The organism is Dorea phocaeensis (assembly GCF_900240315.1).
GTDB classification, from domain to species: Bacteria; Bacillota; Clostridia; order Lachnospirales; family Lachnospiraceae; genus Dorea_B; species Dorea_B phocaeensis.
In genome coordinates this window covers 1-57671 of the sequence record NZ_OEPZ01000004.1, presented here as the reverse complement: position 1 = coordinate 57671, position 57671 = coordinate 1, and the positions used below count along the sequence as shown (strand labels likewise).

The 57671-nt window shown below is 43.5% G+C and carries 49 protein-coding genes, 9 tRNA genes, 1 pseudogene and 1 other annotated feature (1 of these 60 running past the window's edge); of the genes and pseudogenes, 11 read left to right on the top strand and 48 right to left on the bottom strand.

Features of this window, described 5'->3' with window-relative positions; all coding sequences use genetic code 11:
* From C0979_RS09385 to C0979_RS09260, 27 genes and pseudogenes are all read right to left on the bottom strand, one after another.
* Window positions 1-399: the 5' portion of a zinc metallopeptidase gene (locus tag C0979_RS09385; RefSeq protein ID WP_101695734.1), read on the bottom strand. The gene continues 303 nt to the left of window position 1, outside the view; only the first 399 of its 702 coding nucleotides appear in the window; its start codon is at window positions 397-399; the stop codon falls past the left edge of the window.
* 108 nt (window positions 400-507) lie between these two features.
* Window positions 508-1446, bottom strand: a complete 939-nt coding sequence (fmt, locus tag C0979_RS09380; RefSeq protein WP_101695733.1) for a methionyl-tRNA formyltransferase — start codon at window positions 1444-1446, stop codon at window positions 508-510.
* Window positions 1447-1920 (bottom strand): peptide deformylase, encoded by a 474-nt coding sequence (def, locus tag C0979_RS09375; RefSeq protein WP_101695732.1) that lies wholly within the window; start codon window positions 1918-1920, stop codon window positions 1447-1449.
* Between the two features lie 65 nt (window positions 1921-1985).
* Entirely contained in the window at window positions 1986-4214 is a 2229-nt protein-coding gene (gene priA / locus C0979_RS09370) for a replication restart helicase PriA (protein WP_101695731.1), read from the bottom strand.
* Entirely contained in the window at window positions 4204-5670 is a 1467-nt protein-coding gene (locus C0979_RS09365) for a UDP-N-acetylmuramoyl-L-alanyl-D-glutamate--2,6-diaminopimelate ligase (protein ID WP_101695730.1), read from the bottom strand. The genes priA and C0979_RS09365 overlap by 11 nt, the downstream gene beginning before the upstream one ends.
* Window positions 5671-5855: 185 nt before the next feature.
* Window positions 5856-6719 carry a YitT family protein gene (locus tag C0979_RS09360; protein ID WP_101695729.1) on the bottom strand — a complete coding sequence of 288 codons (864 nt, stop codon included), beginning with the start codon at window positions 6717-6719 and terminating at the stop codon, window positions 5856-5858.
* 16 nt (window positions 6720-6735) lie between these two features.
* Window positions 6736-7929: a Y-family DNA polymerase gene (locus tag C0979_RS09355; protein WP_101695728.1), complete on the bottom strand. Its 1194-nt coding sequence runs from the start codon at window positions 7927-7929 to the stop codon at window positions 6736-6738.
* Window positions 7917-10511, bottom strand: coding sequence for an ATP-dependent chaperone ClpB (clpB, locus tag C0979_RS09350; protein WP_101695727.1), 2595 nt, complete (start codon window positions 10509-10511; stop codon window positions 7917-7919). Before clpB ends, C0979_RS09355 begins: the two co-directional genes overlap by 13 nt.
* A 99-nt stretch (window positions 10512-10610) precedes the next feature.
* Window positions 10611-11615, bottom strand: coding sequence for an aldo/keto reductase (locus C0979_RS09345; protein WP_101695726.1), 1005 nt, complete (start codon window positions 11613-11615; stop codon window positions 10611-10613).
* Window positions 11616-11709: 94 nt separating this feature from the next.
* A pseudogene (locus C0979_RS09340) lies at window positions 11710-12630 on the bottom strand (S8 family peptidase); the annotation flags it as partial.
* 47 nt (window positions 12631-12677) lie between these two features.
* On the bottom strand, window positions 12678-14267 hold the full coding sequence (locus tag C0979_RS09335; protein WP_101695724.1) for a recombinase family protein: 1590 nt from the start codon (window positions 14265-14267) through the stop codon (window positions 12678-12680).
* 9 nt (window positions 14268-14276) lie between these two features.
* Window positions 14277-15902 carry a recombinase family protein gene (locus C0979_RS09330; protein WP_101695723.1) on the bottom strand — a complete coding sequence of 542 codons (1626 nt, stop codon included), beginning with the start codon at window positions 15900-15902 and terminating at the stop codon, window positions 14277-14279.
* A gap of 69 nt (window positions 15903-15971) precedes the next feature.
* Window positions 15972-16145, bottom strand: coding sequence for a hypothetical protein (locus C0979_RS12020; RefSeq protein ID WP_173814752.1), 174 nt, complete (start codon window positions 16143-16145; stop codon window positions 15972-15974).
* A 169-nt stretch (window positions 16146-16314) separates the two neighbouring features.
* A complete protein-coding gene (locus C0979_RS09325; protein WP_101695722.1) occupies window positions 16315-16737 on the bottom strand; it encodes an RrF2 family transcriptional regulator in 423 nt (140 codons plus the stop codon).
* A gap of 27 nt (window positions 16738-16764) precedes the next feature.
* The gene (cysK, locus tag C0979_RS09320; RefSeq protein WP_101695721.1) at window positions 16765-17697 is read right to left on the bottom strand and encodes a cysteine synthase A; all 933 of its coding nucleotides are present in this window, start codon (window positions 17695-17697) and stop codon (window positions 16765-16767) included.
* Window positions 17698-17715: 18 nt separating this feature from the next.
* Window positions 17716-18999 carry an O-acetylhomoserine aminocarboxypropyltransferase/cysteine synthase family protein gene (locus C0979_RS09315; RefSeq protein ID WP_173814754.1) on the bottom strand — a complete coding sequence of 428 codons (1284 nt, stop codon included), beginning with the start codon at window positions 18997-18999 and terminating at the stop codon, window positions 17716-17718.
* 244 nt (window positions 19000-19243) lie between these two features.
* Window positions 19244-20095, bottom strand: a complete 852-nt coding sequence (locus C0979_RS09310; protein ID WP_101695720.1) for a S8 family serine peptidase — start codon at window positions 20093-20095, stop codon at window positions 19244-19246.
* 222 nt (window positions 20096-20317) lie between these two features.
* Complete coding sequence (locus tag C0979_RS09305) at window positions 20318-20941, bottom strand: streptococcal pilin isopeptide linkage domain-containing protein (protein WP_101695719.1); 624 nt, start codon at window positions 20939-20941, stop codon at window positions 20318-20320.
* Between the two features lie 3 nt (window positions 20942-20944).
* On the bottom strand, window positions 20945-21721 hold the full coding sequence (gene srtB, locus C0979_RS09300; protein ID WP_242962681.1) for a class B sortase: 777 nt from the start codon (window positions 21719-21721) through the stop codon (window positions 20945-20947).
* An 84-nt stretch (window positions 21722-21805) separates the two neighbouring features.
* Window positions 21806-23116, bottom strand: a complete 1311-nt coding sequence (locus tag C0979_RS09295; protein ID WP_101695717.1) for a DUF7601 domain-containing protein — start codon at window positions 23114-23116, stop codon at window positions 21806-21808.
* Window positions 23117-23157: 41 nt separating this feature from the next.
* Window positions 23158-23712, bottom strand: coding sequence for a signal peptidase I (gene lepB, locus C0979_RS09290; RefSeq protein ID WP_101695716.1), 555 nt, complete (start codon window positions 23710-23712; stop codon window positions 23158-23160).
* Window positions 23713-23967: 255 nt separating this feature from the next.
* Complete coding sequence (locus tag C0979_RS09285) at window positions 23968-30129, bottom strand: SpaA isopeptide-forming pilin-related protein (RefSeq protein WP_242962680.1); 6162 nt, start codon at window positions 30127-30129, stop codon at window positions 23968-23970.
* Between the two features lie 304 nt (window positions 30130-30433).
* Complete coding sequence (locus C0979_RS09280; protein ID WP_101695715.1) at window positions 30434-31471, bottom strand: zinc ribbon domain-containing protein; 1038 nt, start codon at window positions 31469-31471, stop codon at window positions 30434-30436.
* A gap of 2 nt (window positions 31472-31473) precedes the next feature.
* Window positions 31474-31809 carry a hypothetical protein gene (locus C0979_RS09275; RefSeq protein WP_101695714.1) on the bottom strand — a complete coding sequence of 112 codons (336 nt, stop codon included), beginning with the start codon at window positions 31807-31809 and terminating at the stop codon, window positions 31474-31476.
* A gap of 40 nt (window positions 31810-31849) precedes the next feature.
* Window positions 31850-32044 carry a hypothetical protein gene (locus tag C0979_RS12140; RefSeq protein ID WP_101695713.1) on the bottom strand — a complete coding sequence of 65 codons (195 nt, stop codon included), beginning with the start codon at window positions 32042-32044 and terminating at the stop codon, window positions 31850-31852.
* 42 nt (window positions 32045-32086) lie between these two features.
* On the bottom strand, window positions 32087-32389 hold the full coding sequence (locus C0979_RS12135; RefSeq protein ID WP_101695712.1) for a zinc-ribbon domain-containing protein: 303 nt from the start codon (window positions 32387-32389) through the stop codon (window positions 32087-32089).
* A 20-nt stretch (window positions 32390-32409) separates the two neighbouring features.
* Entirely contained in the window at window positions 32410-32901 is a 492-nt protein-coding gene (locus C0979_RS09260) for a zinc-ribbon domain-containing protein (protein ID WP_101695711.1), read from the bottom strand.
* A 130-nt stretch (window positions 32902-33031) separates the two neighbouring features.
* Between C0979_RS09260 and C0979_RS09255 the strand changes: the two genes are divergently transcribed.
* Window positions 33032-33259 carry a helix-turn-helix domain-containing protein gene (locus tag C0979_RS09255; protein ID WP_101695710.1) on the top strand — a complete coding sequence of 76 codons (228 nt, stop codon included), beginning with the start codon at window positions 33032-33034 and terminating at the stop codon, window positions 33257-33259.
* Window positions 33260-33320: 61 nt separating this feature from the next.
* On the opposite strand, the gene C0979_RS09250 is transcribed toward C0979_RS09255, so the two are convergent.
* On the bottom strand, window positions 33321-34037 hold the full coding sequence (locus C0979_RS09250) for a serine/threonine-protein kinase (protein ID WP_159459873.1): 717 nt from the start codon (window positions 34035-34037) through the stop codon (window positions 33321-33323).
* A gap of 59 nt (window positions 34038-34096) precedes the next feature.
* On the opposite strand from C0979_RS09250, the gene C0979_RS09245 reads away from it, so the two are divergent.
* Window positions 34097-34519, top strand: a complete 423-nt coding sequence (locus tag C0979_RS09245) for a hypothetical protein (RefSeq protein WP_101695708.1) — start codon at window positions 34097-34099, stop codon at window positions 34517-34519.
* Here C0979_RS09245 and C0979_RS09240 read toward each other — a convergent pair whose 3' ends face one another.
* Window positions 34520-35203, bottom strand: coding sequence for a zinc ribbon domain-containing protein (locus C0979_RS09240; RefSeq protein ID WP_101695707.1), 684 nt, complete (start codon window positions 35201-35203; stop codon window positions 34520-34522).
* A 179-nt stretch (window positions 35204-35382) separates the two neighbouring features.
* Here C0979_RS09240 and C0979_RS09235 point away from each other — a divergent pair, with 179 nt between their 5' ends.
* Window positions 35383-36189, top strand: coding sequence for a creatininase family protein (locus C0979_RS09235; RefSeq protein WP_159459872.1), 807 nt, complete (start codon window positions 35383-35385; stop codon window positions 36187-36189).
* Window positions 36190-36249: 60 nt separating this feature from the next.
* Here C0979_RS09235 and C0979_RS09230 read toward each other — a convergent pair whose 3' ends face one another.
* Entirely contained in the window at window positions 36250-37266 is a 1017-nt protein-coding gene (locus C0979_RS09230; protein WP_101695705.1) for a glycosyltransferase family 2 protein, read from the bottom strand.
* A gap of 247 nt (window positions 37267-37513) precedes the next feature.
* Between C0979_RS09230 and C0979_RS09225 the strand changes: the two genes are divergently transcribed.
* Window positions 37514-38737, top strand: coding sequence for a 6-phosphofructokinase (locus tag C0979_RS09225; RefSeq protein ID WP_101695704.1), 1224 nt, complete (start codon window positions 37514-37516; stop codon window positions 38735-38737).
* Between the two features lie 154 nt (window positions 38738-38891).
* On the opposite strand, the gene C0979_RS09220 is transcribed toward C0979_RS09225, so the two are convergent.
* The 7 genes from C0979_RS09220 to C0979_RS09195 all read right to left on the bottom strand — a co-directional run bounded on the left by C0979_RS09220 (window position 38892) and on the right by C0979_RS09195 (window position 47296).
* The gene (locus C0979_RS09220) at window positions 38892-40682 is read right to left on the bottom strand and encodes a hypothetical protein (RefSeq protein ID WP_101695703.1); all 1791 of its coding nucleotides are present in this window, start codon (window positions 40680-40682) and stop codon (window positions 38892-38894) included.
* Window positions 40667-42277, bottom strand: coding sequence for a hypothetical protein (locus C0979_RS09215; RefSeq protein WP_101695702.1), 1611 nt, complete (start codon window positions 42275-42277; stop codon window positions 40667-40669). Before C0979_RS09215 ends, C0979_RS09220 begins: the two co-directional genes overlap by 16 nt.
* Window positions 42278-42514: 237 nt before the next feature.
* A complete protein-coding gene (locus C0979_RS09210; protein ID WP_101695701.1) occupies window positions 42515-43762 on the bottom strand; it encodes a 6-phosphofructokinase in 1248 nt (415 codons plus the stop codon).
* A 102-nt stretch (window positions 43763-43864) separates the two neighbouring features.
* Window positions 43865-44032 (bottom strand): hypothetical protein, encoded by a 168-nt coding sequence (locus tag C0979_RS11890; protein WP_159459871.1) that lies wholly within the window; start codon window positions 44030-44032, stop codon window positions 43865-43867.
* Window positions 44033-44036: 4 nt separating this feature from the next.
* Window positions 44037-45536 (bottom strand): glycerol kinase GlpK, encoded by a 1500-nt coding sequence (gene glpK, locus C0979_RS09205; RefSeq protein WP_101695700.1) that lies wholly within the window; start codon window positions 45534-45536, stop codon window positions 44037-44039.
* Between the two features lie 172 nt (window positions 45537-45708).
* Complete coding sequence (locus tag C0979_RS09200; RefSeq protein WP_101695699.1) at window positions 45709-46737, bottom strand: bile acid:sodium symporter family protein; 1029 nt, start codon at window positions 46735-46737, stop codon at window positions 45709-45711.
* Between the two features lie 58 nt (window positions 46738-46795).
* Window positions 46796-47030: a binding site (T-box leader), on the bottom strand.
* A 192-nt stretch (window positions 47031-47222) separates the two neighbouring features.
* A tRNA-Arg gene (locus C0979_RS09195) sits at window positions 47223-47296 on the bottom strand.
* Window positions 47297-47493: 197 nt separating this feature from the next.
* Between C0979_RS09195 and C0979_RS09190 the strand changes: the two genes are divergently transcribed.
* The 7 genes from C0979_RS09190 (at window position 47494) to C0979_RS09160 (ending at window position 53125) form a co-directional block, all read left to right on the top strand.
* A complete protein-coding gene (locus C0979_RS09190; protein WP_101695698.1) occupies window positions 47494-48360 on the top strand; it encodes a pyridoxamine kinase in 867 nt (288 codons plus the stop codon).
* The gene (locus C0979_RS09185) at window positions 48357-48887 is read left to right on the top strand and encodes a TIGR04002 family protein (protein ID WP_101695697.1); all 531 of its coding nucleotides are present in this window, start codon (window positions 48357-48359) and stop codon (window positions 48885-48887) included. The genes C0979_RS09190 and C0979_RS09185 overlap by 4 nt, the downstream gene beginning before the upstream one ends.
* Before the next feature lie 37 nt (window positions 48888-48924).
* A complete protein-coding gene (locus C0979_RS09180) occupies window positions 48925-49521 on the top strand; it encodes a TIGR04100 family radical SAM protein (RefSeq protein ID WP_101695696.1) in 597 nt (198 codons plus the stop codon).
* 30 nt (window positions 49522-49551) lie between these two features.
* Window positions 49552-50601: a CdaR family transcriptional regulator gene (locus C0979_RS09175; protein WP_101695695.1), complete on the top strand. Its 1050-nt coding sequence runs from the start codon at window positions 49552-49554 to the stop codon at window positions 50599-50601.
* 135 nt (window positions 50602-50736) lie between these two features.
* On the top strand, window positions 50737-51864 hold the full coding sequence (locus tag C0979_RS09170) for a glycerate kinase family protein (protein WP_101695694.1): 1128 nt from the start codon (window positions 50737-50739) through the stop codon (window positions 51862-51864).
* A 14-nt stretch (window positions 51865-51878) separates the two neighbouring features.
* A complete protein-coding gene (locus C0979_RS09165; RefSeq protein WP_101695693.1) occupies window positions 51879-52769 on the top strand; it encodes an RluA family pseudouridine synthase in 891 nt (296 codons plus the stop codon).
* Window positions 52770-53039: 270 nt separating this feature from the next.
* Window positions 53040-53125 (top strand) — tRNA-Ser (locus C0979_RS09160).
* 4 nt (window positions 53126-53129) lie between these two features.
* Here the strand turns inward: C0979_RS09160 and C0979_RS09155 are convergent.
* The 11 genes from C0979_RS09155 to C0979_RS09105 form a co-directional block, all read right to left on the bottom strand.
* Window positions 53130-53873 (bottom strand): helix-turn-helix transcriptional regulator, encoded by a 744-nt coding sequence (locus tag C0979_RS09155; RefSeq protein ID WP_101695692.1) that lies wholly within the window; start codon window positions 53871-53873, stop codon window positions 53130-53132.
* Window positions 53874-54075: 202 nt separating this feature from the next.
* Window positions 54076-54162, bottom strand: a tRNA-Leu gene (locus C0979_RS09150).
* Window positions 54163-54166: 4 nt separating this feature from the next.
* A tRNA-Val gene (locus C0979_RS09145) sits at window positions 54167-54239 on the bottom strand.
* A 39-nt stretch (window positions 54240-54278) separates the two neighbouring features.
* Window positions 54279-54352, bottom strand: a tRNA-Asp gene (locus C0979_RS09140).
* A gap of 7 nt (window positions 54353-54359) precedes the next feature.
* A tRNA-Ile gene (locus C0979_RS09135) sits at window positions 54360-54433 on the bottom strand.
* A 28-nt stretch (window positions 54434-54461) separates the two neighbouring features.
* Window positions 54462-54534 (bottom strand) — tRNA-Thr (locus tag C0979_RS09130).
* 9 nt (window positions 54535-54543) lie between these two features.
* Window positions 54544-54615 (bottom strand) — tRNA-Glu (locus C0979_RS09125).
* Window positions 54616-54772: 157 nt separating this feature from the next.
* The gene (locus C0979_RS09120) at window positions 54773-55762 is read right to left on the bottom strand and encodes a dipeptidase (RefSeq protein ID WP_101695691.1); all 990 of its coding nucleotides are present in this window, start codon (window positions 55760-55762) and stop codon (window positions 54773-54775) included.
* Between the two features lie 5 nt (window positions 55763-55767).
* Entirely contained in the window at window positions 55768-56421 is a 654-nt protein-coding gene (locus C0979_RS09115) for an SGNH/GDSL hydrolase family protein (RefSeq protein ID WP_101695690.1), read from the bottom strand.
* Window positions 56422-56438: 17 nt separating this feature from the next.
* On the bottom strand, window positions 56439-57233 hold the full coding sequence (proC, locus tag C0979_RS09110; protein WP_101695689.1) for a pyrroline-5-carboxylate reductase: 795 nt from the start codon (window positions 57231-57233) through the stop codon (window positions 56439-56441).
* A gap of 179 nt (window positions 57234-57412) precedes the next feature.
* Window positions 57413-57485 (bottom strand) — tRNA-Asn (locus C0979_RS09105).
* Window positions 57486-57671: the final 186 nt, after the last annotated feature.

Sequence of the window (57671 nt, the reverse complement as noted above, 5' to 3'; positions counted from 1 at the left end):
AATGGCGCTTCCGAAGTTGGCAACCGGAACCAGCGCTCCCCGAAACCGAAGCGGCGCATAAGCTGTTGCATGCTGCATAGCGTGTCCGCATTCATGGGCTGCAACTCCAAGCGCTGCCACAGAAGTCGAATTATAAGTTGCATCCGACAGACGCAGCACCTTTGATGTTGGATCATAGTGATCCGTCAGTCTTCCCGATACATGTTCGATCCGCACATCGTAGATTCCTACCCGGTGCAGAATAACCTCCGCCGCCTCCCGGCCTGTCATTCCGGAATGATTACGAATTCTGGAATACTTGCTGAAAGTCGCATTCATTTTGGCGGATGCCACCAGACAGATGATCACACCGATCAAAACCAGTATATATGTGGGATCAAAGTACATTGGATAATACATAATGATTTACACCTCCTGCGTATATAATAAGCATTATATATGAAAATCATCGGAAATAACTGCTTTTCATACAAATTTAACAATTATTCATAATTTACTCAGATATGCCTACTTCTTCTGTGTCAACACGGTTCCCTCTTTGATCTCATACCCTCTTAAAAAGGCTCCTGCATCCATCCGTTTTTTTCCTGGAATCTGCAGAGAAAGCACCTTTAAAAATCCTTTTCCGGTCTGTACATAGAATCCGCCTTTCTCCACCTTAACGATCGTTCCCGGCGCTTCGTTCGAATCTTCTTCCACCACATCTGCGTCCCAAATCTTCATCACCTTACCATCCCAATCGGTGTAAGCGCTTGGCCATGGATTCAAGCCTCGAATCAAGCGTTCAATTGCTTTCGCCTCCTGATTCCAGTCAATGTCTCCTAGCTTTTTATCAAGCATAGAAGCGTACGGTGTCGGGCTCTCCCCTTGCTTTTCCCACACAGCCGTTTGATTTTCCAGCGCCCGTAAGGTCTCCACACACAGGTCTGCGCCAGCTTTTGCCAGCTTGTCATGGAGACTTCCGCCAGTCTCTTTTTTATCCAGCGTAAATTCCGTCTTCAAAAGCATATCACCGGTGTCCAGCCCTTCATCCATCTGCATCGTAGTAACGCCAGACACTTCTTCTCCATTGATCACCGCCCACTGAATCGGCGCAGCTCCCCGATACTTCGGAAGCAAAGATGCATGAACATTGATACAGCCATAAGGTGTCATTTCCAGAATTTGCTTTGGCAAAATCTGACCAAAAGCAATCACCACCATCACATCTGCCGAATACTTCTCAAGCTCCGCAATCGCCTGCGGATCTCTGATCTTCTTTGGCTGGAATACCGGAATCCCATGTTCCAGCGCCGTTTCTTTCACTGGCGGATACTGCATCTTGCCGCCTCTTCCCTTGGGTTTATCCGGCTGCGTTACAGCCAGGACCACCTCATGCCCAGCCTCAATTAACGCCTCCAAAGTGCCCACTGAGAAGTCTGGTGTTCCCATGAATATGACTTTCATCTAATCTTCCTCCCCGTAATTTACTTCGTGAAGCTCTCCTTCTACCAGATCTACATACAGCTTTCCAGACAAATGGTCGATCTCATGGCAAAATGCTCTGGCTAAGAGTCCTTCCCCTTCGTATTCAACCTCTTCCATATCTTCATCGTATGCTCTGACCTTTACATAGTTCGGTCTTGTCACCAAGCCGGATTTCCCCGGTACGCTTAAGCAGCCTTCCTCTCCGGTCTGCTCCCCCGCCGTCTCAATAATCTCTGGATTGATCAGCACAATCGGGCCTTCCCCTATATCGATCACCACAATTCGTTTCAGGATTCCTACCTGTGGCGCCGCCAGTCCGACTCCCATTGCCTCGTACATGGTGTCCAGCATATCGTTAATCAAAATCTTCGTACGAAGACTCACCTTCGTTACTTCCTTACACTCTTTTTCCAACACTTCATCGCCGTATTCTCTAATTGTTCTTATTGCCATTTTCTTCTCCTTCTCTTCTTACATTTGATCCATCACGCTTCAAAATATTTGCTGTTACTTTATCTTTAAAAAATATTCATCGGATCCAAATCAAATTGGATTCGAATGGACTGAAACCCCCGGTTGATCTCAATATATTTTTCCATCTTATTTTTGGCGTCAATCAGTGGATCTATCGTCTCGCATTTCAGATACAACACCTTCCGATATACATCGTTTACCTTTCCTACATACGGACTTGCCGGTCCAATCACCTGCAGCTTCTGTTCCCGGTCAATCCGAAGCGTATACTCCTTCAGATATTTTGCAGCAAGCGCAAGGTGCTCTTCTTCCGCTCCCATCATCAGCACCGCCATAAGATGCTCCGCCGGAGGATATCCCATCAGTTCCCGGTAATTCATTTCTTCTTGATAGAACCCTTCATAATCCTGTGCCGCCGCTTTTTCAATACTATAATGTTCCGGGCTGTAGGTCTGAATCACAACCTCGCCTTCCCGTTTGCCTCTTCCTGCCCGTCCTGCTGCCTGAGTCAAAAGCTGAAAAGTACGTTCCGCCGAGCGATAATCATCCGAATACAAAGATAGATCTGCCGCCAAAATCCCCACCAGTGTTACATTCGGGAAATCATGTCCTTTCACGATCATCTGGGTTCCAATCAAAATATCTGCTCCGCCATTTTCAAAGGTTTCCAGAATCTTCTCGTGCCCGTCCTTATTTTTGGTCGTATCCATATCCATACGAAGCACCCTGGCTTGTGGAAACTGTCGCTTTACTAGTTCCTCGATCTGCTGCGTTCCCGCCCGAAATCCCCCGATAAAATGGGATCCGCAGGAAGGACAGTTCTGTATCATAGGCTCCTCATATCCGCAGTAATGGCAGACCAGTCTGCCTCCCCGGTGGGAAGATAAGGACACGTCACAATGCGGACACTTCACGACGTACCCGCAGGAGCGGCAGGAAATGAACCCCGCATACCCTCTCCGGTTCAAAAACAGAATCACCTGCTCTTTCCTATTAAGCCTATCTTCCATCAATTCCCGAAGATGATCACTTAAAATTGAGCGGTTTCCTCTTTTTAATTCCTCTCGCATATCTGCTACATAAACAGAAGGAAGTTTTGCCGTCCCGGTGCGCTGCGTCAGCTTCAAAAGCTGGCATTCTCCCCGCTCACACGCCGAAAACGCTTCCAATGACGGGGTGGCCGAGCCCAGCACCAGGCTTGCCCCCTCATTTCGCGCCCTTTCCCAGGCGGTCTCTCTAGCGTGAAATCTCGGTACCTGCTCGCTTTTATAGGTCGTCTCATGCTCTTCATCAATCACAATCAGTCCCAAATTAGAAAACGGTGTAAACAAGGCTGACCTTGGTCCAATCATCACATCCACTTCCCCTGCTTTCACTCGCTCCATCTGGTCATACCGCTCACCCTGAGACATCCTGGAATTCAAAATGGATACCCGGTCTCCAAATCGGCTGTAGAAGCGCATCACCGTCTGATAGGTCAGTGCAATCTCCGGGATCAGCACAATCGCCTGCTTTCCCTGCGCAAGCACTCTTGCAATCATCTCCATATATACTTCCGTCTTTCCACTTCCTGTCACGCCATAGAGCAAATAAGTAGTCTGAATTCCCTGCCGATACTCCTGCCAGAACCGCTCCACCGCATCCGTCTGCTCCTTCGTAAATACCACCGGAACTACCTGCTTTTTTTCCTGTCGGATCGGATTCCGGAAAATCTGTTCCGACACCATCGCTACCACATTCTGCTCTTCCAGCGCCCGAACCACCGACCGACTGATATTCAGATTTTTGATCAAAGTCTCATAGTCCTGTTCATGCTGATCCAAAAGAGCAGCCAGAAGCCTTGCTCTCGCCTTTTGATTCTTATGCAGATAGACCTCAAGAAGCGCTTTGCCCTCTTCTTCTTTTAACAGCAGACGTACGCGCCGCTTCTTTAGCTTGCGTTCTTCTCTCTTAATGGGAAGCACTGTCTTTAACGCCTGAATCATGGTTCCGCCGTAACGCTCCTTCATCCACGCCGCCAACGCCACAAGCTTTGCTTCAATCTGCATGCTTCCTTCCGCCACTCTAAGTACCGGTTTAATCTTCGCTTCATCGTAATCCGTCTGATCCGAAAACGCCGTTACATACCCTTTGGTCTCCTTATTTCCTCTTCCAAAGGGCACCACGACTTCCGTTCCAACCTTAAGCATCCCCTCTAAATGAGAGGGGATGCGGTATTGAAATACTTTATCCAATTTTTCATGTGTAATATCGATGATAATATCAGCGTACATGTAACTCCTCTAATACTTCTTTGATCAGAACGCGGTCGTCCATATCGTACTTCACGCCACGGATCTCCTGATAAGTCTCATGTCCCTTGCCTGCCAGTACGATAATATCTCCTTCTTTTCCGTGCTCAATAGCATAGCGAATTGCTTCCTTACGGTCGCAGATATCCACATATTTTCCATCTGTCTTTTTGATTCCCGTAATAATATCATTGATAATATCCTGAGGCTCTTCAAACCTTGGATTATCAGACGTAATGATGGTAAAATCAGACAGATTTCCAGCCACCTCTCCCATCTCAAATCGTCTTGTTCTGGAGCGGTTTCCTCCACATCCAAAAATGGTTACAATCCGCTTTGGATGATAATCTCTCAGTGTGCACAGAAGACTTTCCAAACTCATGGCATTGTGTGCATAATCAATCATAAATGCAAAATCATCGGACACCTTCACCATCTCGATTCTGCCCTTTACCTTCGCCACCTTTAACGCCTTCTTGATATTTTCTTCCGGGACGTCAAAATGCCGGCACACGGCAATTGCCGTCAGCGAATTATAAACGCTGAATTCTCCTGGAATGTCAATCTCCACATCAAAGTCCATCAGGCCGCTGACATGGTAGTTCACACCAAGGTAGCCCGGCCTGGACACATGCTGTACATTCGTTGCCCGAAGATCCGCTTTTTCAGAGAACCCAAAGGTCTCCACCTTACAGGTCGCATTCTGGAATACATCTTCATACCACTGATCATCTACGTTTGCGATGCCAAGACGGCACTGGGTAAACAGAATCCCTTTACATCTTTTGTAGTCCTCGAAATCCTTGTGCTCATTCGGACCAATGTGGTCTTCTCCAAGATTCGTAAAAATACCAATCTCAAATTCAATTCCTGCCGTACGGTGCAGCATCAGTCCCTGAGAAGACACTTCCATCACAACGCTGTCGCAGCCTTCTTTCACCATCTCTGCAAAATACTGATGGATGGTAAAGGATTCCGGTGTCGTATTATTTGCCGGAATAGATTTATCACCAATCAATGCCTCAATGGTACCAATCAGTCCCACCTTATGGCCGACTCCTTCCAAAATAGATTTCACCATATAGGTTGTGGTTGTCTTTCCCTTGGTTCCTGTAATTCCAATCACTTTCAGTTTCTCTGCCGGATATCCAAAATAAGCGGCTGACATCAGAGCCAGCGCATATCTGGTATCATCTACATGGATGACCGTCACTCCTTCCGGCGCCTCTACCGGGCGTTCCACGATCACGGCTGCCGCTCCTTTTGCCGTCACATCTTCCACATAGGAATGTCCATCTGAAACTGCTCCGCTGATACAGACAAAGACGCATCCCGGGCCCGCTTTTCTGGAATCGTTCACCAACTCCGTCACTTCTATATCCGCGCTCCCCTGCGCCACTTCATATTCCAAACGCTCCAGCATTTGTGTCAATTTCATATTGATTGCCTCCTGCTTCTATTTCTTGCTTCTTCTGTTTTCTCAAATCATATGCAACAATCTGTCACGGATGTGACAGCAAGCCGTTTATCGGCTTGGATTGCATGTAATGCAATCATTATACCACATGCGCAGAATCACGAAAAGGGGGAAATCCCCCCTCTTCTCTTGCCCACTTTTTTCTATTACTCTACCTTTTCCTTAAATCCTTCGCCTACTACTTCATTCGATTCCATAATAATCGTAAACGCCTGCGGATCAATCTGATGTGCAAGCTTCTTAATCATATACATCTGCTTATTATTGCAGGCACACATCACCACGTCTTTACGCTTCTTGGAATAACTGCCTGTTCCGTGAAGAATCGTAGATCCCCGCCCAGAATACTCGTCGATCCGTTCTGCCATCTCATCACCATGCTCCGTCACGATAAGTGTCATTTTTCCCTCATCAATTCCGTACATAATCCGGTCCATCACATAAGTCATCAGATAGGTCACAATAATTCCGTAAATCAGTCCGTCTACATCCTTGAACACCAGCGCGCTTCCCAAAATAATGGTTACCACATCCAGCACAAAGGTAATAAGCCCCAGTGTAATATGAGGCTTTACTTTCTTGATCGCAACACTGATAAAATCCTGGCCTCCAGTAGACGAGCCTCGCATAAAGATCATGGCATATCCCACACCGCACAGTACGCTCATACAGATTGCCGCCAACAGCCTGCTACCGTTATACACAGGGAGAAGCGGTACTACATAATCCATCAGAACCGAAGAAATCACCATACTTTTCACTGACTTCAAAAAGAATTCTTTTCCTAAAAATTTGTAACAGAAAATCGCCACCGGTACATTGAGAAGGATCGTCCCTGCACCTACAGGAAGTCCCATTAAGTGATACATAATAATAGCAATTCCCGAAAATCCAGCCACCGGGAAATTTGCATTCAATGCAAAATTATAAACTCCAATCGCAATCAGAAATCCTGCCACAATATCAACCAGCACGTCCACCCAAAATTCTTTCCAGTTCCTTTGTCTCATATGCGTTCTTCCCCTTTTATACGCCTTTTTTCACAATGTCATCCCCGTATTTCTTCCGCACTTTTTCAAGCGCTTCCTGAATCTTCTTTTTCTTTTCCATCTTTTTGATATCTTCCTGAAAATCCAGGTCAAACAAGCTAATCTGTTCCGGCGCATCTTCCTCCACCAGCTTAGATGTCCGAACTCCCAGAAGCCTTACGGGACGTCCGTCCCACAACTCTTTAAACAATGTCTCTGCCGCCTCACAAAGAATCTCTTTCTGAGAAGCTGCCCGTGAAAGTTGCTTCTGATGGGACACATTTTCAAAATTATAATACCGAATCTCTACACTTACCATTCCAGCCTTCTGGCCTGCCTGTTTCAGCCGCTTTGATACGCTTCCACAAAGCTTATCAAGCACCAGTTCCGCTTCTGCCTGCGTGGTAAGATCCTTCGGAAGCGTTGTAGAATTCCCAACTCCTTTCGCCTCCGCCGGGTCCGTCTGAACCACATCACTTCCAATTCCATTGGCGGACTCCCACAGCTTTCTTCCGTGACTTTTCAGATGTAGCTCCAAAATCGCCGGATCCATCTGCGCCAGATCCCCGATGGTGTTAATCTCCAGTTTTTTTAGCTTCTCTACGCTTGCGTGCCCCGCCATATAGAGTTCCCCAACCGGGAGCGGCCACATTTTCACTTGAATTTCTTCCGGATACAGTGTATGCACCTTGTCCGGTTTCTCAAAATCTGACGCCATCTTCGCCAACAGCTTATTGCTGGAAATTCCTACATTCACAGTGAACCCAAACTTCTCCTTCACCTGGTTTTTTATCTCCAGCGCGCCGTCCACCGGTGAATGCCACCGATCCGCAATTTCGGTAAAATCCAGATAACATTCATCTACACTAACCTGTTCAATCCGTTCTGTATAGGTACGAAGAAAGGACATAAGTCTCTGACTGTATTCCCGGTACATCTTATGATTGGGCGGCTCCATTACAAGAGTCGGGCACTTACGAAAGGCATTCACCACCGGCTCCCCGGTATGAATGCCATATTTTTTCGCTTCCACAGATTTCGCAAGCACTACGCCGTGGCGTGATTTCTGATCCCCTCCGATAATCGAGGGGATCAAACGCAAATCCTGCTTCGCGCCATGTTTTAATTGTTCAACCGCCGTCCAGCTAAGGTACGCGGAATTTACATCGATATGAAATATTACTGACACAATGACTGGCTCCCTGCCGTTAATTTTCCATCTACCACGTCTATAACGATCATATCCTGCGCCCCTACATTTCCCTGCAACATCAATTTTGCAGCAAGCGTCTCCACATGCTTCTGCAGATACCGCTTCAGCGGCCTTGCTCCATACATCGGATCATAGCCTCCATCCACAATATAATTCTTTGCCGCTTCTGTAAGTGCAATCGATATTTCCTTCTCTTTTAGACGTTTGTTTACATCTGCTACCAACAAATCAATAATGTCATAAATATTGTCTTTCGTCAATGGACGGAACATAATTGTCTCATCCAGACGATTCAAAAATTCCGGTCGGAAATGCGCCCTCAGATCGTTCATCACCGCCTCCTGGCTTTCTGCACTGATATTGCCCTGCTCGTCAATGCCTTCCAAAAGATAAGCAGAACCAATATTGGACGTCATAATCAGAATGGTATTCTTAAAGTCCACCGTTCTTCCCTGAGAGTCCGTAATCCGTCCGTCATCCAGCACTTGCAGAAGAACATTGAACACATCTGGATGCGCCTTCTCGATCTCATCAAACAGTACCACTGAGTATGGCTTTCTTCTAACCGCCTCGGTAAGCTGTCCTCCTTCATCATAGCCAACATATCCCGGAGGCGCTCCAATCAGTCTGGACACAGAATATTTCTCCATATACTCACTCATATCAATTCGGACCATATTGTTCTCATCGTCAAACAGACTTTCCGCCAACGCTTTGGCAAGCTCTGTTTTGCCGACTCCCGTTGGTCCCAGGAACAGGAAAGAACCGATTGGCTTCGTTGGATCCTTAATTCCTGCCTTTGATCTGATAATCGCTTCCGTTACCAGCTCCACTCCTTCATCTTGTCCAATCACTCGCTTATGCAATTCCTCGCCAAGGTGAAGTGTTTTACTCCGCTCACTTTCATTCAGCTTTGCAACCGGGATCCCCGTCCAGCGTGAAACGATCCTTCCAATCTCTTCATCGGTCACACTTTCATGCACCAGAGAAAGATCCTCATCTTTGACCTTCTCTTCCTCTTCCTCCAACTGTTTCTGCAGCTGTGGAAGGCGGCCATACTGAAGCTCCGCTGCCCGTTCCAGATCATAAGAGTGCTGTGCCTTTTCAATCTCTTTATTCACCTGTTCGATTTCTTCTCGTAACTTCTGAACTCGTTCTACACCGACCTTTTCATTATCCCACTGCGCCTTCTTACCGGCAAATTCTTCCCGCAGTTCTGCCAGTTCCTGCTGCAGATGTTCCAGACGCTCCCTGCTTAAACGGTCATCTTCTTTTTTGAGCGCAGCCTCTTCAATCTCCAGCTGCATAATCTTTCTCTGCAGTTCGTCCAGCTCTGCCGGCATGGAATCAAGCTCTGTCTTAATCAATGCGCAAGCCTCATCCACAAGGTCGATTGCCTTATCCGGCAAAAATCGATCAGAAATGTATCGGTCAGAAAGCGTTGCCGCTGCCACTAACGCTCCATCCATAATCTTCACACCATGGAACACTTCATAACGCTCTTTTAATCCACGAAGAATGGAAATAGCATCCTCTACCGTTGGTTCCTCCACCATCACTGGCTGGAACCGCCGCTCTAACGCTGCATCCTTTTCAATATACTGACGGTACTCATCCAACGTCGTCGCTCCAATACAATGCAGCTCTCCTCTGGCCAGCATCGGTTTCAACATATTTCCAGCATCCATAGCACCGTCCGTCTTACCTGCACCAACAATCGTATGCAGTTCATCGATAAACAAAAGGATTCTTCCGTCGCTGTTCTTCACTTCCTCCAACACCGCTTTGAGACGTTCCTCAAATTCACCGCGGTACTTGGCACCTGCTACCAATGCTCCCATATCCAGAGAAAAAATCGTTTTATCTTTCAGGCCTTCCGGCACGTCTCCTCTCACAATTCGCTGAGCCAGTCCTTCTACAACAGCCGTCTTTCCTACTCCCGGCTCTCCAATCAGCACCGGATTATTCTTTGTCTTTCTTGACAGAATCCGAATCAAATTCCGAATCTCAGAATCTCTTCCGACCACGGGATCCAGCTTCTGCTCCCTTGCCCGCTCCACCAGATCTGCGCCATATTTGTTCAGCGTATCATACGTATCCTCCGGATTATCGCTGGTCACTCGCTGATTTCCCCGCACGGTAGAAAGAGCCTGTAGAAATCCGTCTCTGGTAAGACCAAGTTCCCGGAAAAGCGCCTTCATATCCCTGCTTGCATACTTCATCATCGCCAAAAACAGATGCTCTACAGACACATATTCGTCTCCCATCTGCTTGGCTTCATCTTCTGCATGGATCAGTGTATTATTAAGATCCTGCCCTACATAAGGCTGACCGCCCTGTACCTTGGGGCGTTTCCCTATCGCCTCTTCCACACGGTTCACAACCAGATTCTTGTTCAGTCCCATCTTTTCAATCAATTTCAAAATCAGACTGTCGTCCTGAGTCAGAAGCGCATACAAAAGATGCTCCTGCACAATCTCCTGATTCCCGTACTCAATGGCCGTTTTCTCACACCCTTGCACTGCCTGCAGTGACTTCTGTGTAAATTTATTAATATTCATAACGATGAACCTCCTTCACCATAGAATAAAATTGTTTTCTTGTTCTATTTGTAATATAACAGAAGTTGTTAGCCAAGTCAAGTGCTGAGTGCTAGTTTTTTAGGACTTTATTTCATCCATCACAATCTCTTCTATTTTTTGCAATTCTTCTTTACAAAATTCCGTGTTCTTAGTCGCCCGAATATTATCTAAAATTTGCTCCGATTTCGATGCCCCAATTAAGACGCTTGTGACTGCCTCATCCTGAAGTACCCATGCAAGAGCCATCTCTGCCAATGTCTGTCCACGTTCTTCTGCCAGTGCATTTAACTTCTGAATCTGTGTTATCCGCTCTTCTGTCAGCGCGCTCTCTTTTAAAAAGCGACCATCCTTTTTCACACGGCTGTCTGACGGGATTCCATTCAAATAACGATTCGTCAGCAATCCCTGCGCCAGCGGACTAAATGCAATAATCCCTTTCTTTAATCTTTTAGCCGTCTCCTTCAAACCATTTTGATCTATCGTTCTGTCAAAAATGGAGTATCGGTTTTGATTGATGACAAATGGACACTTTAAATCTTCCAAAATGGCAGATGCCTTTGCAAGCTTTTCGCCATTATAATTCGATAAGCCTACATATAAAGCCTTACCACTTTTCACAGTCTGAGCCAGCGCTCCCATTGTTTCCTCCAGCGGCGTATCCGGATCCATACGATGATGATAGAAAATATCTACATAATCAAACCCCAGCCTTTTAAGGCTCTGATCCAGACTTGCAATCAGATATTTTCTGCTGCCCCAGTTTCCGTAAGGACCGTCCCACATGTCGTACCCTGCTTTTGTACTGATCAGCAATTCATCCCTGTAACTATTCAACTCTTCTTTCAAAATTTTTCCAAAATGAATCTCTGCGCTCCCATACTTTGGTCCGTAATTATTTGCCAGGTCAAAATGTGTGATTCCATGATCAAATGCCGTAAAGCACAGTTGTTTCATATTCTCATAATCTGAGTCATCTCCAAAATTATGCCAAAGCCCAAAAGAAACTGCCGGTAGTTTTAATCCGCTGTTTCCGCATCTGTAATACTCCATTGATTTATATCGTTCTTTTTCTGCCTGATACATGTGTTCCCTCCTATGATATAAGATAAGTCGAATCTTTTTATCTTCTATACTTCAATAATATAAAATCCTTTTCCGTTTTTCAACAGCCTTTACTTTATGATATCGGCAGACTATCCCCCACGCACAGCGCCCCATACCCCACCTGATTATTAGGATATTCTTCAAACCCCGGCAGTTGTCTCGCCCCTCTTCTTAAATATGCCTTCACCTTCTCCCCATAAAGATACGGATCATTCCCATTTACAATGCCCCACTCCATCAGAAGCGCTGCCGCCCCCGTGACAAAAGGCGCCGCGAAGGAGGTTCCCGTAAAAGACGCATAGCCCCCGCCAGCTGCCACGGTCGTAATATCCACACCTGGCGCGACCAAATCCGGTTTCAAGACCACTCCACTTCCTCGTCTCAGCGGACCACGTCCCGAAAAATCCGCATAAGACAACGTATGACCATTATAAGCGCCCACGGAGACTGCTCCCCACGAAGTGGAAGGAATGGTAAGTGTTGTTGTATTCTTAGGATACAAAAATCCGGTTCCTCTATTTAATACTGCTTCACTCGGAAGCCACAATTCATACAAACCAGTCACAATTTTCCTTGGTGTCAGCACAATTTTCCATACCCCTTGATTCATATAATAATTAACCGGAAGCAGCTCAATAAAAACTTCCTGTGCTGTGCTGAATGGACTTGGTTCTCCGTAATACAACAGGACTTCCGTCTGTCCCATAGTAAACCTCTGCACTCCAAGTGTTTCTGGAATTGGTCCTATCTCTGCGCCCGAAGGAGAGATGAGTGAAATGTCTATGATATCCGTATATTCTTTCCATATCTGTATATTTAAAGACGGCTGCCGATCTTGAACTGCCAATTCAATCACCGCCTCTTCCTCATCCCGAAGCTGGCCTGCCGTATGCCCCGCACTTGCCGCTTCGTTTCCGGTTCCAATACAAATACTATTTTTCCACACACCGGAAATATCATCAATAAACCGCTCCAACAGGGACGTTCCATCGTGTGTTCGTTATAACTAGGGGAAAGTTATGGTAAAAAAATTTGCAGTCTTTACACTGCATTTTTCTCTACAAGATAAGGTGACTGATACTTAAATATGATATCAACGCTCTTATCTCCATTCACAACAATCTTTTCTATCAACTCTGTCACAATTTCTCTTGTCACTTCAGATAATGTTCCATACTTGATAAACTTTTCGATCCAGTTCTCATATAATTCCTCTGCCTCACCAAAACTCTCTTTCTCCTGCTCTGCCAGCTGAATCTTCGTTCTGACTTCTTTGTCCTTCTTTTCATAGTCTGTCTTATAAGAGAGATATTCTTCTTTATCCAGAACATCATCCACATAATTTTCATAAGTTTTCTTTTTATACTTCTGAATAGCAGCAAGTTCTTTTTGCAGCCGTTCAATCTGCTGGTCCGCTTCTACACATCGCCTCTGCACATCCTTCCTTCTATCTGCTGCTTTTAATATTTCATCCTTATCCCTTCCTTTCAGCGCCAGTTCCGCTTGTCTTTGGACTTCATTTTTTACGATGGAATCCAATACTTCTTTTTTTATAAAATGAGAATAACAAACTGTGTTTCCCTTTTTATGATAAGTTCCACACTCATAACCGTCCCGACAAGTAACTCGCTGAAAATTGTATCCGCAATCTCCGCAGACAATAATTCCTGCATATGGATTTACCTTTCTTACTTCACTAAGGAACCCAGGTGTACGTGTTCTTTTCTTCATAAGTTCCTGCACCTGTTCAAACGTATCCTTACTGATAATTGCTTCGTGCATTCCTTCCACGATATATTGCTGTTCCTCTGGAATATAATGATACTTTTCCACTTTATAGGATATCTTTTCTGATTTATGTTGTACCATAGCACCTGTGTAAACCCTGTTTCGTAAAATCACATTGATTGTAGGATATGCCCAGCCCTTTGCACTTGTTTTTTCTAATGCATTGATATATTTCAACCCCTGTATCTTTCTCTTATACTCAGAGGGTGTCAGAATCCCTTCCTGATTCAATTTCTTTGCAATACCATCTCTGGAATATCCTTCCAGACTCATATAAAAAATTCTCCTTACCACCTTAGCCGCTTCTTCATCTATAAGAAAATGATGCTTATCTTCCGGATCTTTCACATATCCATATGGAGCAAACCCAGACACGAACTGCCCCCGTTTTTTCTGTGCAGTCAATGCACCTCTGATTTTCTTAGATATATCACGACTGTACATATCATTAAACAAAGTCTTGAACTGTGCCAGTTCTTCATTACTGTGTTGAACAGAATCCACACCATCCAAAATTGCTACATAACGCACACCCAGCGATGGAAAAACACGCTCTATATAATTACTGGTTTCAATATGTTCACGCCCAAGTCGGGAAATATCTTTCGTAATGACTCCCTGAATTTTCCCTTTGTAAATATCCTCCATCATCCGCTGAAATTCCGGTCTATTCGTAAAATAAAGCCCCGAATAACCATCATCAATATAAATATCTGCGATTTTCAAATCCTCTGACTTACACACATACTCACGGATCAGTTTCATCTGATTTTCAATACTCTCACTGACTTTATTTTCGCCATCCTCTTTTGACAGACGACAATATGCCGCCATCTGATACATCCGATCACCTTACCTTTCTCCATTCGTTTCTCTGACACACGCTCTATTGGCGCAACCGATTCTTACGGTTTCAGTACCATATGCTTCGACCTCTGCTGAAAAATTGAAGTATATATCCAGTTTCTGATCCGGATAGACGTAAATTTCATCAACCAATTCCATCAGCACCTCTCTGGTCAGATGTTTCACCGTTATTATCCCATTCCCAAACTGTTCCAACCATATTCTCGTCTCATCCAAATCCGCCTGCCTTCTTTGCTCCTCCTGCCACAATTCCAACAGTTCTTTCTGATACCTCTTATTTTCTTTTTTATACGTCTGTTTTAATTCCAGATATTCTTCTTTAGAAAGTACTTCATCCATAAATCGCTCATGCGCACATTTCTGATATTCTAGATTTCTTTCGATTTTTTCCTCCAATCTGGTAATCCTGCTATCCTGATCTAGCTGTTTGTGTGCAAACAGTACCTGCAATTTTTTCATATCGCTTCTCCTTTGTTTCATCTGCTGATTGATTGCAAACACCACCAGTTTATCCAGTTTTTCAAATGTAACATGATTTAATTCACAATAATTCTTTCCTGCTTTTTGATGGTAACCGCAAAGATACCCGTCAAAGTCGTTTTTGGATGCCAGATAACGTTTGCGCATAGCTGTTTTACATTTTCCACAAAAGAGCCGCCCCGCATATTTATGCGGTTCCCTGTTTTTATCAAAATAAGACACGCGGCGATCCTTTCTTACTTTCTGAACTGTATCAAAATCTTCTTTGGAAATGATTGCCTCATGTGCGTCTGCAATCAGTTCCATTTTCTCCAGCGGGATTGCCTTTTTGTATTTCAGCTTATAAGATGGTCTTTCGTGTTTCCGAATCGCAACCGCCCCTGTATAGACCGGATTCTTTAAAATTCCACTCACGGCCGACGATGTCCACAGCCCTTTTCCCGTATCCCATACATAATCGACTTTTAAAATCTCTTTTTTATACCTTGCAGGACAGAAAATTCCATCATCGTTCAAGATCCTGCAAATCCTCTTACACCCCCAACCATTCAGATACATTCGGTAAATTCTTCTGACAACCGCCGCTGCATAAGGATCCTCTTCCAGATGGTTATGGATATTTTTGCTTTTCACATAACCAAACGGCGGCTGATCTGACGTATATTCCCCCATACTTCTTTTTGTCTGAATAGCCATCCTTATCTTTCTGGATGTATCTCTCAGATACATATCATCCAGCACGGTCTTAATTTCCAACATCTCATTGTAAATTCCTACTTCTGAATCGTAATGATCCAAAATTGAAATGACTCGAATCTGTTTTTCCGGGAAATATTTTCCTAAATAATAGTTGGTGCCAATATGCTCTCTTCCAAGTCGTGATACATCCTTAAAAATTACCGTATTGATCATGCCAAGCTCAATATCTGCCAGCATCCTCCGAAATTCGGTCCTCTCAAAGTCACTTCCGGAAATCCCGTCATCTGCATATACTTTTTTCTCTTCCATATCGTCCCACTCTGCAATATAATCCCTTGCCATCTGAATCTGTGAGTGAATACTGTTGCTGTATTCACTCTCTTTCTTTTTCTCTTCCATCGAAACTCTGCAATAAATCCCGGCCTGATACATGCACTCCCTCTTTTCATCATGCTGCCCTTCACACGGTCTTTCAAACCCTGCAATAAAAATATGAGGAAATCAGCCTGAAATTTTTCGTTCTGCCAGATTCTGAATGCACTGCTGAAATGTCTTTTGCCCATTAAAATGCACCCGAATCTGATATCCTGAATATTCATAGCTTATTCCCTCTTTGCGTATTTCCTTTTCTGTCTCCAGGCTTCCTCTGTCTGTAGCGTTTAATGCTGTGTACATGTTATGTGCCTCCGCATGTCCGTCATCTTCTCTACATCCTATGCCGAAAGGCTTGTACCACTTTCAAAATAATAAAAAAGCTTACACAAACTTTTCCATTTGTATAAGCTTCTGCCTCACTTTCTTTCCTGTAACGGTTTTTATTATAAAACGCTTAAGATAAATCAACTTAAAAGCGGCGAAATTCCTCCTGGTTCAACAGATCCAACAGTGTAATATTGTCAAAATAATCTAGAACCATCTGATGAAACTCCTTCCACATCGGCAGTGTTTTGCAGGTATTTGCGCGCCTGCACATTTTGGCATCGCATTCCAGACAGGCTACCGGAGCAAGATTGCCCTCGGTCAGTCTCAGAATATCTCCAACCCGATACTCTTCCGGCGCTTTTACCAGACGGTATCCGCCGCCTTTCCCTTGAACACCTTCCACATAATGGTTCTTAGAGAGCACCGGCATGATTTGTTCGATATATTTCAGAGACAGCTCCTGCCGCATCGCCACTTGCTTCATCGCAATGTAACCTTCTTTCTGGTTTTCTGCAAGTTCAAGCAGTACGCGCAATGCATACCTTCCTCTTGTTGAGATCATCATTCCTTTGTTTCCTCGTTTCTTTGTTTTTTATTCCGCAAAAAGAGGCGTTGACAAATATCGTTCTCCCGTATCCGGCAACAATACAACAATGGTTTTTCCTTTGTTTTCCTCTCTCTTTGCAAGCTTTAGCGCCGCCCATAAGGCCGCGCCGGAAGAAATGCCTACAAGCACTCCTTCTCTGTGGCCGACAAGTTTTCCGACCGCAAACGCATCTTCATTTTCCACCGTTATAATTTCATCATAAATGGACGTATTTAAGACATCCGGAACAAATCCGGCTCCAATCCCCTGTATCTTATGCGAGCCGCCGATACCGGACGAAAGCACCGCTGATGCTGCCGGCTCGACTGCCACGATCTGAATATCCGGCTTCTGCTCTTTCAGATATTCTCCTACGCCGGTCACAGTTCCTCCTGTACCTACTCCCGCAACGAAAATATCAATCACGCCATCCGTATCTCTATATATTTCAGGACCGGTGCCTTCTCTATGCGCTTTTGGATTCGAAGAATTCGTGAACTGCCCCGGAATAAAACTGTTCGGGATTTCCTTTGCCAGCTCCTGCGCCTTTGCGATCGCTCCCTTCATGCCTTTTGCCCCGTCGCTAAGCACCAACTCCGCTCCGTATGCCTTCATAAGCTGGCGTCTCTCTACGGACATCGTCTCCGGCATGACAAGGATCGTACGGTATCCTCTCGCTGCCGCAACAGACGCAAGGCCAATGCCAGTATTCCCGGAAGTCGGCTCAATAATGACAGAATCGTCTTTGAGCCTGCCTGCACGCTCTGCATCGTCTAGAATCGCCTTCGCCACACGGTCCTTCACCGAACCGGCCGGATTGAAGTATTCCAACTTTGCCAGAATTTTTGCCTGCAGATGATATTCTTTTTCTATTCTGGTCAGTTCCAGAAGCGGTGTATTTCCAATTAGCTGTTCTGCCGAAGTATAAATGTTTGCCATATCCAAACGCTCCTTTCTTTATTTTACTGCATCAAAACCACGCTGTAAATCATCAATAATATCTTCCATATGTTCTGTTCCGATCGAAAGCCGGATAGTATTGGGCTTAATCTCCTGCTCTTCCAGTTCTTTTGCTGAAAGCTGGCTGTGTGTTGTAGTTGCCGGATGGATCACAAGGCTTTTCACATCCGCCACATTCGCAAGAAGAGAAAAGATCTGCAAGTGATCAATGAATTGATACGCCGCTTCCTGCCCTCCTTTTATATCGAATGTAAAAATGGAAGCGCCGCCATTCGGGAAATATTTCTGATAAAGAGCATGATCCGGATGATCCAAAAGGGACGGATGATTCACCTTTTCCACAAGCGGATGGCTATTTAAAAATTCGACAGCCTTCTTCGTATTTTCGGCATGGCGCTCCAGACGAAGCGACAGTGTCTCAATACCCTGCAGCAATAAAAACGCTGCAAAGGGAGAAATCGCCGCTCCCGTATCGCGAAGCAAAATGGCGCGGATATACGTAACGAAAGCTGCCGGACCTGCCGCATCCACAAAGGAGACACCGTGATAGCTGGGATTCGGCGCCGCAATAGACGGATACTTTCCTGAAGCAGCCCAGTCAAACGTACCGCCGTCTACGATGAGTCCTCCCAGCGTAGTACCATGGCCTCCAAGGAACTTTGTAGCAGAATGCACGACAATATCGGCTCCATGCTCGATCGGACGAACGAAATAAGGTGTACCAAAGGTATTATCTACAACAAGCGGAAGACCGTATCTGTGAGCGAGGGCCGCTAAGGCGTCGATATCCGGAATATCACTGTTTGGATTGCCCAGCGTTTCTATATAAATCGCTCTCGTATTGTCCTGAATCGCCGCTTCCACTTCATCAAGATTATGAATATTGACAAAGGAGGCTGTGATCCCAAACCCCGGAAGCGTGTGTGCCATCAGATTATAGCTGCCACCGTAAATTGTTTTCTGCGCGACAATATGTCCGCCGTTTTGTCCGAGCGCCTGCAGTGTATATGCAATCGCAGCCGCGCCGGAAGCAAGTGCCAAAGCTGCGGTTCCGCCTTCCAGAGCCGCAGTGCGCTTTTCCAAAACCTCCTGCGTAGAGTTTGTCAAGCGACCATAAATATTTCCGGCATCCGTAAGTCCAAAACGTGCCGCCGCATGAGAGCAGTCGTGAAAAACATAAGAAGTTGTCGCATAAATCGGTACTGCGCGTGCATCTGTGACCGGATCCGGCGTTTCCTGGCCAACGTGAAGCTGAAGCGTTTCAAATCTATATTTTGACATAATATCTTTCCTTTCATTTCTTTCGTGTATTAGTTTTCGTGATCTTTGTTCATCGCTGCTAACATCGCTGCATTCGTCCAAAACGAAAGTTTTCTCTCACAAGCTTTTCAAAAAAGAATCCCATAACAACCTCCTTATTACCTACCAGGTTAATAGGTTTTATTTTTTGCATTATATTACCAATTGCCTACCTTGTCAATAGGTTTTTGTATCAAATATATGATCCTGCCAAACATATTTTCCCTTATTTATACTGTTCATGCGAACCGTATGTATTTCCAAAACTTAGATTAATCGCTACCGGCCATCGATATTCCAACGCCTTTCTCATAACATAATCAAGCCCCATCATTAGCTCTGTCGTTCTTGGAAACCCCTCCCGATCCGGTGTCCCTAGTTTCACCACAAGAAGTTCGCTTTCCGGAGCCACGCCTCGATATTGTCCAAAGTCTTTGCTCCCGCTTCCAGCAGCCACACCTGCCACCGCTGTCCCATGCCCGGAGAAATCCTGCGACTTCACGATCTGCTTTCTCTCTTCACTCGTTCCCGCTTGAAGCGCTTTGTTAATGTCTTCCTGATTGTATTCCACACCCACTTCAAATCCTTTTGGCGCAATTCCATCCACACCATTTTGGAGACTTTGATCCCAAAGCGCACGAATCCGCGTAGTTCCATCTGGATTTCTGAAGTCCTCCCGCTCATAATCAATGCCAGAATCTAAAATCGCCACAAAAATCTTTGCTCCTGTCAATGAAAGAGGCTGTCTTTGAACAGGATTAATACAAGATACCCGTTTTCCCTCCGCCACTTCAAAGAAAAGTCTTTTCGGCTTTTCGATATATTCAATTTGCGGAAACTCCGTCAAGGTATTGATTCTGTCTTCATTTATGACGATCACCGCATATCCTCCCATCAGCGGTGTTACCCGACTCGCAATCTTTCGTATCTCCTGCAGATCCCCTGAATATTTGATAATTAACGTCCACTCCTTTTCTTCTTTTGCAAATCCCACATCTAATTCGATCGAACGCTCTCTTTCTTCTTCTGTTGCGTCTAATGCAAGGTTTAAAAGATTCTCTCTTTTTTGACTTTCCATTTTAACTTACCGCTTCTCCATTTCACTCTGCATTTATAAATGATACGAAACTTTCTTAGTATTCATGCGGTTATTTATCTCAACCATTCGTCTTTCATTAAAATGTCAATTGGGGACGGAGTAAAGTTTCATTTTACTCCGTCCCCAATTGACAAAAAAAAGATTTCACTTCTCCCTATCAGAAAAGTGAAATCTTAAAGATCTGCTTTGATTTTTCCAAAATTATTCTTCTATTTCCCTTTTATCCCTCTGTTTTTTCACGACCAAAAACAGAATCATAAACCCACTAGCTAGTAAGATCCATAACAAGGTACTCAGCAACGCTTTATCTCCAGTTTTTACCAGAGTATTCTGTTCTGTAGGAACTTTCGGCAATTCATATCGATTAACAAAACGAACTGCATCTTTTTTCACTTCCTCTTTCCCCTGCTCCAAAGCTACAACCGTCGTTTCCAAGCCTTGCGCAGAATCTGCAGTACAATATACTGTCACATTATACACACAAGTATCGTAGGTATAATATTCTTGATTTCCTGGCTGTTGTCTGACTTCGTACTTGTAAACACCTGGCTGTTTAAAGGTAATAGGAGGAAATGCCTTTTTCCCCTGACCCTGAATCTCTATTGTGACTTTTTGGTTCTCCGTCTGTTCCGGCATAGGTGCATCGTCCGTCAATGCTTGCATCTGAATCACAAAAGTTTCCTGACGCAAAGGCCTATCTCCTTCCAAGACTGTTTCAACAGGAAGTTGAAAGCTTGTTTCCATCGCAAAAGTCTGCAGTGTATCTTTACTGAATAATAACAACATGAGTAAAATAGAAAACAGAGTTTTATTTAGCTTTTTCACATATTACTCCTTCCTGTCTTTATCCTCCACCGGTATCATCTGTGCCAGAACCACAGTCCTTGCATCCGTGAATTCCGATGTACAGGTAGTTAAAGATATAAGCTGTGGATGCTCGCATTTTTCCAATGCATTCAACACATCGTCTCTAACAAAAAGAGCTTGACTTCGGATATAATCCAATTGACCATCTTTCCATTTTGGAGGCCAGTTTTGAAGTTGGAATATCCTCTCATCTGAAACTCCGGTTATCAATACAGCCGCCACCTTCAGATCATATACTTTATTCGGCAAAAGCAGGGTGCCTGTATCATGTTTCTCAAAAAATTCCGACTTTTTATATAAGTCTAAATCTCCAAACATATTTCCCCCATCCATGTGATGGCCATACAAAAGATTATAAGAATCTGTAAAATCTTTTGCATTCTGACAGTCTAGAAAAATGCTTCCCGCAAGAGCAAACTGTCCATATATATCTCGATTGATATATGTAAGATTGGTTTCTCCCTGCAAAACCGGATAATCAATATGGGTCCCATCCATAGTAAGCCATGCACAGACATCTGGATTAATGGAACACAGCTTTGAGAAATCCGGCTTTTCTTCATCCGGTTTCAGTTTCAGCATATCCTCCTGAACATTTTCTGCAGCCGAATAAATTCTACGGTTATCATTCAACACAAATAACGCATAAGCGGCCGCAATAATAAAAATAAGAATCAGCACAAAACTGATAATAAAGTTCAGGAAACGTTGTATATATCCGGAAATTTTATGTCCCACTATTTTGCTTCCTTTCGTTGTCTGCCTTTCTTTTTGCAGAGAATCCCCCGCAAATCACCGGAGGATTCCCCTTATATACCTCTATTATTCCTCTCTTCTTCTACGACTTTTTACGAACATCATTCCTGCTCCGATAATAACAAGACCAAGAATTACTACATAAGGAAGAGTTTCAAGATTAATTCCTGTGTTTGGCTTTACCATATCGCTGTCTTCAATATTTGCACCCTTGCTGTTGCTGATAACAATATTATTATTCGTATCAGATCCAACAGTACCAGATGCAAAAAGGGTTCTTCCATAGTCTTTATCAGCCGGCTTATCAACAGTTGGATTCTCTACTTTTGTTCCTCCGCCATAATAAGCTACCGTATATCCTGTTGTCGTATCATTGATATTTGATTCCGTCAGCTGTCCAATATGCTTCGGATCCTCTTGCACCTTATATTTGACCCCTGCTGGAATCCCCTTAAACTCAACGACTTCATCGTCTTTAATCTGGAGTGTTACCGCTGCTGTATATCCAGTTGCGTCAGTTCCTGTCCAACTGGAATTAGCACTTCCCACTTTAGAAATCACATGCTCTTCTCCATCATTGCAGATAATATCACTGCGAACCGGCTTCTCTGACTGCAACGTTACGTGCACCTCAAATTGTTCCTTTCCTGCTAATGGTCCTCTTGCCTGCTTCATAATCTTAAATTTTGCTTTTTCTACCGGCTTCTCTGAATCTGGAACTGGTTTTACCGGATCCGGATCTTCTGGTTGCGGAGTTGGAACCGGGTTCGGATCTGGCTCTTGTGGCCCTGGAAGATCAGGATCAACCTCTCCGTCTAACAGGTACTTATTTTTAAAATCTGCTTTTTTAGTTGCGTCATTGCTCGTATCTGTTTCTGCCCCTACAAAGTCACCGTTTGCAGCAACCGTCACGTACTTTTTCAGACTACCGCCATCATATTTTACAACAACCTGGATAAATCCAGACGCTTTGTCATATACCACGCCAGCTGTATCCTTTGAACCTGGTGCATATTCAGCCGGGGACAGCTCTTTGATTTCATAATTATATTTTCCCGGTACCGTATAAGCCGGCACAGTCACCGTAATATTATTTGTAACATTTGTAACCTGCAAATCTGCTACGCTTAATGCTGGTGCAGTAGCTGGATCCATTGGCGCTGCTGTACAGGTCGTTGTAAATTTCAAGATTTCATCTGGGAATCTGTCTACTGATGTTGTACCATCATTTTTCACATACTTCTTCTCAATTACAAACTCCGATGTTCTTCCTGCGTCACTTCCGTCTGTCGGATAATTCGTTGGCGCTGCCAAAACCGGTATGCTCATACAAAATGACAGAACAACTGCCAGTATAAGTGATAATTTCTTTTTCATATTTCTTCTCCTTTTATCATATGTTAATAGATTCTGCAAAGTTAAAACCCTCTGCGTCGGACACTGGTAATCACCTTGCCCTTTATTGCTTCCTCTGGCAGCGGACCAAAGTCCCTGCTGTCAGAAGCTTTTGTACGGTAGTCTCCAAGAACAAAGATATACCCTTCTGGTACATGATATGGATATTTTAAAAGCTCTTTTGGTTCTGTAGGGTACAGAATCTCTCCTGATTGTACTGCACCATTTACATACAGTTTTCCCTCTTCATCCATATCCACATAATCTGTTTCTTTTGCTACTACCCTAGACACACAGATTTCTCTGTCCATCTCATACAGGATCAGATCGTCTTTTTGGATTTCGTTCTCCAACCGAAATCCAAAAACGAGATCCCCATCTTTCAAGGACGGAAACATCGCATTTCCGTTAAGCTGGCAGACAATAAACACTTTAGAAAACAGGATATAAAATACAAGTATTAATCCTGCCAGCCTTACTCCCAATTCTCCCCAGCCTCTGCGGTCAAGAATCTTATTTCTGCGAGACTTAATGACCTCTTCCGCTGTTACTTTTGAACCTTGATGCTTCTTTTTCATTTTTCTGAAACTTCCTCACACTTTCCGGTTCGTTCCTGTAAGAGAAGATCGTATCTTTTTCTCTCCCACACAAGCGCCTCCTCATACATCTGATTTAACTCTTGTATTTTCTTCCAGACATCTGCTTCATCTACACCAAAAAGTCTTCTTTTGAACCTTAACCGTTCTAAGTACAGTGCAATCCTATTTTCCTGCTGTCTGTTCCGATCTTCTCTTGATTTTTGTTTTGAATCTATCGCACTCCCTCCTCTTTCGTTATTCTCTAATAACTCTCTTCTTCCTTCCCCAGAAAAACAGGGCGGACATAATACTTATGATGATCAACATTCCTACATACAGCTTCTGATCTAAATCAATACCTGTATTTAGTGTTGCATCCTCTTGATTTTTATTTGTGATCTCGAGTTCAATCACATCTCCCGGTGTTCCATTAATCGAATACTCCATAACAGCTTCATTGTCATTTTCTTCTGCGTCAACTTTCTGCAAAGAATCTCCATTTTGATTTTTCCTTGAAATTGACACATCATATTTGACAGTGTCTACCGTTTCTGTCACTTTCAGAACAGAACCAAGCGCTACATGTTCTATCGTAACCATATCGCCATCCTTAAGAGAAGCGTTTATTTGTTTGTTCATCTGCATACCATCTTCCTGATATGCTATCTTCATCTTGAACGGCTTATTTCTTTCACCAAAAGGACCGGTTACTTCTTTTTTAATGCGAACCGTAACTCCACCCTTTTGCGGATGATTGACGATATGTCTATCCGTAAGTGGTTTCCATTCCTGTGTCTTCGGATCTCTCTCATATAAGAAGAGAATCTCATCTTCTACATCCACCATATACAAAGCCAGGTTATCCTTGTATTGTGTTTTACTAATATCTCCCTTGTATGGGGTAGAAGACTCTACCATCCAATATCTGCCATTTGCAACATGATCCGGTATATGAAGCATACCCTTCTGATCCGTCTTAAATTCCGTATCTTGGATTGGTGTACACTCCACCCCATCCTTTTTCAGGGTCACTTTATCATTGGTCTGGCCCTTCTGGTATTCTACAGTATAAGCTTTATCATCTACATATTCTGAAGTACCATCTTTATACGGCACCTCATACAACATGAACTTCGCACCTTCCAAACGTTTTCTTGGAAGATCATCCGTCTTTAAGATGCTCCGCTCTGCCATATTAAAATGCAGATTCTGAACTTCCAACTCGATCTTCTCAATTGTTTTGAATTCCTGCTCATTTGTCGGGTTTACAAGCTGATCACTTTTATCCTTGTATACGATTTCCGGATAAACCACTTCGTAGTATAGGAATCCATCACCAAATTCCGGCGAATAATGGGTTTTACCGATTTCAATCTCTTCTATCTTATACTGTACCGGTTTCTGATCCACAAACAATGGTACTTTATCAATTGTACACTGCCATCCATTCTCCTCATCCAGGATAAAGTCCTGACCTGTGGATACCCCATCTCTGTACAAACGTACCTTTACCTGTTTTTCAGTCAGTGCATCATTTCTGTTTTCCCATGTCTTTTTAATATGCAGACTGCTGCTTTTTGGGAAATTTCGGATATTTAGACTCGTTGCTCCTCGAAGTGTCAATACTTCTTTCCCATCAATTTTTCCATCTTCAGGTGCCGCAACTCCGTCTTGTGAGCCTTCCGCCTTTCTGTCAACCAACTTTGCAGATACGATTTGGAACGCCCCGTCTTTAATATCAACCTTGATTTCAATGTCTCCCGGATCAATATAGCCAACCGGCACATTCGTTTCCCTCAACAGATAAGTCTCCGTAGCTACACGATTATTGCCCGAGTCATCCTGCAGCAAAACAGGGAGTTCTGCAATACCATTTTTATCTGTGGTAACCGAATCTTTTTTATTCCCGTCTACCATGACATCAAATGTAATCTCTTCCATTCCTTGTCCTGTAATAGCATCAAATTTATTTAGGGTAAGAACCCCCGGTTCTTGATAACGATTTTCCAGTTCAATGGTAAGCGATTCCCCGCCACGTCCCAATCCACGTCCTGTAAATTTAATTCCGCTTTCCGGATATAATTCCCAAGTATTTACATTTTCTCCCGCTTCATGGGAATTATGAACGTTATACCACCCCGAAAATTGTACGTTCGGTTGAGACGGCTGATAATTATACTCTTTTAACGTGTACTTCCAGAATGGATCTGCTTTCACAATCCAAGTACAGCTTGTATGCGTTTCGTCATCCCACGTTCCTACTATCTGTTCTGGTGCATTATCCGCTGCCGGCTGCTGACCTTCCTCTGTTGGAAGTACCAGCTTCATATGCTGATGAAATGCCGGTGGCTGAGGTGTCCCATCCGAGAAGGTTGCATCCTCATCGATACTCATATAATAATTCTGTTTGATCTCTTCTATAACTTCCGGAGCTCCAACAAAGTCTTTCTTTACTGTAAGATAACCATTTTTAGCTACAATTCGTCCATCAATATGCCAGCCGTCTGCCGCTACACCCTTGAAAGAATACCAATAAATCGTAAAAAATTCTGTATCTAGCTGAGAAGAAGGAATCTCCTTTTGTCCGATACGGATCTTTCGTCCACTTTCACGTATCGTCTGGAACACTTCTTCGTCCGAAGGAATTCGATCCAATTTGTATACGTAATCTTCATCTCCTTTATAGCCTTCGTCCGCCTTTGTTCCCTGCAAAAGTTTCATTACACTCTTATGGCCTTCCGCATACTGATCCCACGAACTTGGATTCTTATTCCCCAGTACCGGCACATCTTTTACACGGCTTGCCTTCACATTGCAGTTTGCTACGGCAACTGCACTTGTGTAATCCTGTTCATTCACTGACGGCAGCGGAATCGATCCATCTTCTGGCATTGCCGATTTACAAATATAAAACTGTACCTGCCTACGGCTTATATCACTTACCCGACTCCAGGATGCATAAAACACAATCGGCCGCTGCGTATCCTTATAAATATCCGAAATATTAATCTCGGCATCGCACTCCTTCCAACGACCAGATGCATTCTTATAATCCCAATGATCAAATTCATACTGCTCCAGCTCTTTACTATTATTATCCTCATGGTCATAGGTCAGCGGATATGGTGATTTTATCTTATAGTTTGAAACTTCATCTACAGGAATATCTTCAATAAATCTTGTCTTATTCTGAACCTGTGGCGTCATCTTCGCTTCTTTCGGCATCTTCTTCATATACCGGGTCGTATCATAGACAATCCTCACTGTGCCCGGCTCCTGCGGCTTATCTGCGACAATCTGATAAGAAGAACCGATCTTTGACATATGAAAGGCTAATATATCTGCTCCCGATGACTGTGGATAAATATCCGGCGCATCTCTGTCATTCGACGTACAACTCCAGACAATATCTTTTCCCTGATACTCCCCTTCCTTCGTCGCCTTCTTAGGTACTTCTACTTTATAGTCATCTCCATGAGGCACATACTGTCTTAAAACTGCTTTACCTTCTGTCAAATCCATTGGATCAATTACTTCTACAAGGTGGAAACTTCCCTCCTCATCAAACTTGCGCCCGGCAACACCAATCTGGGCTGACAGACCCGTCAAACGGTCAAAATAGTTTTCAATTCTGTCTGGATTCAACGGGTTAGGATTTGAGAAGTAATACACCGACACATCATTCCCATTTTTCAAAACAGGAATATACCATGTTCCATCTTTATCTTTATAAGGATGTTGTACAAATACCCGGCTGTCCGTCGCATATCCAAATAAGATCTTTTCTTTTCTATCCGATCCCGGCTCCAGTTTTTCCGGTTTGAAGCCAAACTCTTTATAGATCTGGGAGATCGTATCATCCTCTCCTGCTCTTAGATAATACCGACTGCTTCGCCCACTGTTTTCTTCTGTTATGTAATACTGAGTCGCATTGATGTTTTTCACAAGCCGATAGTCCCCATCGATAAACACATAGAAACTAATATTGGCCTCTTTTTCTTCTGCTGGTTTTGCCGTATTATCCGGAACAATCACATAAGGTCTTACCGCAGCATCTCCTGAAATGGTAAAACTCATTTCTCTATTTGCTTCATCCTTTACTCCAGTAATACCAGAAGGTGATCCATCTTCCTTTCGGCATTCCCAGTTCACATCTTTCGTTTCTCCTTCTGCAAGCGGCTCTGTACTTACCGTTCTTGTCAGCGTTGATTTTCTCGCCACAAAGTCAATCGCCGGGAGATTCTCTAATGCTGTAGGGCTATAAACCTGTCCCTTCTCATCCTGCACTGTTACACTGTAAAAGCCATTATACCGATTATCGTGATATTCCATCAGTGTCTTTACATTCAGAATCGGTGCATTCTGACCATCCGGGAGATAATACACATCCATTGGCTGTCCTGTTTTTCCTATATAGATACAGTCCAGATTGTTTTGCGTATATTTCCCCGCATTGTGAATCGTATCATAATCTCTCTTGGAATAATAAAATCTCTCACTCTTTCCGTTTAAGATAGATCCATCATAATGGAATTTTTCCAATTCTTCCTGTAATACTTTATTAGAAATATAATAGTAAGTAGTTCCTTTATCCGTCTCTGTATCTTTCAGCACAGGAATATCTTTTTGAACGACGTTATATCTCTCATAATCTACAAATGTATAGAACTTAATATTTAATGTCTCTGGAGCAAAGGTATTGCATGCAATCGTATATGGCTGTTCGATCTGTTGAACTGTAAATTCTAATTTTTGTTCCTGCGCATTCTCCACTGCCGGTATCGTCTTTTTCCCGTCTTCACTAGCGCAAAGCCATTCATCCGCCTTTGACTCTCCAGGGTCAACCGAAACGGTAACATTATCCCCTTTCTTATGATAAGTAACTGTCTGAGAACCATCCAGCTGCAATACCGTCATCGAATAAAAGCTGTGTTTATTGGATTTTAACTGATCTGCAACCGATGAGGTAACCGTTCCATCTCCATCTACCACATCTTCCGGAACCTTCTCAGATTTTTCCGCTCCCTTTGGCATATAATAAATGTCTGTTGGTACCGTACTACTCTGATTCGTCAAGGTATAGGATACATATTGCTTTCCTTTGCAAGTCTTCATTCCAGCATGTGCCAATGTCTTTCCACCGCGCACCGTATATGGGAAATATTTTCCATATTGTGTATCCGTCGCTTTCATTCCATATTCTTTATAAATCTCTGCCAGATCATCTACGGAAACATAGCACTCACCATTATTATTCCACTGATACACCTCTTTCAAGGAATCACTTGGCAGCTGCCGAATCTCATTGTCCACATATATATAAAACTGAATGTCAAACGCAGTCTTGTCCGCTCTTTGAATCACATAAGACCGCTCAATCTTATTCAACACAAACTTCGTTTTATTTTCTGCCTCTAACGTTCCATCTACATCCACATCATCGCTTCCGACACAGGTCCATTCAATCTGATCCGTCTGTTCCGGAATGGTCGGATTATAATTAGATACTGACTGTTCAAATGTTGTTTGATACAGTGCATAATGAATCTGATCCTGTCCTTCCCCCTTTACCTCTACAGAATAAAAGGAGTTATCTCTTTTTACGGCCGACGCTAGTGTTAGGTATGCTCCCTTTCCCTCCGGAAGATAATAAATATCTACAGGGACACTCTTCTTATCCACCCCATCATTATAGGAAACATATGTTTTTCCAGAATCCGGATCCTCATAAACAGTTCCATATTCTATTCCGTTTTTCCATCTATTGGCAGACACAAACTTCTTAGACGCATTTGGATATTGACCATCACTTCCTTTGGCAAATCCAAACTCTCCATATACTGACATAAGATCATCCAAAGAAATTCCATGATATGTCTTTCTTCCTTGCGTCCACGTCTTAACACCGGAAATTCCATTTGTTTGAAGCTTAAGCTTCTTTCCTTCATAAATAATATAGAAGTCAAGATTGTAATCCTGTTTCTCTTCATAAGTCTCCGGTGTTACATTCGCTGCATTCTGCGGGGAATCCATCTTTGCATTCTGCTGCTCTGACGGCACTTCACTGTCTGTTAAGCCTTCGCTATCTGATGGTAATCCTTCTTCCGCCTGACCTTCTCCCTCCGGTGTCTGTGATCCTTCCGGGGCAGCTGGTTCTACTGAAGGTGGAACTTCTTCCGACGGTTGTTCTTCCCCTAAAGGGGATTCTCCTTCCGGCATCATTCCGTCCTCTGTCGTTCCTTCACCTTCTGCAAACATCTCTGCGCTCTCAGCAGCTCCATCGGTTTCTTTCAACATTTCTCTTTCTTCCGCAGAAGGCTCTGCTGCTGTTAAAACCGTTGTCCCAATACCACTTATACCCATAACAAGTATAAGCCCCCATGCTATCCATCGGAGCCACGCATTTTTCTTTTTCACATTCCTTCCTCCTTATATCCTCAAGTTTTTTTGAAAATTAAATCTTTCTAATTACTTATATTTCGACGCTAAACTCATCCCATAGAGATTCCATCTGCCAAGTTCCCCTACATACTACGATGCCATTTGACATTTTTCTCTATATAATCCGTCTGTTTATTATATATATTATAGCACGAACTATTGTTTATACAAGTATGGTTCCCCAATAAGTCGCAAAAAAAAAGAGATCTCACACAAGAAATCTCTTTTTATCCTTTTCAAAAAAACAATTATCAAACTTCTTATCGCCCATTAACTCCAATTAATAATACGAAATCTCATTATATGCCAGACTCGTTCCATTTGGACTGCTTACTGTGCACTCTAAATGTCTTGCTCCTCCCGTTCCGGTCACACTCGGTCCTTCAAAATAAATCGTATATATTTGATTATAAGCTGTTAGCCCATTTGCTAAAACATCATCATTCATCACTCGCAATTCTAATACCATATATACATTATTCACGTCTCCAAAATAATTAGAAAGAGAAATCGAATTTTTAATTGCACTCTCTACCATACCTTGATATTGATTTACATGCGCACCAAAATCTCCCCATACGCCCTCATAAAACTTTAAGTTTTCAAATGTTTCAAGGACTTTTACTTTCTGTGCCTGTGTTTCTTGTTCTTTTGCTTTCTTCGCTTCCTCTTCTGCTTTTTTCGTCTGTACCAGCTGCTCATACTCTTCCAACGTATTGATATTCGTTACCAATTTCTTTTGTGCTTCAGATAGCTCATTATATTTATCCCTGACAGCTTGTACAGATGTATCACTAGCAGTAAGACTATCCTTATCAATTTCATCAATTGCTGTCACTATGCTGTCTGCCGCTTTTTGATCCTGTACTTCGTCCAATCGCTTATAGGCATCTTTCAAATCATCATAGTTATCAACCAGCTTTTTCTGTTTTTTACTTAAAGCATCATATTCTGTCTTAATATGATCTAAATCTTTTTCAGAATCTGCTGTGATTTTCTTTTCATCCAATGAATCAATCAAATGAATAACTTTCTGCGCCGCTTTTTGATCTTCTTTGTCTTGAAGATAGTCCATAACTTTGGGATAAATAGCAAAATATCCCAGCGCACTTATTGCAGCCACTACTGCAACTACAATAATAATTACCAATGACCTCTTCCTTTTTTTGCCACCGTTATTACTTTCTACTTCTCCCTTATTACTTTCTACTTCTCCCTTATCATCCACAATAAGATTTTCACTGCATTTTGCTCCACATTCCGAACAAAAGTTCTCATTATCTTGTAATTTTGCTCCGCATTCTTCACAGTACTTCATATCTATTTCCTACTTTTTCTTTCTTCAATAATTCCACATATTCCAGTCAATAAAAAGCCTGCACCTGTAACATAAGAGATATAGGACCAATCCCAGCCCCCTGTTATTAATCCAAATAATATCAAAACACCGCCTGTAACCGTCTGGCCAATTGGAACAAGCAATTTAGGAATCCCTGCCTTCTTTGGTGTGTATGGTTGATAATAACCCATATTAGGATTATTCTGCTGTCCATTCGCCTGTCCAGTTGCCTGTCCAGTTCCCATATTTACCTGCCTGCAATTACACACCTCTCCTTCTTGTAAAGCTCTCCCGCAATTACTACAAAATCTTGCCATGTTTCTTTCCTCCTATTTCTTTCTACTATTTTTTTCATTTTTAATATAATGTTGCGTATCCTTCTTCCCCATCATATTCCAGGATTAAAGTAGCCCCATCTATCGAACAATCTTCAAAACTTAATCCATAAAATTCTATAATATTTCCCTCTATATCTTCGATAGCAAAATCCCAGTCAAGGGTATCTTCTGTAACGGTAAACTCTACATCGATTGTATCTCCATCGCAAAGCACTTCATCTGCAAGTATATCTTCTTCCCAATCGTCTACTTCTGGCTACGAAGCATAAAGAGCATAAATATCAACTCCTGTATCATTTACTACACTCAGATTAAAACTCAACGTTTCTTTCTCCGAATTTCCGGCAATAAATATTCCGATCACAACAATAAGTACAATTACGGCTGCTACAATTCCTACTATGAGCCCCGTTTTACTTTTCCTTTGATTTGCAACAGCCGCCGTTTGCGGATAGCCATTCGGTGATGAATAAGCGGTTTCTTCTCCTGCCTTCTGTCCGCAATAAGGACAGAACTTTTGTGTCTCATTCATTTCTTTTCCACAATTTCTACAAAACATAAACTTTTCTCCCCCCTCCCTTACTGAACAACACTATTTTCTACATATAACAATACATTTCTATTAGCCATAGCATATTGTCTGATATACAGATCATAGATTCCTATTACCGCACCAAGGACTCCACCTAACACAAGATTTAACCCGATAAAAATAATATCCGTTGTCAATGCCTCTTCGTAATGCTTGTATATTCCTACCGGATACCGAATGATCTGCTGACAAAATTTATATGACTGATAACATGCAAAAGTATTCCACAAAGCAAATCCCCATGCCGAGTACCAGACAAATCCTATCAGTAATTGATAGCAAATAACCGCAACCCAGATATAAAGTCCGATCTTTTCCTTCCTGTACAATTCATTAATTACCCGCATTCCTTCATTTTGCATTTGCATATTCTGATTTTGATACCCTAACCCTACATTGGGTGCACCTATCTGCATTCCACAGCGAGTACAAAACTTTGCCTGATCATCCAATGCTTCTCCACAATTACCACAAAACATTTTCCTTCCTCCTTCGTATCTCTCTCATTCTTATTATATTTTAGGTCGATTACACCCTAATAGTCAATAGGTCGTCGTGACATAATTTAATTATATTTCAAAACTCCATAAAAAGGAGGTGCGATGCCTATTGTCACGCTTAAAAGATTTGCGCAAAGAACGCGGCTACACGCAAATCAAGATGCAGCATTTAACCGGTATAGACCAAAGCGATTACTCCAAGATTGAGAATGGCAAACGCTACTATACCTTTGAACAATGCCGGAAGATAGCCCTTGCCCTTGACACAAGCATGGACTACCTTTCCGGTCTCACGGATGAAAAGAAACCTTACCCACGTTCTCATTCACCCAAATAGCAGAAATAACTGCCTGTCATTAGTATAATGACAGGCAGTTATTTTGTACTATGCACACTGCTTAGTAATGCAATTTATTTAATTTTGCCTTCACTTCCATTACATTTTTATAACGCTTATTCGGGTTTACCATAATGCATTTTTCTATAATGTTTCCCATTTTTCCTGCTGCCATTTCATTCACAGGGTGTTTTCCTGTCAGCATGACGTTCATCATAATTCCTAGTCCGTAAATATCCGTTCTTGCATCCGACTGAGCCTCTCCGTACTGTTCCGGCGCGGCATAACCGATTGTCCCCACCGTTCTCGTATCTTTTTGCGAATACATTTTATAAATTTTCGCAGCATCAAAATCAATAATCTTCACTTCTCTGTTTTTCATAACTATGACATTTTCCGGTTTGATGTCTCTGTGAACAATTTGATTCAAATGCAGCGCATACAACCCATCGTACACCTGACTTATGATTTCCCGGACATATCTTTCCGGGAACGTTGTTCGCTCCAATTGTTCTGCAAGCGTAATTCCCGGTATAAATTCTTCCAGAATCATCGTTTCGTTCTCATTACAACATACTTCATAAATGAAGGGGAGATGTCTTTGCTTCACTCCAAGCAGCCTTTCATACGCAGGATAAATCCCTTTTAATTTCTTAACTACCACATAATTTCCCGACTGCTTATGTTTATATAAAAGCACTTCTCCACACTCTTTTTTCTTTAATACTTTTACAAAAGTATAATATGCTTTCAAATTTTCTACTAACCACTGATACATAACTTTCTCCCATTGCAAACCCGATTTCTCCATGATATACTCTCTCCGAGGTGATATCGATGATCAAAAAACCAACGAACGAACTAATGGATGCATTAAATCAATGTTCCTCTGCCTCTGAATACATCAACAAGGCTCAGGATTATCTGATTGATTCTACTATTTCCGACTATTTGAACCAACTATTAGATGAGAAAGCTTTGAAAAAATCTACCGTAATTAAAAACTCAGAGCTCAACGAAATCTATGGATATCAGATTTTTTCAGGAAAACGCATGCCTTCCCGTGACAAACTGATTTCCATTTCCTTTGGAATGAACCTTTCTCTCGACGAGACGCAGGCGCTTTTAAAATATGCAGGGTTTGCCCCTTTATACCCGAAACAGAAGCGTGACAGTCTGCTTATCTGGGGCAAAAATCATCAGTTTTCCATTTATCAGATCAATGAATTGCTTTATACAGAGAATGAAGATACCCTATAATTACTGCACATAGTAATACTCCAGCGTTTCCACCATACCGTCATCAGAAAACGTAATATTCAATCCCGGACTGAACTCTCTGTCGAAATGATAGCAGAATTCGTTTCCGTATTCCTGATCCGGTGTCCCTAATATCGTTTTTACGCTATTGACATCAGATGTCCCATCAATCCCGTAGATACCATATTCTTTTTTATTGTCTCCCGCTGTATAATCAATCAAAAGATCTTGTATAACTTCTTCTTGATTTACTGCAACGGTCAGCATTCCAAACGTATGGATCGTCATTCCATTTTCGTGATATATCTCATCCGTTTCTTCGCCTAATGTTAACTTCATATCAGCAAAACCACTTCCAAGCGCATCTTTTAAATCATTTTCCACTTCCGAATCGTAGATAATATTCTCATCTGTTCTAAAATTTTCGCTAATGATATTTTGAATATCAGATTCCTCTAAATAGTTCTTGTTCACTAGATTTTGTATTTTAATCTTTGCCAGGAAAATGATACTCAACATTCCAATCATTAAGATACTTCCAAACACCCATAATAAAATCGCTTTTTTATGGCTGTTCTTTATCTGTATTTCCTGTATTTCCTGTTTTTCGTATTGAAACATGCACCTCGGACAAAAATGTGCTTCATCCGGTAATTCCATGTTACAATTCGGACATACTTTCATCTGCCCACCTCTTTGTCCTCTGTTTTTTCAACCTTATCTTTCTTGCAAGATTAGAATAGCTTTTTTTTGATATCTTATCAATGATAAAATAGCATCTTTTTTAAATCAACGATATAATCATTTAAAAGGCTATGTTTTCCAAGTTGTACGAAAACAATATACACGAAAGGAGTAACTCTATGACAAACTTTATTTTTGAAAACACCTGGGAAGAAAATCAGGAGGCATTGAAAACAAAAAAACTGGCGATTATTCCAGTTGGAAGTTCCGAGCAGCATGGTCCTGCACTTCCAGTTGGCACAGACTGGATGATCGCACAGTATCTTGCCAGAAAAGTAGGAGAAAAGACAGACAAAGGTCTCGTCGCTCCCGTCGTTCCATTTGGTCACGCATTATATCATGCCGATTTTCCGGGAACCATGGCTGTTTCTCAGACTACCCTTGCCACATACGTCAAAGAAGTCTGCGACCAGCTTGTCTCCTACGGATTCACGCACTTTCTCTTTCTGAACGGACATGGCGGTAACAACAATGCACTTTATGATGTAGGACAATATCTTCGTTTGAAAAACATCCCAACCGCCAATATTCAGTGGTTTGAACTTGCCGGTGATTTAAACCCAGAATGGGGATTAATCGGACACGGTGATATCATTGAAACTTCCGTAATGATGCATATTGCCCCGGAAACCGTCAAAACAGAGCGGGCGCACATTCCGGAAAACCAAAGTATCGGAAACATTAAATTCTTGGATCTTCACAGAGGGGAATTTGACGGCGGCAGCGTTTATCTCAATCTGCGAACCAGAGACGTCTCAACAACCGGCGATATTATTGAGTTTGGTCACACCGCTGGCGTTGACTATACCCGAAGCGCCAAGGACGCTACGGCAGAACTGGGAAAAGAAGTCAGTGATGCAGTTGTAGAATATATCCTTCGTTTCATCGATGAATTTGTGAATTTTGAATTTGAATTTAAAAAATAGTTAAAAAGCAGGATATCTCCAGCGTCTAATATGCTACGTCTATTGGAGATATCCTGTTTTCTAATTAAACCCTATAATTCGTCTCGCCACACTGTATGCAAGGGAAGAAATCTTTCGCCCGGAACGCCCTGGAATGTTCATCGTCTGCCCCAGGATTCCATGCCGGATCTTAAAAAACGTCCGAAAATCCTTCTTCCGAAGATACATCCACAGCTCTTTCTTCTTCTGTAAATTTTCTTCCTTCTTTGACCGGATCAAAAGGATCGATGACACGGTCATCATAATCGCCAAATAGTTAATCATATACTGCCGCAGCTTCCTACAGCTGATCTGTTTCATCTGGTACATATCAATCATCAGTTTCGTTACAAAGATCTGCTGATCTACTCTGGCAATCATATTCTTCTCATTCACCGACTGGTCATCACGCCCGATAAAATACCGGTAAAAATCCACATCCAAATAATAAATCCTGCGGACGTGCGGAAGCGGATAATAGACATAAATATTATCCACATAAAACGTGTGCTTCGGCAAACGCATCTGAATCAGCTGCAGAAGTCCCGTCCGATAGATCACGGAATGCATCAAAATATACTGATCCAGCCGGAAATGCCCGATGTCCTCCCATCGAAAAATCTCATCCTGCGGAAGTGCATTCCGGTAATTTACACATTTCTTATGGGACGCTCCTGCCTTCTCGTAGACATAGTTAGAAATCAGCATATCAATTTCCTGATCCTCTTCTTCCAGTCTCCGAAAAAGTGTCAGAATTTTTTGAAGCGCCTCCTCATCAACCCAGTCGTCGCTGTCCACAACTTTGAAATATTTTCCCGTAGCGTGAGCAAGACCGGCATTCACCGCATCCCCATGCCCTCCGTTTTCTTTATCAACTACTTTGATAATCTCCGGATATTTTTCCGCGTATGCATGCCCGATCTCTGATGTATGATCCTTTGATCCATCATTTACAATAATAATCTCTACATCGTCTCCTCCTGTCAGGATCGTTTCGATTGCATGTTCCATATAATCTTGCGAATTATAACAGGGAATGGCAAATGATATATACTTCACTGATTTCCTTCCTTTCTTCCATAATCGTCTTTTTCCATGAATGTCTTTTTAGTATAAATCATTTCCACTGATCTGCCAACTTATTCCTGAGATTCCCTTCTCAATTTTTTGAGATTCTTTTGCGTTTTTTCTCTTTTACGTGTTTTCTGGTATTTTCCAAGCAAAATCCGCAATATGAATTGTAATCTTCTCTCGGATAGTTTATATTTAAACATATTAGCAGATATCATATTCAGGAGGAATTCTTATGTGTAAAAATATTATCGTAGGACAATCAGGCGGACCTACCGCTGTCATTAACGGAAGTCTTTACGGAGTCGTATCCGAAGGTTTGAAACATCCCGACAAAATCGGTCATGTCTACGGAATGATCAACGGAATCGAAGGTTTCCTGCATGGACATATGATGGATATCGGCGCATTGGCCGCAACCAATGAATTAGAACTGATACGCACTACACCTGGCGCTTACCTTGGTTCCTGTCGCTATAAACTCCCGGAAGATTTAAGTGATCCGGTTTACCCACAGCTGTTCCGCATATTTGAAGAACAGGAAATCGGCTATTTCTTCTATATCGGTGGAAATGATTCTATGGATACTGTCAGCAAGCTTTCCCGTTATGCCGCACAGATCGAAAGTCCAATCCGTTTTATCGGTGTTCCGAAAACGATTGACAACGATCTGGTTGAGACGGATCATACTCCGGGATACGGAAGTGCAGCCAAGTACGTTGCCACCACGGTAAGAGAAATCGCAACCGACGCTACCGTATACGACAATAAGCAGTCGGTCACTATCGTAGAGATTATGGGACGCCATGCAGGATGGCTTGCCGCCGCCAGCATTCTTGCCCGGAAATACGAGGGTGACAACCCTGTGCTTATTTATCTGCCGGAAGTTGCTTTTGATCAGGAAGAATTTATTCAGAAAGTAAAGACCGCTCTAAAGGATACACCAAATCTTGTCGTATGTATTTCCGAAGGAATCCGCGATAAGGACAGAACCTTCATCTGTGAATACTCCAGCGAAGTCGGAACCGACACCTTTGGTCACAAGATGCTGACCGGATCTGGAAAATACCTGGAAAACCTTGTAAAAGAACGCCTTGGCATCAAAGTTCGCTCCATCGAGCTCAATGTCTGCCAGCGTTGTTCCTGCGCTCACTTATCCAGAGTTGACCTGGACGAATCCGAAAACGCAGGTATTTACGCTGTATTGACAGCATTGTCCGGCGAAACCGGCAAGATGATTAATTTCATCCGCAACAAGAGTGTTCCTTATGAATTAACTTATGGAACAGCCGATGTGAATCTGATCTGCAACCAGGAGAAAACGATTCCCCTGAACTGGATTACAAACGATGGTTCTGATATCAGCAGCGAATTTATTGATTATGTACGTCCTCTTACACAAGGATATGTGGAACTGCCAACCAAGAACGGAATTCCGTTGTTTGCATACCGCAAATAACTTCTTTTGTTCACATTTTGTTCATTTTTCTTTCAAAAAGCCTTCATTTGTTTTACATGGTTTCTTCATAGGTATCTCGTATACTAAGAGTATCAAATGAACAACAAGAAGAAATAACTTTTTCATAATACATGCCGGGGACCGCAGGAAGCGGTTACCCGGCATCCTCCCTTTTATGGGAGTTTTTCTGTTTCCAATACCAAAGTCCTATGGCTACCGCTCCGCCTCCGGCTAAGAGGCTCCCTATGATCCATATCCATCTTGTACTCTCTTCTTTCTCGTTTTCATCCGGGACATTTCCCGTCTCTTCCACTTTCATTCCCAAAGATTTTTTTACTGGTTTCATCACCCGATCAAGCACCGTTTCCTTAGCCTTTATACGAAAATGTATCCGCGTCACCGCCTGATTTCCTGCACGATCCTTCGCTTTTACCGTCACCTCATAAGCCTGCTGCTCCTGTACGGTATATTGATAGATTTTACTGGTATTTTGAATCGGCTGCTCTTTTCCGTTGATCTGAATTTCCTCAATTACATCAGCCTGATCCTCCAGTGTCACCTGAAAGGTTCGTTCTTCTTCGTAACTCTCTCCCTCTCTCACGTCACGAAAAACAATCTCTGGAGCAGAATGGTCAATCACAAAATCTGCCCGTGAAACACCGATATTCCCAGCCGCGTCCACCGCCTTAACCTCCAGTGTATGCCAGCCTTCCCCGGTTACGGTCTCCCCCATCGGATACAATTTCCCGTCCAGCAGCATGGTATATGTATAACTGGTAAAATCCCAAATCCATTTTCCCGGAGGCAGTTCCCAGCGAAAGCTTTTTAAATAGCTCTGATTCAGGCGTTCCACTTCATAGATAATGGGATTTTCCCGATCAATGATCACCTGCGCCTTTGCTCTGTCAGAATGTCCGGACAGATCAAAAGCTTCCATCTCAAGCTGATAAATGCCGTCTTCCGTCAGCCTTTGCATTGCCATTTTCCCATTTCCCGTATTTGTCCATACTTCCGGGGACAGTTCTGTTACCGTTCCTTTCGGATCCTGCCTTACTGCCTTTGCCGCAGCGCTTCCAACTTCATTCTCCTCTTCCACTGTATAATGAATTTCCACTGGCTGACTGGTGATCTGATAAGGAATTACTCCCGTAATCCCTGCTTTGGGAGCCTGTCCATCAATATAAAGCCCCACACTCTTCTGCGCCTGATTTCCTGCCCGGTCCCACGCATAGACCATCACCTGTACCGCCTTTCCTTCTTGCGATGGCTTCTTTACCCGATAAACCGTTTCTGCTTTTCCGCTATTGCCAAGCTCTTCTCCATCTGCTCTACAAGAGGTCCACGCCACTCCACTTCCCGGTTCCTCATCTGCTGCCGCTACCGACAGCTGCGTCTCATTCTGATACCATACGTCTATTCCTTGTGGAACAGAAAACTGAAGTTTCGGCGGTATTGTATCAACAAAAAATTTGTATTCCTGTAGAAATTTCTTCTCTTTTTGGTTCTCTTCTTCGTCCTCCTTGCTTTCTTTGTTTTCTTCTCTTACTTCACCTTTTCCCTCTTCTTCGCCTTCTTGCTCTTCTCCTTCTCCTGCCTCTGGCTTCTGTGTTTTTTCTTCCATCCATACAGACAAAGAATTCTCACCTTCTGCCATCTGATCTGCTTTGACAGCCGCTTGCTCCTCCAATTCTTTTAGTTCTCCTTGCAGCCCCTGTCCTTCCCCATTTACAAAGCAATACCGTGTCACTCCCGCTTCGCTTACTTGCGTAATCTTTACTTCTGGTTTGGTTACATAATAGCCGGATTTCCCATCAGGATTTGGACACTCTACCTCAAAACACTTTCTATCCTGTTCCTCTGACGCCTGGGCGTTTCCCGACTGCTGACAATATATCAGCGCCAGAATTACCCCCAGACTCATAATTTTCTTCATTTTCCAACCCATACTTGTTCTCCTTCCACTCCTATCTCGTATTCTGCCTGCAATTTCTTAAATTCTTCCTGCTCCTGAATCTTCGGATCTTCACTCAAATACGTCTGAATCGTCTGTGCACAGACGCTGCGGTCTACATTTTGATCCTGACACAATAGACGTATATGAGAAATCTTCAATTCCAGACACTCCGGCAGCTCTGCAGCTCCCCGCAAGCATACAGAAAGAGCTTGTTCCCGGTTGCCGCAGACCTCATACAGCATCACCATTTTCTGATACACCACCTTTCTTTTTTCTGATCCAGTCTCTAGTTCCAAAATTCTTTCGTAACAGGCCGCTCCTTCTTCCGCTCTTTTCTCCCGTTCACAGGCAAGCGCCATACTTTCACAAATTTCTTTTTCCGTCTCTTCCGTCAAATCCTCCCAATCCAGACACTCCTCGCATAGCCGGATCACCTGTTCCGTGGCACCTTCCAGCGTCATATTCTCATATCCTTTTATCAGAAATCGATAACAGGATGTCTTCTGTTCCCGGCTTGCTTGTCCTTGATCAACTCCTCTTTGTTCCTCTCGTTCTAGAACCATCTGCTCCAATTCTTTCAGCGCTTCTGCTGCTTTCTTCTCTTCTTGCTTAGCTTCTACGCCATTCTTCTGTTCCTTTCCCGTAAACCGGCGTACCACCACCTTCATCGCCTCCGCCATTTCATCTTTTGTCTCCACCTTTTCTAAATAAGACAGACATTTTTCATACTCCTGCATATCTAGAAAATAAGAAAGTGCCACCTCCAAATATGCTTCCTCTTTCGATTCTTCTTTCACCTTTTCTTTCGCCGATGTTTCAATCGTTTTCCCGCCTGTTTCCTCCTTCTTCGTAATCTCTTGTTTGCGAATCTTTTCCTGGGGTTCACGCGCTGATAAAAAATACCGTTTGCCAAAAAGGATGAGCAATATCAGAATCCCTGCCGCCGCAATCCTTTTTCCTTTTTTCTGTTTTCGTTTTTCTTTTGGAATTTGATAAATTGGAAGATCTTTACAAATCTCCTGTACCGATTGATAAGAATGTTTTGAATTGTATCTTTGACATTTAGAAATTATTTTTTTAAGCTTTGCTGTCTCCCGCCTGCCAAGAGGCGGATCTACTCGCACCGATGCCAGCAAATACTGGAATGTTTTTCCCAATCCATAGATATCAAGTGAAATTCTTCCCTTGCCATAGTAAGAATCCCCTGACGGCAGGAAATGCTCTCTAATATCCCTTCGGAGCATTCTTTTCCGAATCCCCTCATTTGCTCCTGCCTCCAAATCCAGAAAATAAAGTTCTCCTTCTTCCGTCACAACCATACTATAGGGATTGACATACTGATAACAAGACTTCTTTTTACACTTATGAATTTTCGCAAGCTGCTTCGCCATGCTCCCCATCCATGCGAGCAGCTGCTGCTTTGAAATATTGGGATGATATTTCAACCACCACACCAACGGCCTGCCTTCTATATACTCCGAACTGATATAACAGATCTGTCCATGTTCGATCAGCCGCAGCACGTCATAACCTTCTTTGGATGCCACTTTTTCATCACCTCTTTTTACGGCATTTGCTGTCTCCATATGAATACTTAAGTGAAACTGGAACGATCCCAGATCTTAGACCAAGATCCGTGATTTTGAAATTACTAGACTCTCAGAACAATTAGAGTAATTAATATATTACTCGCTCCCCACAAAAAATACAAGTTTTTTTTATTTCTTTTTCGACAAAACCGGAGGCCGTCTGCGCTTTCTGCCCAAACGGCCTCCGGTCTTATCACTATCTTTTCAACCTTTTACCTCATCTGCAACTCTACTCTATCTGTGACTTAACTCCTTTGGAGTATACAGATGTCTTGGAATTCCATCTACCATAACCGGAGATACATCTCCCTGAATCAATGGTCTTACATAAGAAATAAATTCATTTGTCACATAAGTACCCTCTTCATTTACCCAATCTCTCGGTACTAATTTCTCATCGTTAGCAATCTTGTGTACATCCTTTACTTCTGTTCCACACTGATATGGATCATCAGACAGTCTCTGAAGTACAACCATCTTTCCGGAATCCCCTTCATCCGCTGCTTTTACCGCTGCACCGCCAACTTGATAAGCCTCCAGAATATCTACACGGGAAGCTGCATGAGAAGCAGAACGCTGCAAGGTACTTAACTCAATGGCGCGAGTCTTACAACCAGTCTCTCCGGCAATAAAGCTTGCCAGATAAGATGCTGTTCCAGACAGCTGCTTATGACCAAATGCATCTACGAAATCTACACTGTTGCCAAGCTCACATACATAATTTCCATCCGCTGTCCGGATTCCTTCTGATACTGCAACAACAATAGACGTTTTCTTCTTCAACAGTTCTTTCACTTTTGCGCTGAATTTCTGCAGATCAAATACAGTCTCCGGCAGATAGATAAGATCTGGTCCCTCGCAGTCCTCCCCTTCGGACAGCGCAGCTGCTCCTGTCAGCCAGCCGGCATTTCTTCCCATAATCTCTACAATCGTTACAATTCCCTTCTCATATTCCAGACAGAATCCATCGCGGATAATCTCCTTCATAGAGGTTCCAATGTACTTTGCAGCACTTCCGTATCCCGGTGTGTGATCCGTCAGCGCCAGGTCATTATCAATAGTCTTTGGACAGCCCACAAACCGGGTGGAATGTCCGGTAATAATTGCATAGTCGGATAATTTTTTAATCGTATCCATGGAATCATTTCCGCCGATATAGATAAATGCCTCAATATCCAACTTATCTAAGATTGCAAAAATCTTATCATATACCTCGCGGTTTTCATGGATCTCCGGCAGCTTATAACGGCAGGATCCTAGGAATGCGGCTGGTGTTCTCTTCAACAGTTCCGCATCCAGCTCCGTCTTAATATGGTCGGATAAATCAATATACTTTTCCTCTAATAATCCCTGCACTCCGTGCAGCATTCCATACACCTTTTTGGCTCCTCGGTCCTTCGCAGTCCGGTATACTCCTGCCAGACTAGAATTGATCGCTGCTGTCGGCCCTCCGGACTGCCCTACAATCACATTTCTTTCCATTTATGTTCTCCCTTCCTTCTAAATACGTCGATAAGTCTATATTAGTATATTTTTACATAAATGTCTAGAAAGTATTTCTTTTTTTGTACATTTTTACATATCTCAAGAAGGGTTCGAGTTCTCTAATTCTTCTTCCACCTTCTGCATCGCATATGCATACCCGCGCATACAACCATTTCCGGATACATCCAGTACTTCTCCTTCGGCAACCTCTGCCGTCAGATGACACTTATTTTTGCAGATTTCACAAGTAAGCTTTCTCGTTTCCATCTTCCTATTCCTCCTGCTTTGCCCAGTCAAATGCGTACCGAACTGCCTTTTTCCATCCGGCTGTCTTTTGTTGACGCTCTTCTTCCTGAATCTGCGGTTCAAAAATCTGATCTACCGCCCAGTTCTCCCTAACTGCATCCTTATTCTTCCAATAGCCTACAGAAAGCCCCGCCAGGTATGCCGCTCCCATAGCTGTTGTCTCAATACATTCTGGCCGATGCACCGGAGCGCCAATCACATCCGCCTGCGTCTGCATCAGGAAATCATTCGCACTTGCTCCACCATCTACCTTCAATGCACTTAACTTAATACCGGAATCTGCCTCCATTGCCTTTAATACATCGTTGGTCTGATATGCCAGAGATTCCAATGTCGCCCGGATAATATGATACTTATTGACTCCGCGGGTGATGCCCACGATGGTTCCTCTTGCATACTGATCCCAGTAAGGTGCCCCAAGTCCGGTAAATGCAGGGACTACGTAACAGCCGTTGGTATCCGGAACCTTTTTCGCCATATATTCTGAATCTGCCGCAGAATCAATCAAATGCATCTCATCCCGCAGCCACTGGATTGCCGCCCCGGCTACGAAAATGGATCCTTCCAGCGCATAGTATACTTTGTCATCAATGCCCCATGCAATCGTAGTCACTAGTCCATGCTCCGAAAACACCGGCTTCTCTCCCGTATTCATCAGCAGAAAGCAACCTGTGCCGTACGTATTTTTGGCCTCTCCCGCCTGAAAACATGTCTGTCCGAATAATGCTGACTGCTGATCTCCTGCTGCTCCTCCAATCGGAATCTCTCCACCGAAATAAGAAGCATCCGTCACCCCGTAGATACAACTTGACGGCTTCGCTTCCGGAAGCATTGCCCGCGGGATTTCCAACAAATCCAAAATTTCCTGATCCCATGTAAGGGTATTGATATTAAATAACAGTGTCCGTGATGCATTCGAATAATCGGTCACATGCACACGCCCCTTCGTCAGCTTCCAAATCAGCCACGTCTCCACCGTACCAAAAAGCAGCTCTCCTTTTTCAGCCCGTTCTCTCGCGCCTTCTACATGATCCAGAATCCATCGGATCTTCGTTCCAGAAAAATACGCATCGATAATCAAGCCTGTTCTCTGACGGAAAAATTCTGTCAACCCACGCGCCTTTAACGTATCGCAATACTTGGCCGTCCTTCTGCACTGCCATACGATTGCGTGATAAATCGGCTCTCCCGTATTCTTGTCCCACACGACAACCGTCTCCCGCTGATTTGTAATTCCGATGGCTGCAATATCTGCCGCGCCGGCCCCAATCTTATTCATCGCTTCTACTGCAACTCCCAGCTGGCAAGACCAGATTTCGTCTGCATCGTGTTCCACCCATCCCGGTTTCGGGAAATACTGAGTGAATTCCTTCTGTGCCACACTGCAGATTTCTCCCTTTTGATTAAATAAAATACATCTGTTGCTGGTCGTCCCCGCATCCAATGCCATAATATATTTTCCCATCTTCGTTCTCCTCTCCGAAAGTCGGACTCCTTCTGTCCGTTGATTGGTTCTATTTTATCATACTGGTCTTGATTCTTCATCTGTGAATTCAAAAGAAGACCAAAAATAAAAGCCCCCAACTTCTGTCAGAGACTTTTCATGTTCTTTTCCTGAAATTTTATTTTTTAAATCTTTAATTTTCCAAAAGCGCTTCTTTCGCTTCCTCCTTCTTCTCCTGCTTTCGGTCAAATCCCGCAAAAAATCCTGCAATTAAGGTACCGGAAATCGAATGCCATACACAGGATACCGCACAGATAACTGCAGACTGCGGCGCACTTGCAAACTGTGCCGTTGTTGTCGCCAGATTCGTAGCCAGACCTGCATTCTGCATTCCAACTTCAATGGAAATGGTCCGTTTCTTCGCAGTATTCATTCCTGTCATTTTGCCTGCTCCATAACCAAGCAGGTATCCCAACCCATTATGAAGCAGCACTGCCGCAAAGATAACGACGCCGGAAGTAAAGAAGTTCGCTCCCTGAGAGGAAATTACGCCCCCTACCACGCAGGCAAGTCCCAGCACTGCGATTCCCGGCATTACCTTCTGCAATTCCTGGAATGCTTTCTTCTTCCCCCATACATAATTCAGGAAAAATCCAACTGCAATCGGAAGAATGACCGTCTCAATAATAGAAACAAACATCGGAAGCCCTTCGATTGTAATCTTTGTACCACTTGCTAAAAATGCCACCAGAAGTGGTGTCATAATCGGGGAAAGCAATGTAGACACCGTTGTCATTCCCACAGAAAATGCCACGTCTCCACCGCATAGATATGACATGATATTAGAAGATACCCCACCTGGACAACATCCTACGAGAATCAATCCCAGGGCAATGGCATCCGGAAGCTGCAAAAGCTGGCTGATCCCCCATGCAAGAAAAGGCATAATCAGATACTGCGCCGCTGCTCCAATACAAATATCGAGCGGTCTCTGCGCAAGAATTTTAAAATCTTTTGTTGTCAGCGTCAATCCCATACTAAACATAATCACTCCAATAATCAGAGACTGACTGGTGAATTTATTTCCCACCATATCAGTAAACAGCTGGTAATTCACCCATCCCATCATCGCCGGAACAAAAAAAGTCACAACCGCAATTGCAATTACCACCAGCGACGTGTAATCTGATAAAAACTTACTTCCTTTTTGCAACAGTTTCATAGCAACATCCTCCTTTTTTCTCATTCAAAACACCAAAAAGTCCCTTTTGGACTTTGCCAAAAGGGACGAATCTAATCCGCGGTACCACCCTGTTTCTGTGACATGCGCCACAGCACTTACGTACTTCATACGCTTTCCTGATAACGGAGGATTCCGACACGACTTACTTTACAAAATTTCAGTCAGCTCCTTGGAGATGATAACCATCTTTCCTGATATATCTGCTCACACCATCTGCAGACTCTCTGAAATACCAGATCGAACTATGGTCTTGTTCTCTTCACCGGATTTTGGTGCTTTAATACATTAATTTATTAATTCTTTATATTTCATCATTATAATCTCTTTTTCATCCGTGTCAAGATATTTTTAGAGCGGATTCTATTTTTTTGTGTTTTGAGGCAACTCTTTTATATTTATGAATACAAAAAAACGCAAACCCTTGTTTCCAAGGATCTGCGTTCTCCTTTGGCTTTCCGCCATAGCGTGGGCGAGAAGATTCGAACTCCCGACCTTTTGGTCCGTAGCCAAACGCTCTATCCAGCTGAGCTACGCCCACACAGCTGTGAATTACCTCAACAGCAAAATTTATTATATACGAACACCTCCATTCTGTCAATACAATTTTTCATATTTTTTCTATTTTATTTTTTGTTTTTAAACTGGCCTGTTCATTTTATCTGTATCTGGACTTTTTCATCCATCCAGTTTAGTGTTACCATATCTCCATACCAAACAAAGGATGGATGATATTATATGACGAAAAAAATTGCAGTCATCAATGATCTGTCAGGATTCGGACGCTGTTCTCTAACTGCTGCCATTTCCGTATTAAGCGCCATGGGTGTACAGGCATGTCCTCTCCCAACCGCAATTTTGACGGCGCAGACCGGTTATCCCAGCTATTATTGTGATGACTATACCGATAAAATGGAACGATACCGTACAGAATGGTTGAAAATGAATCAGCATTTCGATGGAATCTATACTGGATTTGTCGCCAGCGAACGACAGATTCATCAGATTTTCCGTTTCATTGATACCTTTCATACGCCAGGTACTCGCCTTCTAGTGGATCCCGTAATGGGAGATAACGGGCACACTTACAACATGTACACGCACAATCTTCTGTGCGAGATGAAGAAACTGGTCGTGCAGGCAGAAACGATCACTCCTAATTTAACCGAGTTCTGTCTTCTGACAGATCAGAATTACCAGGAAATCTCCTGCCTTCCAATAGACCGTATGACCGAACAGCTTGAGATTCTGGGGAAGGAGCTCTGTCTTCTTGGACCTTCTGATATCGTCATCACCGGTATCGATTTTCAAAAAGAAGACGGCACTGGATATGTGGGAAACCTTCATATTAGCCGCGAGCACTCCCAACTGTATTCATTCCCTCATATTGGAGGCAGTTATTCCGGAACCGGAGACTTGTTTGCCTCCTGTATGGCTGCCGCAATGGTGCGGGAAATCCCGCTTTCCAAAATGATTCAAACGGCCGGAGCTTTCCTGGAAAAGTCTCTTGCCGACACCGTAGCGGAAGGAATCCCCCGCAACGACGGCGTTAATTACGAACAGTACCTATCCATGTTGATGAAAGAAAACGGAGGACGACCATGACCAGAAACCATTTAGAAAAGCGCACCCTTTCCATCTCTTTACTGACCATTACCGGCCTTTTTGCCGCCATGATCACATTGATGACCGCATATATCTGCCATATTCCCTACGGAAGCAACGGAGGCTATATCCATTTTGGAGATACGCTGATCTATCTTGCAGCCGCCCTGCTGCCACGGCCTTATGCACTGACTGCAGCAGCCATTGGCGGAGGATTGGCGGATCTTCTTACCGCTCCTATGTGGGCGCCTGCCACGATTATAATTAAAATGCTGATTGTATTGCCATTTACCAGCAAAACACCAAAGCTTTTAAATGCTCATAATCTTGTTGCCCCTCTCATTTCACTTATGATTTCTGCAACAGGATACTATCTGGCAGAAGGGCTGCTCTTTGGCTCATTCATTGCGCCCATAGCATCCCTCTCAGGCAGCGCCATTCAATCCGGTGGAAGTGCGGTTCTCTTCCTATTATCTGCTTCTGCATTGGATCGCATGCATTTCAAAAATAAGCTTTGGCATTTCTAAATTTTGACTGATAGAGAATTCTAAAGGAGGCTTTCACATGGCTGATATTTTATACACCTACAAAAATCAAGTTTACGCAAATATTACGAACCAATGTAACTGTCGATGCACCTTTTGTATCCGAAGCCACGAAGATGGTGTCGGTGACGCAGAAACCCTTTGGCACAAGAAAGATCCTACTGTCGATGAGATCAAACAGGCGATGGATTCCTTTGACTTTACCGGGTTCCAAGAACTGGTATTCTGCGGTTATGGAGAACCCACCTGTGCGCTTGATACTTTGATCGAAGCTGCACGTTACGCCAAAGAAACCTTCGGGCTTGCCATCCGTGTCAATACCAACGGGCTTGCCAATCTTCAATATGGGGAAAACATTGTCCCCCGTCTTGCCAAGGTGATCGACACGATTTCCATTAGCCTGAACGCACCCGATGCCGAGGCATACTCCAAAGTATCACGTCCCCGGTTCGACCATGCCTTTGAAGGGCTTCTTGATTTTACCGCAAAATGCAAAGAACTGATCCCCCATGTAAAACTAACCGTCGTAGACGTCCTTGCACCAGAAGATATCAAAGCCAGTCAGGAACTGGCCAAGTCGCTGGGCGTAGATTTACGGATCCGGAAATATTCTTAGAAAGCGGTACTGCATGTTAGGAGAACCATTATGGAAATTTCAAAAAAGCTGGCTTCCCAAATTGTAGAAGTCGTCTACGAAGTTGTGAAAAAAGATACCAACCTCATTCAGCCTTCCGGGCTGATTATCGGAAGTACAGACAGAAGTCGTATCGGCACTTACCACGCTGCCGGTGCCTACGCTATTACACAGGGACTCCCGGTGTCCGTGGACAAAGAACATCCATTTCAAGGCGCCCGCGAAGGAATCAACTATCCGATCTTCCTTGACACTCAGGCGATTGCCGCTATTGGAATTACAGGAAATCCCGAAGAATTAAAGGCTTATGGCTTCCTGATCACCAAGATCACAGAAGTCTTTCTAAAAGAGCAAAAGCTAAATCAGGAAATGCTTTCCAAAGACCGGGCTCTTCACTATCTGATTACATCTCTGATTTACGACAATATCCCCAACCAGACACAGTTTGATGCCTTGATCCGGGAGTATGAGCTTGATCCTTCCAGTGATTACGCGGCCTTATCCGTACGGTTTCAGGATGCTTCGCTGGAGCCTTCTCTTCGCTTTTATTTTGCTTCCATTGGATGCCCCCTTTCTCTGTACCTGTATCCCAATGAATGGGTTGTATTATTTCATCATACTCAATTTGAACAATTCCATCCTGACGATTTCTCTGCCCGGTACCAGGGATCGGTTGCCGCAGGACTTGGAGATTTTGTTCCGCTGTATCAGATCTTCCGTTCCTATGCAAATGCACGAATTGCCAGGAAACACGCACAGAGCCAGCAGTTGGATTTCTGTGATATCCAGGACATTTCCATCGAATTTTTGATTGAAAGTATTCCTGTCGATATGAAAAACATCTACGCCAGCCGGGTTCTGGGAAAACTGACGGAGAAAGAACGCTCCATTCTTCTTTCCTACCTAAGCAATAATCTTGCGCTAAAGGAAACAGCAGAGCAATTATTCATTCACAAAAATACACTCCAGTATCAGCTGGATCGCATTGCCGAAAAAACAAACCTGAATCCAAGACATTTTCAAGATGCATTTTTATTAAACTTCGCCCTTCTGTGCAAATAGAAAACCTTCTACCAAATATGTTCCGAAGAACAATTTTTTGAAATATCTTTTATATTTTATGTTCTTTGGAACATACTTTTTCTTTTACTATCTGCTATAATAAACCTATCTGATAGAATATGGAGGTTGAAACCTATGAAAGTTGTTGTTGCAATCGATTCCCTAAAAGGAAGCCTGTCATCCATGGAAGCCGGATATGCTGCGAAAGAAGGAATTCTCGCCGTTCATAAGGATGCAGAAGTAATCGTAAAACCACTGGCCGACGGCGGCGAAGGCACCACCGATTCCCTGATCGAAGGACTTGGCGGCATCCGTATCGACCAAACGGTGACAGGCCCTCTTGGAGCTTCTGTTTCCTGTTACTACGGATACCTGAAAGAATCCAAGACCGCTATTATGGAAATGGCAAGCGCTGCCGGAATCACACTGGTTCCTGATTCCAAAAAGGATCCGCTTCACGCCACCACCTTCGGTGTAGGCGAAATGATTCAGGACGCTATAGAGCGCGGCTGCAGAAACTTTATCATCGGCATTGGCGGAAGCGCAACGAATGACGGCGGTCTTGGCATGTTAAAGGCACTTGGCTACTCTTTTCTGGATGCAAATGGTCAGGATGTCGGAGAAGGCGCACAGGCGCTCTCTAAAACGGCATCCATCGACACCTCTCATGCCGATCCCCGTCTGGCTTCTTGTCGTTTCCATATCGCCTGCGATGTCAACAATCCGCTTTGTGGTCCTAACGGAGCGACCTACATTTACGGACCGCAAAAAGGTGTAACTTCAGATCTTTTAGAACCGCTTGACACCGCCATGAAGCATTTTGCCAACGTCACTTTCCAAACGCTCGGTAATGATTTTTCCCTGGCCGAAGGGGCCGGCGCTGCCGGAGGGATGGGCTTTGCATTCTTAAGCTATTTAAATGCCGAGCTGACACCAGGCGTTGAATTGATCCTAAACGCCATCTCACTGGAAGAGGAAATAAAGGATGCCGACATCGTTATCACCGGCGAAGGACGTCTGGATCATCAAACAGCTATGGGAAAAGCCCCCATAGGCGTCGCAAAACTGGCGAAGAAATACCACGCCCGCGTACTGGCCTTTGCCGGAAGTGTTACGCCGGACGCCACCGCATGCAATAGCGCCGGAATCGACGCTTTCTTCCCCATTGTACGCGGTGTAACGACGCTTGAGGAAGCTATGAATCCCGATCATGCACGGGCAAATATGACGGCCTGTGTAGAACAGGTCTTCCGACTGTTATAACCAGGAGAACATCTATGGAACGAATTTTAACATATCAGATTACCGGTGATGATGCCGGACTTAGAATTGAACAATATCTTCGCCGCCAGGGCTACTCTCTTCAAAATCTTACCGATTTAAAAAAAATGCACGAAAGTGTTCTGGTCAACGGCGAATGGCTTCATCTGAACCAGCAGCTCTCATGCGGCGATACTCTGACCATTCATATTCAGGAACGGGAATCCTCCGAAAAGATCCCTCCGGTCAAACTTCCGCTTCACATTGTATACGAAGATGAGGATATTATTGTCATTAACAAACCGGCAGGGATGCCGATTCACCCTTCCCGCAACAACTATACCAACTCACTTGCAAATGCACTTGCCTGGTATTATCAGGAACAAGGGAAATCCTTCATCTTCCGCTGTACCAACCGTCTAGACCGAGACACCTCCGGTCTGACGGTCATTTCCAAGCATATGCTAAGCGGCAACATTCTCTCTTCCCAGGCAGCCCGCCACGAAATTCACCGGGAATACTTGGCCATCTCACGCGGAAGAGTTACCCCGGCTTGCGGAACGATCGATGCACCGCTTTCCCGCAAGCCGGGATCCATCATCGAGCGAACTGTCGATCCAGAATATGGAGAACGTGCTGTCACCCATTATCAGGTCGTAAACTACGCCAACGGACACAGTCTGGTATCCTTACAGCTTGAGACCGGACGAACTCATCAGATTCGGATTCATATGAAGCATATCGGATACCCGCTGGTCGGCGACTACCTTTATAATCCTGATATGGAATTAATCGGCCGACAGGCGCTTCATTCTCACCGACTTAGCTTTCCACACCCCATCACCAAAAAAGAGATGCATTTTACAGCTCCTCTTCCAGAAGATATGCGGCAGATCCTTAACCCTTAAGGAGATCGCCGCATATCTTCTCTATATATTCGGTTTTTCTTAAGAATCTTTAGAAATATTTCCTCTTCCGGTCACATCCAAGTCACATTTAGCCAGTATACTATAACTATCAAATGAACAAGAAGGCGGTGATCGTGCTTCGTAATTTACCTGTATAATTACTGCCTTCGCCTAACAATAATTCCCATTTATCATAGATTTTCATCCCCCTAAAAAGAGCCGGCGCACACTTGCACCGGCCCTTCCTTTTGTGGTATACTATATTTGTTTGCAGCAGTGGTCGAGTTGGCTTATGGCATCTGCCTCGAAAGCAGAAGAGCCGCAAGGCTCCGGGGGTTCAAATCCCTCCTGCTGCGTTTTTTATTTCTCGCCATAAAAATCTTCACACAATTCTTTTCCTTTGTCCATAATCTGACTAATCTCTTCTTCTGACATTCCCAGTTCATCACCCAGTTTCTTCATGTCTGAAAAATCGCCATCTTTAAATTCTGATGTGCTGCCGATCACTACGTCATCCTTTTTTGCCCGCGCCGATGCATAAAAACGATCGCTGTTTTCCCATGTGATTTCCACATAACTATCCTCAAGATCTACATCACAATACACGTTGCTTACATGAAACTCAAGGGAAAAATCTAAAAGGCCTGGCATCGACTGATTCGGTACGCTATACACAACTCCATCCTTATAATTCATCGAATAGAATCCTTCTTTATTCTTATGAAAATCGTTTTCCTTTAACTGCTTTTCAAAGTTCTTTTCCAGTTTATTTTTCGTGTGAACATACACTCCCGAATAAATTCCGAAACCGCCCACCAGCAACACAAATACAAGCCCAATTACCATCAATGCTCTTGCATACTTCTTCGTACTTTTCACTTCTTTATCAAATGTTTTTACCATGATCAAATCCTCCTTCAATAAAATATCTAAGGAGATGTGGAAACTATCACTGATTTTTACGATCGTTTCTAAATCTGGATAACTTTTTGAATTTTCCCAATTGGAGATCGTCTGTCTCGAAACCTGAAACAGTTCCGCAAATTCCTCCTGGGATAAATGTGCCTCCTTCCTTATTTTTTGAATGTTATTTCCAAGTGTCATGATAGTTCGCCTCCTTTGACCGAAATTATATGGGAAGAAATAGATCCTGTCTATCAAAGTTCTTTTACATCCATTAAAATTCCTGTGCAAAGATTCTTTGCGCACTGAAAATGCAGCTATTTACTGCGTTTTCATTAAATTTTAACGGACAAAAAAGTAAGAGAAACGTTTTTGTTTCAACGTTTCTCTTACTTTTGATTACTGCCGCAGACCGGAATCGAACCGGTACGAGAGTATAAGTCCCGCAGGATTTTAAGTCCTGTGCGTCTGCCAGTTCCGCCACTGCGGCAAAATGGGACCAATAGGGCTCGAACCTATGACCCTCTGCTTGTAAGGCAGATGCTCTCCCAGCTGAGCTATGATCCCAACTATAAAATTGTGCTTTCTCGTTACTTGAGTAAGCAACGACCCAGAAGAGACTCGAACTCTCGACCTCCGCCGTGACAGGGCGGCGCTCTAACCAACTGAGCCACTGGGCCAGATAAATGGACCTTCGGGGACTCGAACCCAGGACCGATCGGTTATGAGCCGATTGCTCTAACCAACTGAGCTAAAGGTCCAAAATCATTAAGTCCCTGATAGGAACTAAGCCGATGATCGGACTCGAACCGATAACCTGCTGATTACAAATCAGCTGCTCTGCCAATTGAGCCACATCGGCATGTACCAATGACTCCAACGGGAATCGAACCCGTGTTACCGCCGTGAAAGGGCGATGTCTTAACCGCTTGACCATGGAGCCATATGGTCACGGTGAAAACCACTTCTCACGTGACCGATTTATATATTATCATATGACTATAAGATTTGCAAGTACTTTTTGCATTTTTTTATTATTATTTTTTCTATTACTTTTTGAACAGTAGATACATGGGCTTTTCTCCCATTTATTTCTGCCTCTACTTCAGAACCTGTCGGTATACTCGGTAGAAATTCTTGTATGCAATCTTCTCTAGCTCTTCCTGCGTATATCCTCTTTTTTTCAGAACCTCAAGGAAATTTCCTGCATCTGCTTCTGAATAGAGTCCTTGGGTAGCTGCCTCAAATACTTTTGGTACTCCGTTTTTCAAAAGTGCTCCCGGATCCACATAATCTTCAAAATCAAATCCACATCCCACGTGATCGATTCCTACGAGATCTACAATATGCTCCACATGATCTGCCAGCCCCTCTGCCGAATGCTTCTTGCAGTCTTCACTGATAAATGCCCCTACCCGGTTCATTCCCAGAACTCCTCCGGTTTCTGCCAGGGCTTTGATCATCTCATCACTTAAGTTCCTTCCATGAGATGCCAGCGCCCTCGCATTACTGTGAGAAGCAATCACCGGGTGCCCATCTGACAGTGAAATAATGTCCCAGAATCCTTTATCATTTAAGTGGGATACATCCAGCACAATTCCCAGATCATTCATCCGTCTTACAGCCGCTTTTCCTGCCTCTGTAAGCCCTCTCTCCTGGTCTCCGGGCCACCCGGAAGCAAGTGCATTTTCTTCGTTCCATGTAAGCATCATCGTTCGCACAGAAAACTCATCGTAATAGTAATTAATGCGATCTACATCCTCACCAATATAGGACAAGCCCTCCAGTCCCATCACAACGTTAATCTTTCCTTCTTCTGTCCCCTTTTGAAAGTCTTTGTATTTCCGCACAATATTCAGAATGTCTTTTGCATCTTCTAATTCTTGTCGAACCGCCTGCTCAATCTGAAGAATCCGTTTCTTTGGATCTTCATCATAAGGCGGATCTACCCACATCACAAACGCTCCTCCAGAGACATTCCCTTTCTGAAACTTTGGCAGCTGATATTTCCGAAATATATCTCTCTCGCCTTTCTCACTATGCATCATTACATCGTACCAGATATCACCATGTGCATCAAACAACTTCATACTCTTTACTCCTTTTCTAACAGATCAGCCTTAAGAATCCCTGCAATTGATTCCGCAAGCCGCTCATGGCTTACATCATCCATATGCATAAAATCATAATCATTCATTCCGGCAACCGATGCCGCATCCAAAAAGATGCAGCCTTCTGCCTCTGCCCACAGGCGATATTCCTTAGAAAGCATTGCCGACTTTTCACTGCACACTCCCATGTCGCGCCCAATCTCGGAAGTGTCATTTCCCTTTCGAATCGGAGGCGGCGCAATCACCAAAATCTGCGGCTGATCCCGCCAGACACACGCCTGCTTCGCCTTCACGATCAATCGCCCCAGTCCGTCCGCAATATTCTTAGGCAATGCAGAAAATCTGGCTTTACAGTCATTGGTTCCAAGCATTAATATGAGATAATCAAGGGGATTATGCGTTGCCAGGCAAGGTTCCAGATATTGAAGTCCATTTAAACCTTCCCTTAGTGGATCCTCAAAAACTGTCGTCCGTCCACACAGTCCTTCTTCAATGACTGTCCAGTTCTCTCCTAAGAGCGTCTGTAGCCGCCCAGTCCACCGCACTTCCTCTGGGAATCGCTGTCCGTAGACGTTCTCATTCATCGCATTAAATCCCCAGGTATTAGAATCCCCGTAACACAAGACGCGTTTTTTCATACCATTTTCTCCTGCAATTATAAATTTCTTGAAACCTCTTCACAAACCTTCATTGCTTCAATAATAGAACTTCTAAATCCCATTTCCTCTAATGTACGAACCGCCTCAATGGTCGTTCCTGCCGGCGAGCACACCATGTCCTTCAGTTCTCCCGGATGTTTGGCTGTCTTCAACACCATCTTCGCACTTCCATACACTGCCTGAGCCGCAAACTGATACGCCTGAGCTCTTGGCATTCCACCGGATACAGCTGCATCTGCCATAGCCTCAATCATCATAAACACATATGCCGGCGAGCTTCCACTTACAGAGACTACAACATCCATTAACCGCTCCGGAACCACCTCTACACGTCCGAAACTCTCAAGAAGCCGCTTCACATATTCTGTCTCTTCCTTTTCCATATGTTCATTCGGGCTCATAGCTGTCATACCCTCTCCAACCAAAGCCGGTGTATTCGGCATGGTACGAACGATTTTGACTTCTTTTCCAAACTTTTCTGCAAGCCATGCAAGGGTCTTGCCCGGCGCGATGGTAATAATGATCTGCTCTTTCTTCACGCAGTCCTTAATTTGATTAATAACGTCCTCATAAAACTGTGGTTTTACCGACAGGATAATCACCTCTGCCTTCTCTACAACCTCCTGATTCTTTTCCGTAACCTGAATTCCAAACTGCTCCTTAACCTTCTCTCGTCCCGGCGCAAATAGGTCTGCTCCTATAATTTCCTCCGCTGAAATCATTTTTTTTCCAATAATTCCACCCATAATTGCAGATGCCATATTTCCAGTTCCAATAAATCCTAATTTCATTTTTCTCTCTCCCTTTCCTGCACGTGAAATGTAATTTCTAAAAAAACTATAGCACTTCCCCAATTTCCTGCACGTGAAATGTAATTTCTAAAAAAACTATAGCACTTCCCCAAACGAAAGTCAAAGCTTAGCACGGATACAGAAAAACCGCAAATGTAAAACATTTACGGTTCTTCTAGCTCCCCCTGTTGGACTTGAACCAACGACAACTCGGTTAACAGCCGAGTGCTCTACCGACTGAGCTAAGGAGGAATATTTTATTATAAAGTAAATAAAAACACTAATTTTTCTTCCTAATCAGTGTTTATATATACCTTCAAAACTGCATATAAGAAACGTTTTCATCCTCTTACCTATCACCTTGCTTGGTCATGCCCTCGACCGATTAGTAACAGTCAGCTACATGTGTTACCACACTTCCACCTCTGTCCTATCTAC

Coding starts and splice junctions, on each gene's coding strand:
- fmt (WP_101695733.1), bottom strand. CDS start 1,446: ATGAAAGTCATATTCATGGGAACACCAGACTTCTCAGTGGGCACTTTG.
- def (WP_101695732.1), bottom strand. CDS start 1,920: ATGGCAATAAGAACAATTAGAGAATACGGCGATGAAGTGTTGGAAAAA.
- priA (WP_101695731.1), bottom strand. CDS start 4,214: ATGTACGCTGATATTATCATCGATATTACACATGAAAAATTGGATAAA.
- C0979_RS09365 (WP_101695730.1), bottom strand. CDS start 5,670: ATGAAATTGACACAAATGCTGGAGCGTTTGGAATATGAAGTGGCGCAG.
- C0979_RS09360 (WP_101695729.1), bottom strand. CDS start 6,719: ATGAGACAAAGGAACTGGAAAGAATTTTGGGTGGACGTGCTGGTTGAT.
- clpB (WP_101695727.1), bottom strand. CDS start 10,511: ATGAATATTAATAAATTTACACAGAAGTCACTGCAGGCAGTGCAAGGG.
- C0979_RS09345 (WP_101695726.1), bottom strand. CDS start 11,615: ATGTATCAGGCAGAAAAAGAACGATATAAATCAATGGAGTATTACAGA.
- C0979_RS09335 (WP_101695724.1), bottom strand. CDS start 14,267: ATGTATCAGATGGCGGCATATTGTCGTCTGTCAAAAGAGGATGGCGAA.
- C0979_RS09330 (WP_101695723.1), bottom strand. CDS start 15,902: ATGTATCAGGCCGGGATTTATTGCAGAGTTTCGATGGAAGAGAAAAAG.
- C0979_RS12020 (WP_173814752.1), bottom strand. CDS start 16,145: ATGTACACAGCATTAAACGCTACAGACAGAGGAAGCCTGGAGACAGAA.
- C0979_RS09325 (WP_101695722.1), bottom strand. CDS start 16,737: ATGATGATCTCAACAAGAGGAAGGTATGCATTGCGCGTACTGCTTGAA.
- cysK (WP_101695721.1), bottom strand. CDS start 17,697: ATGGCAAACATTTATACTTCGGCAGAACAGCTAATTGGAAATACACCG.
- C0979_RS09315 (WP_173814754.1), bottom strand. CDS start 18,999: ATGTCAAAATATAGATTTGAAACGCTTCAGCTTCACGTTGGCCAGGAA.
- C0979_RS09310 (WP_101695720.1), bottom strand. CDS start 20,095: ATGGAAAGTCAAAAAAGAGAGAATCTTTTAAACCTTGCATTAGACGCA.
- C0979_RS09295 (WP_101695717.1), bottom strand. CDS start 23,116: ATGAAAAAGAAATTATCACTTATACTGGCAGTTGTTCTGTCATTTTGT.
- lepB (WP_101695716.1), bottom strand. CDS start 23,712: ATGAAAAAGAAGCATCAAGGTTCAAAAGTAACAGCGGAAGAGGTCATT.
- C0979_RS09280 (WP_101695715.1), bottom strand. CDS start 31,471: ATGAAGTACTGTGAAGAATGCGGAGCAAAATTACAAGATAATGAGAAC.
- C0979_RS09275 (WP_101695714.1), bottom strand. CDS start 31,809: ATGGCAAGATTTTGTAGTAATTGCGGGAGAGCTTTACAAGAAGGAGAG.
- C0979_RS12135 (WP_101695712.1), bottom strand. CDS start 32,389: ATGTTTTGTAGAAATTGTGGAAAAGAAATGAATGAGACACAAAAGTTC.
- C0979_RS09260 (WP_101695711.1), bottom strand. CDS start 32,901: ATGTTTTGTGGTAATTGTGGAGAAGCATTGGATGATCAGGCAAAGTTT.
- C0979_RS09250 (WP_159459873.1), bottom strand. CDS start 34,037: ATGTATCAGTGGTTAGTAGAAAATTTGAAAGCATATTATACTTTTGTA.
- C0979_RS09245 (WP_101695708.1), top strand. CDS start 34,097: ATGATCAAAAAACCAACGAACGAACTAATGGATGCATTAAATCAATGT.
- C0979_RS09240 (WP_101695707.1), bottom strand. CDS start 35,203: ATGAAAGTATGTCCGAATTGTAACATGGAATTACCGGATGAAGCACAT.
- C0979_RS09235 (WP_159459872.1), top strand. CDS start 35,383: ATGACAAACTTTATTTTTGAAAACACCTGGGAAGAAAATCAGGAGGCA.
- C0979_RS09225 (WP_101695704.1), top strand. CDS start 37,514: ATGTGTAAAAATATTATCGTAGGACAATCAGGCGGACCTACCGCTGTC.
- C0979_RS09220 (WP_101695703.1), bottom strand. CDS start 40,682: ATGGGTTGGAAAATGAAGAAAATTATGAGTCTGGGGGTAATTCTGGCG.
- C0979_RS09215 (WP_101695702.1), bottom strand. CDS start 42,277: ATGGAGACAGCAAATGCCGTAAAAAGAGGTGATGAAAAAGTGGCATCC.
- C0979_RS09210 (WP_101695701.1), bottom strand. CDS start 43,762: ATGGAAAGAAATGTGATTGTAGGGCAGTCCGGAGGGCCGACAGCAGCG.
- C0979_RS11890 (WP_159459871.1), bottom strand. CDS start 44,032: ATGGAAACGAGAAAGCTTACTTGTGAAATCTGCAAAAATAAGTGTCAT.
- glpK (WP_101695700.1), bottom strand. CDS start 45,536: ATGGGAAAATATATTATGGCATTGGATGCGGGGACGACCAGCAACAGA.
- C0979_RS09200 (WP_101695699.1), bottom strand. CDS start 46,737: ATGAAACTGTTGCAAAAAGGAAGTAAGTTTTTATCAGATTACACGTCG.
- C0979_RS09190 (WP_101695698.1), top strand. CDS start 47,494: ATGACGAAAAAAATTGCAGTCATCAATGATCTGTCAGGATTCGGACGC.
- C0979_RS09185 (WP_101695697.1), top strand. CDS start 48,357: ATGACCAGAAACCATTTAGAAAAGCGCACCCTTTCCATCTCTTTACTG.
- C0979_RS09180 (WP_101695696.1), top strand. CDS start 48,925: ATGGCTGATATTTTATACACCTACAAAAATCAAGTTTACGCAAATATT.
- C0979_RS09175 (WP_101695695.1), top strand. CDS start 49,552: ATGGAAATTTCAAAAAAGCTGGCTTCCCAAATTGTAGAAGTCGTCTAC.
- C0979_RS09170 (WP_101695694.1), top strand. CDS start 50,737: ATGAAAGTTGTTGTTGCAATCGATTCCCTAAAAGGAAGCCTGTCATCC.
- C0979_RS09165 (WP_101695693.1), top strand. CDS start 51,879: ATGGAACGAATTTTAACATATCAGATTACCGGTGATGATGCCGGACTT.
- C0979_RS09155 (WP_101695692.1), bottom strand. CDS start 53,873: ATGACACTTGGAAATAACATTCAAAAAATAAGGAAGGAGGCACATTTA.
- C0979_RS09120 (WP_101695691.1), bottom strand. CDS start 55,762: ATGAAGTTGTTTGATGCACATGGTGATATCTGGTACGATGTAATGATG.
- C0979_RS09115 (WP_101695690.1), bottom strand. CDS start 56,421: ATGAAAAAACGCGTCTTGTGTTACGGGGATTCTAATACCTGGGGATTT.
- proC (WP_101695689.1), bottom strand. CDS start 57,233: ATGAAATTAGGATTTATTGGAACTGGAAATATGGCATCTGCAATTATG.